At 47.3% G+C, this 54,441-nt stretch carries 45 protein-coding genes and 3 tRNA genes (1 of these 48 cut by a window edge); 23 read left to right on the forward strand and 25 right to left on the reverse strand.

Translation table 11 applies throughout. The annotated features are described in order from the left end of the window. The 5 genes in view from BLV62_RS20435 to BLV62_RS20455 are tightly spaced (at most 27 nt apart) and all read right to left on the reverse strand, a layout consistent with a single transcriptional unit that may run on beyond the window. Positions 1 to 268, reverse strand: partial view of a c-type cytochrome gene (locus BLV62_RS20435; RefSeq protein WP_089763783.1) — the 5' end (the start) only. Its footprint begins 269 nt before the window's first position; 268 of the gene's 537 nt are visible here — the first part of the coding sequence; the start codon lies at positions 266 to 268; the stop codon falls past the left edge of the window. A gap of 8 nt (positions 269 to 276) precedes the next feature. After that, positions 277 to 1,926 (reverse strand): hypothetical protein, encoded by a 1,650-nt coding sequence (locus tag BLV62_RS20440; RefSeq protein WP_211117875.1) that lies wholly within the window; start codon positions 1,924 to 1,926, stop codon positions 277 to 279. Between the two features lie 11 nt (positions 1,927 to 1,937). Next, positions 1,938 to 3,260 carry a hypothetical protein gene (locus tag BLV62_RS20445; protein ID WP_089763785.1) on the reverse strand — a complete coding sequence of 441 codons (1,323 nt, stop codon included), beginning with the start codon at positions 3,258 to 3,260 and terminating at the stop codon, positions 1,938 to 1,940. A gap of 27 nt (positions 3,261 to 3,287) precedes the next feature. Then, entirely contained in the window at positions 3,288 to 4,646 is a 1,359-nt protein-coding gene (locus BLV62_RS20450) for a RagB/SusD family nutrient uptake outer membrane protein (RefSeq protein ID WP_089763786.1), read from the reverse strand. Positions 4,647 to 4,664: 18 nt separating this feature from the next. Next, complete coding sequence (locus tag BLV62_RS20455) at positions 4,665 to 7,799, reverse strand: SusC/RagA family TonB-linked outer membrane protein (RefSeq protein ID WP_089763788.1); 3,135 nt, start codon at positions 7,797 to 7,799, stop codon at positions 4,665 to 4,667. Between the two features lie 379 nt (positions 7,800 to 8,178). Between BLV62_RS20455 and tkt the strand changes: the two genes are divergently transcribed. Beyond that, positions 8,179 to 10,248 (forward strand): transketolase, encoded by a 2,070-nt coding sequence (gene tkt, locus BLV62_RS20460; protein ID WP_089763791.1) that lies wholly within the window; start codon positions 8,179 to 8,181, stop codon positions 10,246 to 10,248. On the opposite strand, the gene BLV62_RS20465 is transcribed toward tkt, so the two are convergent. The 6 genes from BLV62_RS20465 to BLV62_RS20490 all read right to left on the reverse strand — a co-directional run bounded on the left by BLV62_RS20465 (position 10,249) and on the right by BLV62_RS20490 (position 18,303). Continuing rightward, complete coding sequence (locus BLV62_RS20465) at positions 10,249 to 11,256, reverse strand: glycoside hydrolase family 130 protein (protein WP_089763793.1); 1,008 nt, start codon at positions 11,254 to 11,256, stop codon at positions 10,249 to 10,251. An 81-nt stretch (positions 11,257 to 11,337) separates the two neighbouring features. Beyond that, positions 11,338 to 12,684: a DUF4200 domain-containing protein gene (locus BLV62_RS20470; RefSeq protein ID WP_089763795.1), complete on the reverse strand. Its 1,347-nt coding sequence runs from the start codon at positions 12,682 to 12,684 to the stop codon at positions 11,338 to 11,340. Positions 12,685 to 12,695: 11 nt separating this feature from the next. Beyond that, the gene (locus BLV62_RS20475) at positions 12,696 to 13,037 is read right to left on the reverse strand and encodes a hypothetical protein (protein WP_089763797.1); all 342 of its coding nucleotides are present in this window, start codon (positions 13,035 to 13,037) and stop codon (positions 12,696 to 12,698) included. A 150-nt stretch (positions 13,038 to 13,187) separates the two neighbouring features. Beyond that, positions 13,188 to 13,958, reverse strand: a complete 771-nt coding sequence (gene xth, locus BLV62_RS20480; RefSeq protein WP_089763799.1) for an exodeoxyribonuclease III — start codon at positions 13,956 to 13,958, stop codon at positions 13,188 to 13,190. A 15-nt stretch (positions 13,959 to 13,973) separates the two neighbouring features. Continuing rightward, positions 13,974 to 16,685, reverse strand: coding sequence for a DNA ligase D (gene ligD, locus BLV62_RS20485; RefSeq protein ID WP_089763800.1), 2,712 nt, complete (start codon positions 16,683 to 16,685; stop codon positions 13,974 to 13,976). 181 nt (positions 16,686 to 16,866) lie between these two features. After that, on the reverse strand, positions 16,867 to 18,303 hold the full coding sequence (locus BLV62_RS20490; RefSeq protein ID WP_089763802.1) for a hypothetical protein: 1,437 nt from the start codon (positions 18,301 to 18,303) through the stop codon (positions 16,867 to 16,869). A 319-nt stretch (positions 18,304 to 18,622) separates the two neighbouring features. Here BLV62_RS20490 and BLV62_RS20495 point away from each other — a divergent pair, with 319 nt between their 5' ends. Together BLV62_RS20495 and BLV62_RS20500 are read left to right on the forward strand one after the other, a co-directional pair. Then, a complete protein-coding gene (locus BLV62_RS20495; RefSeq protein WP_089763805.1) occupies positions 18,623 to 19,702 on the forward strand; it encodes an AI-2E family transporter in 1,080 nt (359 codons plus the stop codon). After that, on the forward strand, positions 19,699 to 23,373 hold the full coding sequence (locus tag BLV62_RS20500) for a hypothetical protein (RefSeq protein ID WP_139170320.1): 3,675 nt from the start codon (positions 19,699 to 19,701) through the stop codon (positions 23,371 to 23,373). Before BLV62_RS20495 ends, BLV62_RS20500 begins: the two co-directional genes overlap by 4 nt. A 116-nt stretch (positions 23,374 to 23,489) precedes the next feature. On the opposite strand, the gene BLV62_RS20505 is transcribed toward BLV62_RS20500, so the two are convergent. Further along, positions 23,490 to 23,563, reverse strand: a tRNA-Arg gene (locus BLV62_RS20505). A 213-nt stretch (positions 23,564 to 23,776) separates the two neighbouring features. Between BLV62_RS20505 and BLV62_RS20510 the strand changes: the two genes are divergently transcribed. From BLV62_RS20510 to fusA, 3 genes are all read left to right on the forward strand, one after another. Beyond that, positions 23,777 to 25,192, forward strand: coding sequence for an aldehyde dehydrogenase family protein (locus BLV62_RS20510; protein ID WP_089763809.1), 1,416 nt, complete (start codon positions 23,777 to 23,779; stop codon positions 25,190 to 25,192). A 77-nt stretch (positions 25,193 to 25,269) separates the two neighbouring features. Next, entirely contained in the window at positions 25,270 to 26,064 is a 795-nt protein-coding gene (locus BLV62_RS20515; protein WP_225889642.1) for a helix-turn-helix domain-containing protein, read from the forward strand. 448 nt (positions 26,065 to 26,512) lie between these two features. After that, the gene (gene fusA, locus BLV62_RS20520) at positions 26,513 to 28,582 is read left to right on the forward strand and encodes an elongation factor G (RefSeq protein WP_089763813.1); all 2,070 of its coding nucleotides are present in this window, start codon (positions 26,513 to 26,515) and stop codon (positions 28,580 to 28,582) included. Positions 28,583 to 28,618: 36 nt separating this feature from the next. Here the strand turns inward: fusA and BLV62_RS20525 are convergent, their stop codons facing one another. The 5 genes from BLV62_RS20525 to BLV62_RS20545 all read right to left on the reverse strand — a co-directional run bounded on the left by BLV62_RS20525 (position 28,619) and on the right by BLV62_RS20545 (position 31,106). Beyond that, positions 28,619 to 29,443, reverse strand: coding sequence for a mechanosensitive ion channel family protein (locus BLV62_RS20525; protein WP_089763815.1), 825 nt, complete (start codon positions 29,441 to 29,443; stop codon positions 28,619 to 28,621). A gap of 69 nt (positions 29,444 to 29,512) precedes the next feature. Further along, positions 29,513 to 29,722, reverse strand: coding sequence for a DUF2188 domain-containing protein (locus BLV62_RS20530; RefSeq protein WP_089763817.1), 210 nt, complete (start codon positions 29,720 to 29,722; stop codon positions 29,513 to 29,515). A 220-nt stretch (positions 29,723 to 29,942) separates the two neighbouring features. Continuing rightward, positions 29,943 to 30,016 (reverse strand) — tRNA-Arg (locus BLV62_RS20535). 133 nt (positions 30,017 to 30,149) lie between these two features. Next, positions 30,150 to 30,875, reverse strand: coding sequence for an SOS response-associated peptidase (locus BLV62_RS20540; RefSeq protein ID WP_089763819.1), 726 nt, complete (start codon positions 30,873 to 30,875; stop codon positions 30,150 to 30,152). 21 nt (positions 30,876 to 30,896) lie between these two features. After that, positions 30,897 to 31,106, reverse strand: coding sequence for a hypothetical protein (locus BLV62_RS20545; protein WP_089763821.1), 210 nt, complete (start codon positions 31,104 to 31,106; stop codon positions 30,897 to 30,899). A gap of 159 nt (positions 31,107 to 31,265) precedes the next feature. Here BLV62_RS20545 and BLV62_RS20550 point away from each other — a divergent pair, with 159 nt between their 5' ends. From BLV62_RS20550 to BLV62_RS20570, 5 genes are read left to right on the forward strand one after another with little or no spacing between them, the layout of a single operon-like run. Further along, entirely contained in the window at positions 31,266 to 31,880 is a 615-nt protein-coding gene (locus BLV62_RS20550; protein WP_089763823.1) for an RNA polymerase sigma factor, read from the forward strand. Continuing rightward, on the forward strand, positions 31,877 to 32,326 hold the full coding sequence (locus BLV62_RS20555) for an anti-sigma factor (protein WP_089763824.1): 450 nt from the start codon (positions 31,877 to 31,879) through the stop codon (positions 32,324 to 32,326). The genes BLV62_RS20550 and BLV62_RS20555 overlap by 4 nt, the downstream gene beginning before the upstream one ends. Positions 32,327 to 32,382: 56 nt before the next feature. Continuing rightward, positions 32,383 to 32,808, forward strand: a complete 426-nt coding sequence (locus BLV62_RS20560; protein ID WP_089763826.1) for a hypothetical protein — start codon at positions 32,383 to 32,385, stop codon at positions 32,806 to 32,808. A 2-nt stretch (positions 32,809 to 32,810) separates the two neighbouring features. Then, positions 32,811 to 33,200, forward strand: coding sequence for a hypothetical protein (locus BLV62_RS20565; RefSeq protein WP_089763828.1), 390 nt, complete (start codon positions 32,811 to 32,813; stop codon positions 33,198 to 33,200). Positions 33,201 to 33,221: 21 nt separating this feature from the next. After that, entirely contained in the window at positions 33,222 to 35,666 is a 2,445-nt protein-coding gene (locus BLV62_RS20570; protein WP_089763830.1) for a TonB-dependent receptor, read from the forward strand. 40 nt (positions 35,667 to 35,706) lie between these two features. Here BLV62_RS20570 and BLV62_RS20575 read toward each other — a convergent pair whose 3' ends face one another. Both BLV62_RS20575 and BLV62_RS20580 read right to left on the reverse strand, forming a co-directional pair. Continuing rightward, on the reverse strand, positions 35,707 to 36,483 hold the full coding sequence (locus BLV62_RS20575) for an SDR family NAD(P)-dependent oxidoreductase (RefSeq protein ID WP_089763832.1): 777 nt from the start codon (positions 36,481 to 36,483) through the stop codon (positions 35,707 to 35,709). A 79-nt stretch (positions 36,484 to 36,562) separates the two neighbouring features. After that, positions 36,563 to 37,420 (reverse strand): fumarylacetoacetate hydrolase family protein, encoded by an 858-nt coding sequence (locus BLV62_RS20580; RefSeq protein ID WP_089763868.1) that lies wholly within the window; start codon positions 37,418 to 37,420, stop codon positions 36,563 to 36,565. Positions 37,421 to 37,561: 141 nt separating this feature from the next. Between BLV62_RS20580 and BLV62_RS20585 the strand changes: the two genes are divergently transcribed. From BLV62_RS20585 to BLV62_RS20595, 3 genes are read left to right on the forward strand one after another with little or no spacing between them, the layout of a single operon-like run. Beyond that, on the forward strand, positions 37,562 to 38,530 hold the full coding sequence (locus tag BLV62_RS20585; RefSeq protein WP_089763834.1) for a hypothetical protein: 969 nt from the start codon (positions 37,562 to 37,564) through the stop codon (positions 38,528 to 38,530). Between the two features lie 10 nt (positions 38,531 to 38,540). Beyond that, positions 38,541 to 39,206, forward strand: coding sequence for a hypothetical protein (locus BLV62_RS20590; protein WP_139170322.1), 666 nt, complete (start codon positions 38,541 to 38,543; stop codon positions 39,204 to 39,206). Between the two features lie 10 nt (positions 39,207 to 39,216). Beyond that, positions 39,217 to 39,600: a YidH family protein gene (locus BLV62_RS20595; protein ID WP_089763837.1), complete on the forward strand. Its 384-nt coding sequence runs from the start codon at positions 39,217 to 39,219 to the stop codon at positions 39,598 to 39,600. Between the two features lie 36 nt (positions 39,601 to 39,636). On the opposite strand, the gene BLV62_RS20600 is transcribed toward BLV62_RS20595, so the two are convergent. Next, positions 39,637 to 40,563 (reverse strand): TolB family protein, encoded by a 927-nt coding sequence (locus BLV62_RS20600; RefSeq protein WP_089763839.1) that lies wholly within the window; start codon positions 40,561 to 40,563, stop codon positions 39,637 to 39,639. A gap of 148 nt (positions 40,564 to 40,711) precedes the next feature. Between BLV62_RS20600 and BLV62_RS20605 the strand changes: the two genes are divergently transcribed. Both BLV62_RS20605 and BLV62_RS20610 read left to right on the forward strand, forming a co-directional pair. Then, a complete protein-coding gene (locus tag BLV62_RS20605) occupies positions 40,712 to 42,637 on the forward strand; it encodes a tetratricopeptide repeat-containing sensor histidine kinase (RefSeq protein WP_089763842.1) in 1,926 nt (641 codons plus the stop codon). Then, entirely contained in the window at positions 42,622 to 43,269 is a 648-nt protein-coding gene (locus tag BLV62_RS20610) for a response regulator (RefSeq protein WP_089763844.1), read from the forward strand. Before BLV62_RS20605 ends, BLV62_RS20610 begins: the two co-directional genes overlap by 16 nt. Before the next feature lie 376 nt (positions 43,270 to 43,645). Here the strand turns inward: BLV62_RS20610 and BLV62_RS20620 are convergent. After that, a tRNA-Arg gene (locus BLV62_RS20620) sits at positions 43,646 to 43,719 on the reverse strand. A gap of 127 nt (positions 43,720 to 43,846) precedes the next feature. On the opposite strand from BLV62_RS20620, the gene BLV62_RS20625 reads away from it, so the two are divergent. Beyond that, positions 43,847 to 44,320: a 23S rRNA (pseudouridine(1915)-N(3))-methyltransferase RlmH gene (locus tag BLV62_RS20625; RefSeq protein WP_089763870.1), complete on the forward strand. Its 474-nt coding sequence runs from the start codon at positions 43,847 to 43,849 to the stop codon at positions 44,318 to 44,320. A 32-nt stretch (positions 44,321 to 44,352) separates the two neighbouring features. Continuing rightward, entirely contained in the window at positions 44,353 to 44,967 is a 615-nt protein-coding gene (locus BLV62_RS20630) for a rhomboid family intramembrane serine protease (protein ID WP_089763846.1), read from the forward strand. Here BLV62_RS20630 and tilS read toward each other — a convergent pair. Together tilS and BLV62_RS20640 are read right to left on the reverse strand one after the other, a co-directional pair. After that, entirely contained in the window at positions 44,954 to 46,306 is a 1,353-nt protein-coding gene (tilS, locus tag BLV62_RS20635; protein WP_089763848.1) for a tRNA lysidine(34) synthetase TilS, read from the reverse strand. The two genes, BLV62_RS20630 and tilS, sit on opposite strands and share 14 nt — an antisense overlap. Positions 46,307 to 46,324: 18 nt before the next feature. Beyond that, positions 46,325 to 46,636, reverse strand: coding sequence for a tetratricopeptide repeat protein (locus BLV62_RS20640; RefSeq protein WP_089763850.1), 312 nt, complete (start codon positions 46,634 to 46,636; stop codon positions 46,325 to 46,327). 145 nt (positions 46,637 to 46,781) lie between these two features. Here BLV62_RS20640 and BLV62_RS20645 point away from each other — a divergent pair, with 145 nt between their 5' ends. From BLV62_RS20645 to ispE, 4 genes are all read left to right on the forward strand, one after another. Then, positions 46,782 to 47,522 (forward strand): electron transfer flavoprotein subunit beta/FixA family protein, encoded by a 741-nt coding sequence (locus BLV62_RS20645; RefSeq protein ID WP_089763852.1) that lies wholly within the window; start codon positions 46,782 to 46,784, stop codon positions 47,520 to 47,522. Positions 47,523 to 47,560: 38 nt separating this feature from the next. Continuing rightward, entirely contained in the window at positions 47,561 to 48,532 is a 972-nt protein-coding gene (locus BLV62_RS20650) for an electron transfer flavoprotein subunit alpha/FixB family protein (RefSeq protein ID WP_089763854.1), read from the forward strand. A gap of 140 nt (positions 48,533 to 48,672) precedes the next feature. Next, the gene (locus BLV62_RS20655; RefSeq protein WP_089763856.1) at positions 48,673 to 49,269 is read left to right on the forward strand and encodes a bifunctional nuclease domain-containing protein; all 597 of its coding nucleotides are present in this window, start codon (positions 48,673 to 48,675) and stop codon (positions 49,267 to 49,269) included. A gap of 60 nt (positions 49,270 to 49,329) precedes the next feature. Continuing rightward, a complete protein-coding gene (gene ispE / locus BLV62_RS20660; protein ID WP_089763858.1) occupies positions 49,330 to 50,139 on the forward strand; it encodes a 4-(cytidine 5'-diphospho)-2-C-methyl-D-erythritol kinase in 810 nt (269 codons plus the stop codon). A gap of 3 nt (positions 50,140 to 50,142) precedes the next feature. Here ispE and rplT read toward each other — a convergent pair whose 3' ends face one another. Together rplT and rpmI are read right to left on the reverse strand one after the other, a co-directional pair. Next, positions 50,143 to 50,487 carry a 50S ribosomal protein L20 gene (rplT, locus tag BLV62_RS20665; RefSeq protein WP_089763860.1) on the reverse strand — a complete coding sequence of 115 codons (345 nt, stop codon included), beginning with the start codon at positions 50,485 to 50,487 and terminating at the stop codon, positions 50,143 to 50,145. A gap of 50 nt (positions 50,488 to 50,537) precedes the next feature. Continuing rightward, positions 50,538 to 50,735 (reverse strand): 50S ribosomal protein L35, encoded by a 198-nt coding sequence (gene rpmI, locus BLV62_RS20670; RefSeq protein WP_079471802.1) that lies wholly within the window; start codon positions 50,733 to 50,735, stop codon positions 50,538 to 50,540. A 428-nt stretch (positions 50,736 to 51,163) separates the two neighbouring features. Between rpmI and BLV62_RS28830 the strand changes: the two genes are divergently transcribed. Then, positions 51,164 to 54,441, forward strand: a 3,278-nt coding sequence (locus BLV62_RS28830; protein WP_258522441.1) for an Ig-like domain-containing protein, incomplete at its 3' end; no start/stop codon positions are given.

The following is a 54,441-nucleotide window of genomic DNA, read 5'->3' on the forward strand; positions in this document are numbered from 1 at the left end:
AAGCGGCCACCAGCCGGTTAGGCGTAGGCTCCGCTCCCGTAGGCCCGTGACATGATGCACATTTAGCCTGGAAGATCGACCTGCCGGCAGCGAAATTTCCGCTGCCGGCAGGTAATCCCGCTCCGTCGGGCCTGATGGAGATGTTCTGCGAATCAATTTCAGCCTGCGAGGCTGGCCTGCCAAATCCAAACCTGGCGGGAGTATCAGGGGTGTGACAAGCATACAGCAACAATCCCCAAACGAGGGCCCGGGACGATATTCCTTTCATAGCTGTTCTTAGTATTTTCCTGCCTGCAGCTGGCTTGGCGACAGGGCGTAAGGTTTTTCTACCCTGTCCAGCACCACGTATAAGCTGTTCTTATTTTCATCTTCACCGGTGAGTATTACATGCGAGCCATCAGTGGTTTCATATTTCACTATGAAACGTTTCCTTATCTCGCCTACCGGCGCTTTTGCATATTCCCTGGTTCTCCTGGCCGAATAGGCTAAAGGATCTATCTTATAAACCTCATCGCCTATATTCTTCCTGGCAGCTGCAGGAATCCAATCCTGCTTTTGTATAGCCGTTTCGCGGGCCGCCGCTTTTTCGGCCGCCTCGTCTGCAGAGGCGCCGCCATCACCGCCTACACCGGCCGTCCGGTTCCTCCTGTCGGGCACCGGTTTAAATTTATCTTCCAGGTATAAAACCTTATTCACTTCATCAGCATAATAATGGAAAGCCCGCTGGCCGCCTGCCAGGCCGGTAAGTTCAAACGTCCTGTTCACGTCCCGCTGCGGGTCGCCGCCCCCATTGGAAAGATCCAGCGGATGAGGTTTGTTAACCCTGAATGTAAGTGTAGACCAATTCTCAAACGTCACCTCCTGCCACCGCACAGAATCTAACGGCGAGTAAGGGATAGTAACCCCGTTCAACCGGAAGGTAGTAACTGCATAGTTGCCTCTGAGTGTCTTGACTCCCGCTACTGACGGTTGTTTATACGGATCATACAGGAAGTTGATCAATTGAAGATAGAACAAGACTCCCAGGAACAGGAAGAGGGTCAGCGATTTAAGCCCTACTCTTGCATACTTCAGCCAACTGCCGGATAGATCAGGATAGTAGTTAACAGGCGTTACATCCTGTTCACCCACCAATAATTTCCAAACCTTGGGGATATCGTTCACCAGCAGCAAAGCGGCCAGCAACACAAAATAACTGCTGTAAACGTGTACGCCACCGTCATAGGCGAAGTTCACATAAACAATATCTCCCAGTGCGCCCAGCAACAGGATCGCCCCGAGGGTCGTTGTTTTACGGAAGAATAACAAGGTGCCTGCCGCTACTTCCACCACTCCTGCAAATACCTGGTACCAGGGCACTATTCCGATAGATAACCAGTATATCTTTTGCGCGGTCAGATCGCCAAAGTTGGTATTCAGGATGCCAAGCGAAGGATAAGGCATCTGGACAGGCAGCAACTTGGTGAATCCGAAACCGATGATACCGATCCCCGCACGGTAACGCACCACTACCCGCAGCCAATACCAGGCATTGTAGTATTCGGTCCTGGGCTTGCGGCGTAAATAAACTATCGCTGTCCAGACCAGGCCGCCCGCTGTCGCCACCAGCAAAGTGGTGATCCAGTTGGCATACCCCAGCAGGGTACTGCCAAATATAGAGTTGCCAAGGAAGTTGATACCCGAGCCGAAGCGGGCGATATCATATAAGTCGCGGTAATTCAGCTTCAGCCAGTTAAGTTCTATCAATTGCTGATACCATGCCCCGGTATTGGGAATGGATATCGCGATAAAGAAGATAAAGGCTATACGAAACAGGATCAACTGGTAGGGCTTCCATGCGGGAAGCGGGTTAAGCCCGGATGGTTGACCGGAAACATGATTGACGGATGTTTCCCTTAACAGTGGTTCATCAATAACATGTGCCATCTTAAATATTTTTAGAGTTTGATTTTGCGGTTCCTGCTCTTGCCACGCGCTTCTTCCAGCAAATAAACCTTTGCCGTTTTTGTTAATACGATGTTGAGGCTGTCGTTAGCCACCACGCCGGATAAAAGGATCGTCGCCGTATCCGGGCGTGTAAACGTAACAGTGAAACTGTCGGCCTGTGCGCCAGGATACCTGTTTACCAGGTGCAAAAGGTTGTTTGCGCTATCGATCGTATAACTGTAGTAGTGACGGTAGTTGGTGCCTTCGATCTCATACAGCCTGTTACGAGGATCGCTGTTTACAATATGTTCTTTGTTGCCATACAAGGGAGCGGGTTGATTGGTCAGGATACTGATCGTGTTCCATTCTTCAAACACTACATTTCTCCAACGTACCGAATCGGTAAGCGAATACGCAAGCGTATCGCCATTCCTCACGAAGTTGGAGACATTGTATAACCCTTTTGCGCCCTGCAACCCCTTTGCAGTTGGGTATTGGTAAGGATCATACTTCGCCCCGGCGCCTGTTTTAATACCATAGGCCAATACAAACACCAGCACAAAAGCGCCTTTCAGCGCCAGCCTCAGGTACCTGTTATGATAAACTGGTTTGAAAGTGGCTGCTTTAGCTGGCTTTTGAAGGATGATGAGAGTAATGATCCGCTGAAGATCAGCGCTTAGAATTACAAAACCGTAACTGATCAATAAGAGGCTGTAAACCACTTCGCCGCCTTCGTAGGCAACGTTCGACACGAAAATATTTCCCATATAGATGAGGAATATAAAGGCGGCTATGCTGGCTGTTTTCCTGTACAGTAGCAAGCCGGCCAGTATGATCTCCACTAATCCCAGGAAGAGTTCATACGAGGGAACAATACCCAGGCTGAGAGAAAATAGTTTCCACCTGTCGAAATACCCGTAGGGCGTATTCAGGCTGCTGATCGTAGGGTATGGCGACTGTAACCCGTACAGCTTGAGGAAGCCATAGGTCAGTAATGCCAGGGCCAGGCGGTATCTTAATACCACCTTCAGCCAGTAATAAAGTTTGTCGTACCCCGCATCAGAGTACCGGTCCCTGGATTTCCAGATCGCGGCGCCTGCCAGGGCAATGATCAGCAGAATTCCCCAATCAAGGAAGGTGGCGGGGCCGCTTCCAAACCTGGTTGTATAGTTGGCCAGGTTGAAAAGATCCTGGTAGGTAGGATGCAGCAACGCCCCGGAAAACAGGGTCTGATAAAATTTCCAGTCCAGCGGTAGCGCCTGGAGGAGGAAATAGATAAATACTATTCTGAATACTACTTTTTGAGCAGATGTCCAGCTGTTTTGATCACTCATAGTAGAAGAATTAAAAGCATTAAAATATTATTCGTATCCCGGGTTCTGTTTCAGGTTGCCATTGGCAAGGGCTATTTCGTTTGCCGGAATCGGGAAAAGGTACAAGCGTGTATCCGTCAGGTTTAGTACCGCTCCTGCCCTTTTGGTCCTTACCAGGTCGAACCAGCGATGCGGTTCAAAAGCGAATTCCACCCTGCGTTCGTTCTCTATGGCCAGCAACACGGCTTCTTTGCTGTCGGCTGTTGTTGGCTGCAGGCCGGCCCGGTCGCGAATGGCGTCCAGGTCTTTTTTGGCGTCTTCAGTCTTTCCCTGTTGCGCCAGTGCTTCTGCGCGGATCAGGTAAACCTCGGCAATGCGGATCACATAAGTTGGATCTACAGCCGGGCTGCTGCGGTAGTAAAGATTGCCATACCATAAGCCTGCGGAAGTTTTAGCCACCAGGGCATTCCTGTTGCCGCCTATCAGCGGGTCGTTCACCAGGGCAACGAACGCATCTGAAGGCGCCCATTGACGGGTGCCGCTGTTGACAGGCGGTTGCCAGGAGTTGCGATGGGAGTTCGGATAGGTAGCGCTATACGAAAGTTCAAATACCGATTCTTTCGTTGCTACCGCGCTGGCAGGGCTAAAAAAGGCGCTGTACGGGCGTTGCAAGACGTAGTTACTTTTATCTGCCAGTACTTTACCGGCGTAGGCAACCGCCTGCGCCCAGTCGCCCTGGTACAGGTAGTAGCGGGCTTTCAGCGCCCATACCGTTTCCTGGTTAGCTCTTACAGGATTTGCAGAGGCAGGAGGTATAAGCAATGAATCCGCAGCATTCAGGTCATTTAACACCTGTGCATATACTTCGGCCTGGGAGCTGTTTTTCAGGTCGCTTTTATCTGATGCGCTCTGGGTAGGCGTTAACGTTATCTGTACATTTCCCCAGACCCTTGCCAGGTCGAAATAACACAAAGCCCTGATAAAATAGGCTTCCCCTACTATCTGCCTGCGTTCTGCCGTTGTGAAAGTAGCATCCTGCACGCCGGGCACTTTGGCAATAATATGGTTGGCTGCATTCACTGTGGCATAAATAGCGCTCCATACGCTTTGCAGGTTGCCGTTATCTGCATTGATCTTGTGGGTAATGAACTGCTGGATCACAGACTGTGAGCCTGTCCATTGTACATTGTCTCCCGGCAGGTAGCCAAAGGTCTGGAACAATGTTCCATAATAATTATCGGCTGCCAGCTTCCTGTAAACTCCTCTCAGGGCAGTATTGGCAGAAGTTTTATCTATAATTGTCTGCTCATCGGAAACAGCATCCCTGGGCTGTACATCCAGGAATTTGCTGCACGACAGGCCAAAGCTGATCAACCAGGCAACCAGTAAATATTTCAAGTATTTCATAATTAATTCGTTTTGCGGTTAGAGGGTTACATTTACTCCAAACTGAACGCTGCGGGGCTGCGGCGGTGTTCCAAGATCCAGTCCCTGTACGGTTTGCAGCCCGGTAACATTCGACTCCGGATCCAAACCTGTATACTTCGTCAGCAACCACAGGTTACTACCGATGAAGTATACACGAAGCTGCTGGATCTTCCATCTTTCAGTAATGGATTTAGGAATAGTATATCCCAGGGTGAGCGATTTTAAACGCAGGAACGAACCATCTTCCAGGAACCTGCTGTTCTGGTCTATGGTGTAATTCAGGCCATAAGCTGTAAGCCGTGGAACATCTGTCTGATCGCCCGGCTTCTGCCACCTGTTGAGCTGATCGGCAAACAGTACCCGGTTGGCGTCTCTTGTTCCTCCTCCTTCTCCAAAAAATTTATTCAGGTTATACACTTCATTGCCATACTGGAACGAGAAAAACACGCTCAGATCGAACCCGTTCCAGGTAACGGTATTACTTAAACCGCCGTAGAAATCAGGCATGGCATTGCCCATTACCTGGCGGGCAGATACAGGCAATTTGCCGTCTTTTGCTCCCTCGAATATTACATCTCCCGTATTAGGGTCTACGCCCAGTTGCTTGTACAGCCAGAAAGAATACATGGGCGATCCTTCCTGCATAATGATCCAATCACGGTTGTATTGATAGATGGGAGAAGGCAGTTTTTCAATTTTGTTCTTGTTGCCTGCGATATTGAAACTGGTTGTCCAGGTAAGATTGCGGGTAGATATATTAGTGGTGTTGATACCGATCTCGTATCCCTTGTTGCTGATCTCGCCGGCGTTGCTATAGTAAGAGCTGAAGCCTGTAACGCCCGCTTTCGGCAGCTGCAGCAGGAGGTTGCTGGTATATTTGCTATAGATATCGGCAGTCAGGTTCACCCGTCCTTTAAAGAGGCCGAGGTCTACGCCGAAGTTGGTCTGGCTGGTCCTCTCCCATTGCAGGTTCTGGTTAGGAAGCTGTAGCGGCGTGGTACCCGGCTGATCGCCGCTGCTGTTGTCAGGATATCCTGAACCACCCGACCACAGACCTTTTGCTGCAAAGTTGCTGATGCCGGATTGGTTGCCTGTAACGCCATAGCTTAAACGAAGTTTCAGGTCGCTTATCCCTTTCACCTCTTTCAGGAAATTCTCTTCCTTCAATCGCCAGGAACCGCTGACAGACGGGAAATAGCCCCATTTAACATTATCCCCGAATTTGGAGGACCCGTCGGCTCTCAGGCTGGCTTCGAAGTAGTATTTGCCTGCATAGTTATAATCGATCCTGGAGAAGAAAGAAGCCAGGTTGTTCCTTGTCCAGGTTTGAGATGAAGTACGTGTAGCCGCAGACGATATCAACTTGTAGGCGTTGTTTGGGAAACCTGATCCCTGCGCTGCTGTAAGCGTTTCGGTATTGCTTTGCAAGGTATTCCCGATCAACACGCCGAGGAAATGTTTTGTGGCCAGTTGTTTCCGCCAGGTGAGCGTTTGTTCGTTGATCCAACTGGTGCTTTGAGTGATGGCAGAAGTGGCCAGGCCGTTGGTACTTCCACCTCCAAGTTGGGTAAGGTTGTTCCAGTATTCGGATTCGTTATAGTTGTTGTAATCGATGCTGATCTGGCTATGAAATTTAAGGTCCGGCAATACCTCCGCGTCCAGGAATAAATTGCCGATGTAGCGCAGGCTGGTAGTGTGTACATCGTAGTTGTCTATCAGCACCTGCACGTTATCGAAACCTGCCCACCTGGCCGGAGTGCCGTCGGCATTTGTTTCAGGCAGGTAAGTTGGCGTGTGGAGGGCCGCCTGGAGCAAACCTCCCTGGGGGCCGTCGCCCGCCCTTCCCTGCGCTCTGAAGCTGCGGGAAAAACTGTTGCTGGAACCGATGGTGATACGGTCGTTGATGCGCTGATCCAGGTTCAGTTTGAAGCTGGCCCTTTCGAAGCCGATAGGCTTCAGGATAGCCTGTTGTTTGGAGTAACCGCCACCGAAATAATAGCGGGTATCTTTATTTCCGCCGGCCAGCGAGAGGTTATAATTCTGCAAGGGCGCTGTTCTGAAGATCTCGTTTAACCTGTCGTAGGTTTTCTGTTCGGAAGGCAGTCCCCTTGGCGCGGGCTGGGCGTTGGGCTGGTCTGCGAGCGCCCTGAAAGGCAGTACGCTGTATTTCTTGATGCCTGCCTGATCGCCCTGTTTCTGTGCGTCGGCTAGCGAATTCGCATAAAATTCGTTGATCAGCTCCGCATGCTGAGGACCGGTTGTAAGGTCCCAGAGTTTGGGCGCCCAGGCGGCGCCTGCGGAAACATCCAGGTTCAGTTTAGCTTTCGCATTGTATTTACCCCTGCGGGTAGTAACGATCACTACGCCATTAGCGCCCCTGGACCCGTAAATGGCGGTAGCGCTGGCATCTTTCAGGACTTCAATATTCTCGATATCAGCCGGGTTCAGATCGGCCAGCGGAGAAGTGGAACGTCCGCCGGTATTCACTGTTTGCAGGCTGCTGTTATTGATAAATACGCCGTCGATAATATACAGGGGATCATTATCGGCGTTGATAGAACTGGTTCCTCTTACCCTTACGAATACGCCGTCGCCAGGTACGCCGGTATTGGAATTGATCTGTACGCCGGCTGCGCGGCCCTGCAGTTGGGCGTCGAAGCTGGCAACGGGGGCTGTCACCACTTCGCTTCCTTTAATGGAGGCAATGGCGCTGGTAAGGTCCCGGCGTTTCTGGGTGCCGTAACCAACCACTACCACATCGTTCAGTTGGGTGTTCAGTTCTTCCAGCACGATATTCCCCGTATGCGCTTTATCGGCGTAGAACTCTTTCAATTTATAGCCTAAGGCCGAGATCTGGTAGATGACCGGAACTTTTTGGCCGGTTAGAAAGGCAAATTCGCCGTTTGCCCCTGTCTGTACTTCGTGTGTTGTTCCTTTAATGTGTACAAGTGCGCCGCTGATAGGTTGTTGAGTTTTCGCATCAATCAATCTTCCTGATAAGGAGATATTGTTTTGAACAACGGCTTTGCGTGAAGGTGCAATAGTATCGGCCTGGGAGGGCGATTGCAGATTTTGAGCCCATGCAGATGCCGATAGCAGCAGCCCATAGCTGCATGCAATAGCAATTTTCATTATCTTTACTTTGGTATGAAAAAAATGAGGCCGGTGTCCTGCATAGGCAGGTCACTGATAATTGTCCAAACAGCCTTGTTTACCTGCCGGAACTGCGCCAACAGTTCCGGTTTTCTTTTTTAAATAGTTAGGAACTTACCAACATCGTTGAGGATGCAAAACGGTCATGATAAGTACTGATGTATTCATGCGATCTAGTTTTTTTAACGGTCGAAAAGTTGGGCAAGCCAAAGTTTGCACTTCTATGAGAGTACAATAATACAATAATTTTCTAAAAGTCTATAATTTCAGTAGACTAATATGAAAAATATTCTCCCAACCTTCTGTGCACGATGTTTGTTGAAGGACATGAGATTGCTCATTATCAAAAAAGTATAACATGACCACCGCTTTATCTCCGAATGTTACCGCATTGGACCAACTATGTATCAATACGATCAGATTTTTGTCTGTAGACGCAGTTGAAAAAGCTAACAGCGGGCACCCGGGTATGCCCTTAGGCGCTGCGCCGATGGCTTATGTGTTATGGACAAAGTTTTTAAGGCATGCGCCCGAAGATCCGCAATGGTTTAACCGCGACAGGTTTGTACTATCGGCCGGCCACGGATCAATGTTATTATATAGTTTACTGCATTTGACGGGCTACGACCTGACAATAGACGATATCAAACAGTTCCGCCAGTGGGGAAGCAAAACGCCGGGGCATCCGGAAAGAGGCCATACTCCCGGCGTGGAAGTAACCACAGGGCCTTTGGGACAAGGTTTCGCCAATGGCGTTGGGCTGGCCATCGCGGAAGCTTACCTGGCGGCGAAATATAACCGCCCCGGAGACCCCGTGATCGATCATTACACCTACGGCATTGTGAGCGACGGCGACCTGATGGAAGGCGTGGCAGCAGAAGCCGCATCCCTGGCGGGCCACCTGGGCCTGGGCAAGCTCATTTACTTATATGATGATAATAAGATCACGCTGGCATCTTCTACCAACGTAACGTTTACAGAAGATCATGCCATGCGTTTTGAATCTTACGGCTGGCATGTACAAAAAGTGGAAGACGGGAACGACCTGGCTGCAATCGAGCTGGCGATCCGCAGCGCGCAGGAGGAAACAGGCCGTCCATCTATCATCATGGTACGTACGCATATCGGCTATGGTTCTCCGAAACAGGACAGTACAGGCGCCCATGGATCTCCTTTAGGCGCTGATGCGGTGAAGGCTACAAAAGAAAAACTGGGTTGGCCGTTAACCCCTGATTTCCTGGTGCCGGAAGAAGCGTTGAGGCATTTCCGTGAGGCAGTAGAAACAGGCAAACAATTGACCAGGAAATGGGAAGAAAGAATGGTGATATACGCCCAGAAATATCCTGAACTGGCGCATGAGTTGCGTTCGCTCATCCACGACGAGCTGCCCAGGAATTGGGATAAAGACATCCAGCCATTTAAAGCCGATAGCAAAGGCATGGCCACCCGCGCGGCCGGCGGGGAAGTGATGCAGCAATTCTTCCATCACCTGCCGGGTTTCATCGGCGGATCGGCAGACCTGAATACTTCCACGAACACTGAATTAAAAGACGCAGGGAACTTTGAATGCATCAAATCTGAAGTGGGCGACATCCAGGGCATTGCCAAGGGCGTATGGGGCTTTGAAGGCCGCAACCTGCATTACGGGGTAAGAGAACATGCCATGGGCGCTATCTCAAATGGCCTGGCTGCACATGGAGGCATTATTCCTTTTACTGCTACCTTCCTGAACTTTGCAGACTATATGCGGCCGCCCATCAGGTTAGCCGCCTTATCTCATCTTAAAGTGGTATTTATCTTTACCCATGACAGTATTGCATTGGGAGAAGATGGCCCTACCCACCAACCAGTAGAAATACTCGCATCTTTAAGAGCTATTCCCAACCTCGTGGTAATACGGCCGGCAGATGCCAATGAAACGGCCGAAGCGTGGAAAGCGGCAATAGAATTACGGGACCAACCTGTTTCGCTGATCTTTACCCGTCAACATGTTCCAACGCTTGACAGAAGCAAATACGCCAGCGCCGAAGGTTTAAGATATGGTGCATACACGCTGATAGACGCGCCGGACGGCAAGCCGCAACTGATACTCATTGCAACAGGGTCGGAAGTAGACCTGGCGGTAAAAGCACAGGAACAGTTAACAGCATTCAACATCCCTACCCGCGTGGTATCTATGCCCAGCTGGGAGCTTTTTGAAGCGCAAACACAGGAATATAAAGACACGGTATTGCCGCCTGATGTAAAAGCCCGGATCTCTGTTGAAGCGGGTATTGCACAGGGATGGGAACGTTATACAGGAGAAAAGGGAGTGAATATTTCCATAGAACATTTTGGTGCATCAGCGCCAGGGCCGGTGTTGTTGAGAGAGTTCGGCTTTACGCCCGAAAACATCGTGGAGAAAGCAGTTGCACTGGTGAAGTTATGATCAGGCGATATGATGCGCCAGCAATCCCTTCAGCAACTCAGGTAAACTAACAGAGCCGGCGGCGATCACTTCGTCGCCGGCTCCATAATAAATATAGAGCGTGTCTCCTTGTACCACGGTACCCGTAGGGAAACAAACATTATCCACATCTCCCCTGATCTCCCAGACCTTCTGTGGTACGATCAGCGGGTAAGGCAGGCGGGCCAGTTCTTTCCTGGGATCATTCAAATCCAGCAATGCCGCGCATCCTGAATAAATATAACCGTGTGAAGTTTCATAGACGCCGTGGTAGATCAGCAACCAACCATGGGGAGTTTCAACCGGCGGACATCCTCCTCCAACATAACTTTTCTCGTGGGGAAATTTAGGTTTCAGCAAGATATGGTCGTGGAAGCTGCGGTAGTAATCATGCCAGAAATCCTGCGTCAGATCAGCTATTTCATTTACCGCTACTACCTGTATATCGGGTTTGATACGATGCAGAAAATATATTTTGCCGTTGATCCGGCGGGGAAAAAATATCAGGTCTTTATCCCAGAGCCGGGGATTCATCATGTTGAACAGGGTATAAGATTCCTCCAGTCTTCCCCTGGTTTCTGCCAGTTGTTTAAACATGGCAAAATCCATTTGCGCTACAATCAGTCCTTTTTTCGTATAGTTGACACCGTCTGTCGATACCGCTAAAGCGCCACAGGCATTTGCGCCATCAAACGCTGTATAGGTAAGATGATAAAGCCCGTCTAACATTACTACCCTGGGGTCTTCTATCCCCTTACTCTCGTAATCATATTCCGGCGCCAGCAAAGGTTTGTCGAGGCGTGTGGCAACCTTGGTAGGCCCGGAAAGATCACAGTAACCGATGGTGGAGAAATTACCTTTTTTTACCGCCCTGTAATAAAGCAGGATCTTATCTCCATGCTGTATGGTAGCCGGGTTTAACACTCCTTCGTTCTCAAAATCCAACCTGGTAGGCCCCAATAAAATTCCATGTTTTTTAATCCTGATCATAAGCAGATATCGATATTAAAAGTTACGAATTTTATTCGATGCCTGCTTGCAAGTTCAGTTTAAAATAACATTAAAACCTGTTTACAGGGCAATCCCCGACAGGTTGAACTTACTGACTAACCCAAATGTGATGGTCTTGCCAATATGGTCGTAATTCTCCTTGTTCAGATCACTGGTCTGCAGGTAGATGCCTCCCTGGAAAGCGCCTGAATTCCCGTTGATAAAATATCCTCCCAATCCTGCCGTTGCCCTGAAACTATCCAGGTAAGCGGAGACCCCGGGGAAATTCAGCCTGATGTATGGGCTGATCCCCAGGTACATACTCTTTGCCTGCTCCAGGGGCAGCAGGAACAAGTAATCAGCGTTTACGTAGGCGCCCCACTTACGGATAAACGCTGCGCCGCTGTAAGCGGTTATTTCTGTTTTAGTTTGAAGAACGGAATTGCCTATACTGTCCTGGCTGACCAGGGAATAGGCCGATTGGGCCAGGGCGCCGAAATTGCTGAAATACTGCGCGCCTGCGGTAATGCCCAGGTAAGAACAGGCGTTAAGCCGCCAGGAGGTACCGATCTCAAAATAGGGTTCTACAGATGAGACATCTGTAAAGCGTGTATCCATCTGTTTTATGGCCTCTCCATTGTCGTATTTGAAGCCCCTGGCCGATACGCCGGCCCTGAAATAGTAAGTTAACCGGCCGGTTCTCACAACCCTTTTGCTGTAATCATTTATCTCTGTTCTCAGCTTGTCCAGCTTGTCGGTCAGTGCGATAAACCGCTCCAATTCTGCCGTTTCCCGGAGATCTTCTACCAGCGCGTGAATCGACTTTACCGCCTGCAGGTCGCAACGGTCAAAGGATGCTTTTTCCCTTATCTCTTTCTCCAGCTTCTCCAGTTTTTCGATCAATTTTGTTTTACTGTCCATCGCCGCCTTTACAAGGGTAAGGACACTATCGCTGCTTCCACAGTCCTGCACTTGCCAATGTTTGTTTATTAGTCCAGGAAAGATCTTTTCATCCAGCAATCTTCCTTTTTCATTTCTTTCTTCATTACATTTCACTCTTTCTTCCAGCAACCATTCATAATTATCATTGTCTCTTACTTTCCTCAACCTCGTATAACCGCCTGCTAAAACAGAGAGATTGCCTTCAGGAGTGAACTTTCCATCGCTGAACAGGTTAGCCCATCCACCGGCGCTCCTGCCCTGTAATTGCCCGCCAATGATCAAGCCGCGGGCAGACTTGTTATCCTTCTTCTGAGGTATGGATTTAAAATAGTTGATGTTAGCCAGCGCCTGGGAAAAGTCCAGTGAAACGGTACTTCCGCTTTCGATGATAGTGCTTTTACCTGAAGCGTCCTGGTTTAATAACTGGGCATTGGAAAGGTTGGCATACAGGCATAGGCATGCTGCTATAGAAAAATATAGCTTCATTTCAGTATCATTTACAGGATGGAGTAAACTTTGGCATGCCAGGCATATCCGCTTTCCGGCAAGGTATCGGTGATCGGGCTGGTTGACAGATCATGCAGCTTATCGGTAGCTTTACGCGGCAGGATTTCAACCTGCACGGTGATGGACCAGTTGGTAGATTTGATACCTTCGAGTTCCACTGCCACCTCAATTTCGTTGTTGTCTATATAGACATTTTTCACGACCCCTTTATAGGAATCCACACTTTGCATGTCATTTACCAGGTTGGCAGGTTTTGCATTAAAGGCAATCTGGATGGGAGGATCGATCAGGCGATCTTTGGTAAAGTTATAGTAAACATTGACTACAGGCATAAGTACAATGATATTTAATAGCAGTCAGACCAGGGATGAATAAAAATAATGAATATGTTTTGCCTGCAAAAGTCTGTAACTAAATGTAAATAACCATAAGAAAATCCAGGTATTTACGGGGAATCCTAAACGAAATTGCCCGGGCAACGATCATTTGCCGATAATTATCCAGGCCGGCGCATGATCGCTGGTCTTTTCCCAGCCCCTTACTTCCTTATCAACACCGGCTTTTTTTAACCGGCTGGCGATCTGCGGGCTTAAAAGAAAATGATCGAGCCGTAAACCGGCGTCCCTGGCAAAAGCATTCCGGAAATAATCCCAGAAGGTATAGATCTTTTCATGAGGATGCAATTTGCGGATGGCGTCTGTCCATCCTTGCTTCAGCAGTTGCTGGAAAGCGTCCCGCACCTCCTGCCTGAAAAGCGCATTGTCGATCCAGCGTTCCGGCTTATATACATCCAGCTCCGTTGGCATTACGTTATAGTCGCCCACCAGCATAACAGGGAGTTCCAGCTCCATTAGTTTGGCGGCCCTGGCGATAAAACGTTTGAACCATTTCAGCTTGTAATCGAACTTCGGGCCGGGATATGGGTTACCGTTAGGAAGGTACAGGCATACGACCACCATTTTGTTGATTATAGCCTCAATATAACGGCTATGGGTATCTTCAGGCTCGCCCGGCAACTCCCTGCTTACTTCCTGGATAGGCGTTTTTGAAAGAATAGCTACGCCATTCCAGCTCTTCTGTCCATGCCAGATGGCGTTGTACCCCGCGGCGGTAATGGCGGCCAGCGGGAATTTTTCGTTGGGGCATTTCAGTTCCTGGAGGCATACGATATCGGGCTTCGCCTGTTCCAGCCAGCGAAGCAAAACAGGCAGCCGCCCATTGATCCCGTTGATATTATAGGTAGCTATTTTCATGATCTGAATTTACGATTATCTCATTGCTTCCAGCTTCTTCAGCACTTTCTGCATATCTATCCCTTTTCCCAATACCGGCTTAAATATATCTCCTTCACTCTCCATCCGGGCAATAGCATTCTTTATGGTAAAATCAGTCATCTTCAATCCTTTCTTCACTTCATCCCAATGCAGGGGCATTGAAACAGTAGCGCCTGGTTTGGGCCTCACGGCGTAAGGCGCTGCAATGGTAGCGTGCGGGCGGTTCTGAAGGAAGTCGAGATACATTTTGCCTTTCCTGTCGCGAACCGTTCGTTCCAGCGACGTATACCCGGGAATCTCGCGGTGCACAAGCGTTACAATGATCCTGGCGAACTCCTTGCTTTGTTCGTAAGTGTACTTTGCACCCAGGGGGATGTAAACATGCAAACCGGTGGAGCCGCTGGTTTTAGGATAAGACGGAACTCCTATATCTTCCAGTATCTGGTGTGTGATCTGCGCCGCTTCTATCACCTGTTCGAATGTATTTTTATCCGGGTCAAAATCTATCATGCACCAGCTGGGATGATCCGGCTTTTTAGTGGTGCTGCTCCAGGGGTTCATTTCTATACAGCCCTGGTTAGCCATGAACAGCAATGTTGCTTCGTTGTTTCCTAACAAATATTCCTTGTCTTCCCCGTCTGTATCGCTATGGTACCCGTAAGTATCCATCCAGTCAGGCACCTTTCCGCTCACATTCTTATAATAAAAACTTTTGCCTTCGATCCCGTTAGGAAAGCGGTTCATAGCCTGCGGACGGTCTTTCAGGTAAGGCAATATAAAGGGCGCTGCCTGGTAGTAATAGTTGATCAGGTCCCGTTTCGTTATCTTTTCTTTTTGCCAGAAAACCTTACTCAGGTTGGTAAATTTAAGTTCATGGCCTCCTACTTTTCGGACCTGTGTTTCATCTTTCGGGTTAAGCAGGGTTTTCCGGCTACCCTTGCTTACAGGCTTGATGTATGGGTTGCCGGCCTTTTCGCCGGCTACTATGGTATTAACGTCTGTTTCTTTTTCCAACACAACTTCCGATGCCTTTTTATCTTCTCTTAATCCTTCGAAAGAGGGATGGCGCATTACGCCATCGGATGTCATCTCTGCGAAACTGACCTCGCAGACAAGTTCCGGTTTAAGCCAGGTAGCAGTGGCCATAGGCGGATTCGGCCGGAACCGGCTGGGTTTATTGATGTCCGGCACTTCAGAAAAAGCAGGTTTCTTTATAACAAGCGGCTTAAACAGTTCCAGCATTTCCTTTTGTTTTTTCAGGTTGAAACCTGTTCCGATCTTGCCCGTATAAACAAACTTTCCTTTGTCGAACACACCTACCAGCAAAGAGCTAAAGGGTTTGGTAGTGCCTTCGTTGGTAGTATACCCTCCTATCACTACTTCCTGCCGTTTATTGACTTTAATTTTCAACCAGTCGCGTGTCCGTTCTCCAGGCAGATATTGGCTGTTCTTGCGTTTGGCTATAATCCCTTCCAGTCCCATTTTCCGGGCGGCTTCAAGAAATTCGATACCTGAAGTTTCAAAATCATCGCTGATCTTGATGAGGCCATCGGGAGGCGCTATTTCGTTAAGGATCGCTTTTCGCTCGCTCAGCTCCAGCCCTTTCAGGTCATAACCTTTGTACCATAAGATATCGAAGAGGTAGTAGAGCAATATACCATCATCTTCGCTCCGCCAGTTTTGCAGGGCTTCGAAATCAGACTGGCCATTGGAGCCCACCACTACTATTTCGCCATCCACAACAGCATCTATCCCCCAGTCTTTCAATGCCTGGTATACCGGGTAGAATTTTTCGTTGAAGGATTTGTCGTTGCGGGATTTGAGCTCTACTGTCTTTTTATTCATGAAAGCAATTGCCCTGTATCCATCCCATTTTACCTCGTACAACCATCCTTCCTCGTCAAAGGCACTGTCTACCAATGTGGCAAGCGCCGGGGCTACCCGGGTATAAAACGGTTGCTTTCCGGCCTTTTTCAACAGGGCGTTTAATTGTTTGCTGGCCGATTTGATACTGGTACTCCGCCGCTTGATTTCGTTAGCCACCTTCTTTTCGGCAGCCGGCTCAACCACTGTTTTATTTTTTCTGCCGGTTGCTTTCTTCGAGTGGCTTTGGCCATAGATATTGTTAGATGTTTTCGCTACCTGTTCGATGGTTTTCTTTGATATAACCGACTTATCTTTCAACGTAATGTCCTCTTTCTTTGCGTAGCGATCCTGTAATTTCATCAATAACCAACTGTTTTCGCCCCTGGCCGGCGCCTTTACCAGGGCGAACTCCCCTTTCAGTTTTTTGCCGTGTAAAGTGAATTTAATCTTTCCTGAGTAGAGCTGATGCAACAGGTGCTTTTCCTGTTTCTTTATGTCTCCGGCCACTGGTTCCGCGGGTTCGTAAGTACCTTCATCCCAGACAATCACTGTTCCGCCGCCATACTGACCATTGGGGATAATTCCCTCGAAATTGCGGTAGTCGTAAGGGTGATCTTCGACCATCATTGCCAGGCGTTTAACATCCGGATCGACAGACGGGCCTTTTGGAACTGCCCAGCTCTTTAATACACCGCCCATCTCTAAACGAAAATCATAATGCAGATGTGAGGTGGCGTGCTTTTGCACCACGAAACGAAGTTCTGTCCCTGTTCCTTTGCCTGAAAAAGGTTCCGGGGTTTTGTTCCGTGATCTTTTCTCTTTGTATCTGGCTAAACTCATAGCGGGGTAAGTTTGAGGTTACTGTTGGTAATACCAGCAGGGCGACAATAAACATACCGGCTTTTTACGCGCTATACACGGGAGATGGACATCCCGCTACCTGTATGCAACATTTAGTCGATCCCGTATGCTTGTTTTTCCCGGGCCAACCGGTTTACCGAACCTTTTAAAAAGCTATCGTTTAAAAATTATGTATATATGATAACAGCAGACCTGTGGAGAAAAAAGTACCTTTTACATCATGCGAGATACCCAGCAATTGGTCGGAATCTTTAGGATTTTCGAAATTAACCGGCTGTGTATAGTTGGTTGTACGGCCATAACTTAGCAGCAGCCCGGCGCGGAGGTTAAACTTTTTTCTTCTGAAATTCCCGCCCAGTTGCGCATGGTAGACATCCCAGTTAATCACATAAGGCAACCGTCCATTATATTCTTCAGGAATGGAAGCGGCATAACTGAAATCTGTGCGGAAAGAGCCATAAGCGGTGAAATTGGGATCTATATAATGGCTGAGGCCTAAAGCAAAGTTAATTACGCTCTTGTGTTCATTCCGGAACTGCAGGTAACCGCGCGCTGAGAGATCAGGATTGCCGGTATCAGGCCGTATAAAAGACTCCTTCCTTGGAGTAATGATCTCGTAACTGTTCACTTTATGGAAATACTCCGCTGCTATATACACTTGTCCCTTGTTGTAGTCTATTGCGTATGCTCCCGCTATGCTGAATGGAAACTTATATGTTACCGGGAGGTTCTTTTGCCGGTCGTTTGCCATGATATTTAAAACAACGCTGTTACCGGCGCCTAACTGCAGGTTGGATATAGCCAGATCGCTTTGTACCGTGGCAACCCCTTTGATTGATACCAGCGGAGAAGACAACAGCAACCCGAAATGGTGAGGGCCGGCATCGTAAGACAGGCCTGCTTTGAAACGGATGCCTATATGCGTATAAGAGGCCTCATAGGAGGAAGTAACGCTTGTAAACGGAGTTAATGCAATAGAATCAGTATTGATAAGCGCTCTTGACTTATAATCTTCTGAAAAGTCCTGGGAACGTATGTGTCCTTCGACCGACAAACCCACAGCCAACCGCTCACTTAATTTCATAGCTGCACTTGCTGCGGCAATCGTCTGATTAACGCTGTTGTACGCAGCGTATTGTCCAACGTAATATTCAGCGCCCGGGCTGTACGAATCGTCCAGTACATTCATCTGTTTATCCTGTCGTTGATTCACCTTGTAGCTGAGGCTCGGGTTGTGGATCAGCGCATAACCGATAGAAATGTTTTTTTTAAAGGCAACAGTGCCGGACACCATCTGGGGAACAATACGGAGCTTATTGCTTCTCAATGGTTTTTCACTGGCTATACCATCCGGTATATTGACATGTTCCCATTCATAAATATTCGCAGAGATGGAAACACCGGTCTTCGGCTTAATGGCCAGCAGAGCGGGATTATAAAAGAACAACCCACTGTCGCGGTTATTGGCGATCACTGCTCCGGGGAATAAAAATCCGCCAGGCGAGAACCCTGATTCCCAGTAATGAGAGTCCTGTCCGTTTGCGTCATTCAGTATAAAAAATATGGATGTGAAAATGGCAAGTAGTTTTCCTTTCATCTTTAATATTTGGTCAGCATTTTTGGTTTTCTTATCCAGCTATATACATATCGATGTTCAGGATATTGGGTTATTACAATTGAAAATAGCAAAAAGTTCGCTGCATATCATGCACCTTTTATGTTCGCCGACAAATACTTATTATATTTGTACCGATTGATAAGCATGTAAACCCTGCAATTGTTCACCTTATCGTATTGCCTTATGTTCGAGTGGACCTTTTTCCTGATAATCTTCTCTCTTACAAATTTAATATCTTTCTCTAAACCGGTAAACCTTTTGGCTTCCGCTTTATTCCTTCAAACAATTGAGATACCATATGCGATATCCTGACAGACCTTTATCCCGCAGTATTCTGGAAACTGTTCTTGTATTACTGCTACTACTTGTATTACTGCTGGCATTATATGATGTGCTGAAGATTTTCTTTGGGGTGTTCACCTTTGCCCTGATCTTTTATGTGTCTATGCAGCAACCTTATGAACGGTTGGTACGCCTGCTTAAACAAAAGCGAAAACTGGCCTCGGTGGTCTATTCTGTTATACTTATCCTGATAGTAGCGTTACCGTTCGTTTATGCCATTGCGGCCCTCGGACGACATCTGAAAGATGTATTCTACCTGGTGGATAACATCAAGGCACACGGTCTGCCGGATCTGCCGGATACAGTTACAAACCAACCCTATATCGGGAGTCCTCTTTTAAGCTTCTGGCAACACTTGCAGGAAAACCCGAGGGAGGCGCTGATCGGCTATGAGCACCAGATGAAAACTGTTCTGCATCATATCCTTACTGGCGGGGCGGGCATTATAGGAGCTGCTGTACAGGTGATACTTGGCGTTATCATATCAGCGCTCCTGCTGGCGGGCGGCAATAAAGTGCTGCAACCGTTAAGGTCCACATTGCGGCACTTATTAGGGAAAAAAGATGGTTTGAGCCTGATGTATGCGTCTGCGCACGCCATCAGGGGAGTTTCCATTGGCGTTATGGGCACAGCATTCATTGCCGCCGTTATCTCGTGGATAGGTTTTGCCATTGCAGGCTTGCATTTTAAAGTATTACTGGCTGCCGTGGTATTCTTCCTGGTCTTGATACAAATAGGTCCTTTGATCCTATGGGCGCCGTTAGTGATCTGGGCGGCCGTGCAGGGCAACATAGGTACTGCCATATTCCTGGGCATTTACGGTGTAGCTGTACTGGTAATTGACGCTGTACTAAAACCAATACTGATAGCAAAGAGCGGCGGCAAGTTGCCGTTCCTGGTCTTGTTTTTAGGAGTAATCGGCGGAATGGCGGCGTGGGGATTTACCGGCATGTTTAAGGGCGCGATCATTATGGCAGTGTTTTATACTGTATTCACCTCATGGCTGGAAAAAAAGCAAAGCGTTTATTCCCAATGAAAAGAAGATTCAGGCGATTTATCATATTTTTTTCAGGAGGTCTGCTGACCGTCGGAATACTGTTATACTACCTGACAGTAGTCCGGTTCAAGGATAGCCTCCGGTTTGTGATCCTTAAGGAAACACAAGGGAAGTATGCATTTGAAGCAGGGCGGGCGGAATTGTCCCTCTGGCACAAAAGCATCGTCCTAAAGGAATCGGCTATACGCTGCGTAGATACTACCGGGTTAGACGCCCGTTATGATATACAAATCCCTGAAATGTACTTTTCCCTGGCTACCTGGAATGACCTCATCTTAAACAGGAAAATCGTGGTAGACAGCCTATCCCTCGTGAGACCATCGTTTAAACTATATATTCACAAAAACAGGATAAGAAAGACAAACAGCGGTTTTCATACATCAAACATCCTCACTGTCCTGAATAAGACGCTGATACATTTTAATGCCCACTCCTTTACATTGAAGGATGCCTCTTTCACATATAAACTGCTGAATAATGCGCCGCTGGAAATAAAAGATATTGACCTGTCCATCAACAATTTCACAAAAGTGAACAATGAGGACAGCCATCTGCTGGGATCCGACAAGGTGGTGTTTTCACTGGGAAGGCAGCACTGGATATTGCCTGATGGAAAGAAAGAGATCAGTTTCGGGAAATTGCAATTTAACAGCCAGGGACAGCGTTTCGAGATCGATTCGTTTAAGTACGTGCAACCGGCTGCTGAGGGAAAAAGCGCGGTGACGGTATATGCGGATAAATTCCTGTTCAACTCCCAACATTTGCCTGCCGTTTATCAAAAGGAACAATTGCTGATAGATACCCTGGTCTGTGTCAACCCGGTGCTTACTATTTCTTCCGGTTCCACAGGTGGCGGGAAAAGTATAAGCATAAACGCAAACACCCCCCTCTTCCGCCTGATCAATGTAAAATACATTGATGTGGTGAACGCAGATCTGCAGATGCAAGGCAAAAAGATGGCCAGCAGTAATACCAACCTACGCATCTATAACCTGAATATTGATCCCGCGAAAGATCCCCAACTACGTACCGACAGTATCCGTTTGAACCTGCAAAAGATGGCTTTTATTTCAAAAGATAGCCTGTGGCAATTAGGTATAGAAGAATTCCGGCTGGAAAAAAATGGTGCATTGTTCAAAAATGTGACTTATGGCCCCACGCCTTACAACCACCAGGAAAAAGGCGTGATGTTCTCTGCACCGGCGCTTGCGTTGAAGAACCTGGACATAGAAGCACTGATGAGGAAACGGTTACAGGCTACAGATGCCGAGTTATACCGCCCCGTGATAACCCTGTATGATAAAAGGCGGCGCCAGTTGGATACCGTACATACAGGGAAAATGAACCTTTTCTATCAAACGCTGCATGGTATCAGCCAACTGATACATGTTGAAAATTTCAGGATCAGCAACGGAGAGGTACATTTCCGGAAGAAAGGACCAAAATCTTTAGAATTGAACGTGGATAAGCTCAATGCTCATATACTTTTACATAAATTATTCCTGAGCGATTCGCTTGTGGATATTAAGCACGCTATTCCTGATCTGCGCATCGGCAAACTGGATCTTGGCCCCAAAGGCGCCAGGATAAAAATACGCAATTACCGGTTTGACGGAACAAACCGCAGGAACTGGGGGAAAGAGCTGCAGATAGTACTCCCCAACGGCACAGTGCTGGAAGGCAGGGATATTTACTGGGAAGTGTTCGATTGGGACATTTATCAGAAAACAAAAGATATACAGGTCAATTACCTGAAACTGGGCAACCTGCTGGTCCACTTGAAACGTGGCAACCACGAACCCCGCAGCCAAGCATCTCACAAACCCCTTCCCGTTATTCGCATATTCAGACTGGAGCTGGATCAACTGGAGCTGGAAAGCGACAACCTGCAATTAAAAGGGCGGTATTTTCTGGCTAATAACATCAGCACTGGTAAACATACTTTTATTTGGGACAGGCTGGATGCCGATCTTTATGATATCCGGGTTAAGAACAAAGTATTGAACGCTGATGTAAGGGAAGTACGCTTCAGCAATTACCGGGAAAGCATTATCAGGGATGCTGACCTGGCTTTATCCGGCAAGGGAGAGCAAACAAGGGCTCATTTTCCGCTACTCAGGGTCAACGTTCCTTTACATTCCACTGATCTTTCCCAATTATCTATTCCATCGCTAAGCGCTGCAGATGCAAATCTGGAGCTATATAAAACATCAGGCACAGATACGCTTTCGGCATCGGCAAAGCTGATGTTTGAAGCGAAAGACCTGCATCCATTAAAAGACAAGAGTACGCTGCTCACGTACAAGTCGGTAGACCTGGGCCTGCGAAATGCCCGGGTAAAGAAAAATGATATAGCAATGGAACTTCCTTTTGCGGGGTTAGAGCTGAATGAAGGCCGCCTGCAGAAGGATAACCTGAACAAGATATCTCTTGCATCGGCCGTGGATCTTACCTGGAAAGACGCTTCTTTAAATTTCAGAAAGGACAGCAGCTCACTGGCAGTAAACAGTTTCACAGGCGGTTTGCATATCCCTTCTTTTCTTTCTTCAACATTAGCATTAAAGGGAAGCTGGAAACAGTTACTCGACAAAGTAAGCGTCACAAACGGGCGTGCAGTCTATCAAAACAGGAAGATCGATGTTAGTGTGGAGAACACGAACTGGGACCCCGCAACGAAGACATTGCGGCTGGGATCAGTTAAATTCAACCCCGCACGGAACCGGGAAGAAACTTTCAGCACATCCAAATGGCAAAGTGATTACATTAGTTTTAGAGGAGCGGCAATCACTATAGCCGGCATAAATCCCGGGAGTGGTCCGGGTGATTCGTTACTCCATATCCGTAAGCTAACCCTGGACAGTGTTATGTTGGATGTGTCGAGGGACAAGCGCCTGCCTTTTCAGCATGGCATTGAGAAACCAATGCCCACCAGGTTGATCCGCAACCTGCCTGTTCCCTTGTTGGCAGACACGATTGCATTGACCAACAGCAGTGTTGCTTATCATGAGATCACTGCCAAATCCGGTCAATGGTCTACCATCCCTTTGCATGCCATTAACGGCTCCGTGTTGCATATAAACAGCCGGGAAAGCGGGCCGGACTCGCTGCGTGTAACTGCTGCCGGGCGGCTGTTTAATGGGCAGATACAGGAGTTGGCTTATGCCGAATCATACAGTGACAGCCTTTCTTCCTTTACCGCAGGCCTTCGTCTTTTGCCTCTTGACCTGGCCGCGCTTGGGCGTATGGCTATGCCGAATGGCGCCATTCGAATCACCAGCGGCGCTACCGACACCATATACAGCAGGTGGTTTGGAAACAAATACGCCGCTTATGGAAGCATGCATTTCTTTTACCGGAACCTGCGTATAAAGATCAGCAGCAAAAAGCACCCCGACAGGGTTGGAATTTTATCCGCAATCGAAACCTGGCTGGCCAATCTTATTTTACCGGGAAACAAGCAAAAGCCTTCGCTCATTTATTTTGAAAGAGATAGGGAGAGATTTGTATTCAATTACTGGATCAAGACGCAGACAAGAGGCATACTGTCTACTATTGGCATTAAGAGCAACAGGGCATACCGGAAGCAATACCGGCGCAAACAGGAACAGTACTCGTTGCCGAAAGAGGGTGCATTTAACAGCCTGCCATAAGAAATTCTTAGGTTATAGCTTTTAAACCTGTAAACTTCAAAATAAGACTTGAAGCAAAAAGTAAAAAGGTTGATTCATTTACTGAACCAACCTTTTTACAAGTTTTTAATATTTTGTGACCCTGTCAGGATTCAAACCTGAAACCTTTTGATCCGTAGTCAAATGCTCTATTCAGTTGAGCTACAAGGCCATTTCCGTGTCAACGGGATGCAAATGTAGGATTAGTTTTTTAATTCACAAATTTTTTTAAAAAATTATTTAGTTGATTGATTGACTGCGTTTAATAATGCCTGTGTTTGCCAAACCCTCGCAAATAAATTGAGCCGGATAACAAAACACTTTGAGCTATGCAACAAAATGATTCTGCTGCAGCTGGCGGAAATTTGTGGAAAGCAAAAGAGATATGAAAACGATCAATCACATTTACATCAACGGAGCATTTGTAACTCCGCATGGCACAGAAAAATTCGGGCTCTATAATCCCACAACGAACGAAAAGATAGGAGAAATTGCATTGGGAGATGAAACAGATACCCGCCAGGCTATTGAAGCTGCGAAGGAGGCTTTTAAGAGCTTCTCCAAAACTACCAAAGCTGAACGTATTGCATACCTGCACCAGCTGAACAAAGCGGTAGCAAAAAGAAGACAGGAGCTGATCGACACCATGGTGCTTGAATATGGCGGCACCCTTCAGTTCTGCACTGCCAGCGTGAACATGGCAATCAACAGTTTCCTTGAAATGGTAAAAACACTGGAAAAATTCGATTTTGAGCAACAGGTCGGCCAATCGCTTGTTCGTATGGAGCCCGTGGGTGTGGCAGGTATCATCACTCCATGGAATGCCAGCAACAGTTTTATCTGCAATAAACTGGCTACGGCTATCGCTGCCGGATGTACCGCTGTGATCAAGCCAAGTGAAATGAGCGGACTTCAAACCCAGCTGCTCACAGAAGCGCTGCATGAAGCAGGATTGCCCCAGGGCGTGTTCAACATTGTTAATGGCCTGGGAAGCGTGGTCGGAAATGAGATCACCCGTAACCCCGGCATAGCAAAGATCTCCTTCACCGGGTCTACCATCACCGGTAAAACAATTGCCAGGGGCGCGGTAGATACCATGAAACGGGTGACCCTGGAACTGGGCGGCAAGTCTCCCAACCTGATCCTCGACGACGCCAACCTCGAAGAAGTAATACCTGCCGCAGTATTCGGCGCATATATGAACAGCGGCCAGGCATGTATCGCTCCTACCCGCCTGCTGGTGCCCGAAAGCAGGCTGGATGAAGTGAACCGGATTGCGAAAGCGGCGGCAGGAAAAGTTAAAGTAGGCAACCCACAGGCAGCCGATACAAATGTTGGCCCTCTTGTTAGCGCAAAACAATACGACAGGGTACAAAGCTATATACAGCTCGGCGAAGCAGAAGGGGCTACTCTGCTGGCAGGTGGTTTAGGAAAGCCTGATGGACTGGAAAATGGTAACTTCGTAAAAGCGACTATCTTTACCAATGTGCGCAATGATATGCGTATTGCGCAGGAAGAAATTTTCGGCCCGGTATTATCCATCATCCCGTATAAAGATGAGGAAGAGGCGATCGCCATTGCCAACGATACCAGTTACGGCCTGGCAGCTTATATCAGCAGTCGTGATACTGAGAGGGCCGGAAGAATTGCAGCAAGAATTGACGCAGGAAGGGTTTGTATCAATGGCTTCTCTCACGACCCGCAGGCTCCTTTCGGAGGCTTTAACCAATCAGGGATCGGCAGGGAGTATGGCGTATTCGGACTGGAGGCTTACCTCGAACCTAAAACAATCCTTCAATAGATCAACAACAGGACTATAGGCCCGGTAAAGGCATATAGTCCTTTTAAAAAACTATTATGGCCGATTCAACAACAGGTATGTCAAAGATTCTTTACCGCTGCTACGAAACACGGAGCCGGGAGGGCGAACAGTTTATACAGGATCACGCGTTCAGTTTCCAAATTGCCGGCACTTCTACCCTTTTCGACGGGAAGAAATCGTACGTGGCCAAAGAGGGGGATTTCAGGTTGATAAGAAGGAACCGGCTAGCGAAATTCAACAAGCAGCCGCCTGAAAACGGGGAGTTCAAGTCTATATCCGTATTGCTGGATCAACAGACCCTGCATGCTCTCAGCAGCGAGCTGAACCTGCATGCAGAAAAGAGTTTCAGCTCCAATGATGTCACTATCCCCTTAAAGAGCCATCCGCTTTATACCAGCTTTATCGATTCCCTGTGGGTTTACCTGCAATTACCGGAAGAAGAACAGGCAAGGCTGATGGAAAGTAAAGTGAGGGAAATTGTACAGTTGTTGTTGCTGCTTAACCCTGAAACGAGAGATATCCTTTTTGATTTTAGTCAACCTGGTAAAATAGACCTGGAAGCGTTTATGGAGAAGAACTTCCATTTTAACGTATCGCTGGACCGCTTTGCTTACCTCACCGGCAGAAGCCTGGCCACCTTCAAACGGGACTTCCAGAAAATATTCAATACCTCGCCCAGGCACTGGCTGCAGCAACGGCGTTTAAGGGAAGCGCACCTGTTATTGAAAGAGCGGCGTATACCCGTTTCCGATGTATACATTGAAGTCGGATTTGAAAACCTTTCGCATTTTTCCTTTGCGTTTAAAAAAGAGTATGGGTACGCGCCTACGGAGTTGCTTAAAACAGCATAACGGCAACCGCCTGTTTGTTTTATTGGGATAAACCACGTATCTTTGCGGCGCAATAAATAAAAAATCTATTGCAGACATTATGAAAACTAATCTCATTCACTTCCAGGGCGGTTATGCAACCACAGTTATCAGAGCGGTAATTGCAAGTACCCGCATCGTCTTAATTTCAGACGGGGAGGCAGATGTATATCGGATATGAGGTTATTCAATTAACTCCTGAAATTCTTTCAAGGGCCTCTTCATCCGAAGGGGCCTTTTTATTTGCTTCCCCTACCCCGGCAAATAGTAAACGAATATTTAAATCATTATGAAAATGCAACAACAGGTTATTAAAACTTTGATCATTTCAATTACTCGGCAAGTCCGGTGATGCAGGAATACCGTTGCTTTTCGCAAAGGCCTCCCATCACCCGATGAGAGGTCTTTTTTAATCCCAACATTATTGTATATGAAACGCTTGACAGACTTCAGAAATATAGGAATCATGGCCCATGTAGATGCAGGTAAGACCACGCTTACAGAACGCATGCTTTACTTCACCGGTTTTACGCATAAAATGGGAAATGTAGATGATGGCAATACCATTATGGATAGTGATCCGCAGGAAGAGAAACGGGGAATAACCATCTCTTCTGCCGCTATTACCACGCAATGGAAATACCGTGACAAGATATGGACGATCAATATCATTGATACGCCGGGACACGTTGATTTCACCGCTGAAGTAGAACGATCGCTGCGGGTACTCGATGGAGCTGTTGCAGTATTCGACGCGCGTTCGGGCGTACAGCCGCAATCGGAAACCGTTTGGCGCCAGGCTGATAAATACAAGGTTCCGCGTATCGCGTTTGTCAATAAGCTGGACAGACAAGGAGCGGATTTTCTTAAAGTAGTGGCCGACATACGTCAACGGCTCAACGCTCCTGCGTTGCCTGTACAGTTGCCAATCGGAGCAGAAAATGATTTCGAAGGCGTCATAGATCTTATCGGCATGCAGGCGCTCACCTGGAAAACGGAAGATGGCAGCAACTTTGAAACGACTCCGATACCGGCGCACCTGGAAGAAGCGGCAATCAACGCCCGCCAAGAGCTACTGGAAACATTGGCGCTCCTGGATGAAGCGTTCTTCAACAGTTATGCAAATGATCCGGGCAGCATCACTGCGGGTGATATTCAGCGCGTCTTGCGCCAGGGAGTGATCGACCTGCAGATTGTGCCGGTACTTGCCGGCGCTGCGTATAAGAACAAGGGCATACAGCCTTTGCTGGATGCGGTAGCAGCTTACCTTCCGTCGCCCGCTGATATCGGTACCATTCAAGGTACGGAGCCTGGAACCGGCGACCCTGTCAGCTTAACAGCGGATGAAACAGCCCCGGCGGCGGCCCTGGCTTTCAAAGTGATAACAGACGACTATGTAGGAAAACTGACGCTTGTCAGGGTATACACAGGCACGCTCAGGAATGGCGACACCTTATTGAACAGCCGTACCGGTAAACAGGTAAGGATACCCCGTTTGATGCGTATCTACTCCGATAAATCCGAAAACGTTGAGTTGATAGCAGCTGGCGACATTGGCGCTATTGCGGGTTTGAAAGATGTAAAGACAGGCGATACATTAAGCGCTCCGGGCCGGCCAGTGCAACTGGAACAGATCGATTTCCCCGAACCGATGATAGGCATTGCGATAGAAGCCAGGTCGGCAAAAGACAACGACCGGTTGAGCGAAGCGCTGGCAAGGTTAACGGAAGAAGACCCTACCTTACATATAGCGGTTGACGAGAGTACAGGGCAAACCATCCTGAAAGGAATGGGTGAATTGCACCTGGAAGTGAAACTGGAGAAACTGGCCACCCAATATCATCTTGAGATCAACAAGGGGGCGCCGCAGATTGCGTACCAGGAAACCTTTAAGGGCGCCGTAACGCACAGGGAGCTTTACAGGAAACAAAATGGCGGCTCGGGCAGTTTTGCCGACATTACGTTTGAGTTATCGGCAGGCGAGAAACCAGGACTCGAATTCGTCAATGAGATCAAAGGCGGCGTTATCCCGAAAGAATTCATCCCTTCGGTAGCCAAAGGTTTCGAAAGCGCCATGCAAACCGGCGTCCTGGCCGGCTATCCTGTAAACAGCATGAAAGTAAGGTTGCTGGATGGCAAGATCCATAACAACGACTCTCATGCGCAGGACTTTGAACTAGCCGCCATACTGGGCTTTAAGAACGTGGCGGCAAAAGCGTCGCCACAGTTGCTGGAACCCTGGATGAAAGTGGATGTAACCTTACCAGAGGAATATACCGGCGCCGTGACCGGCGATCTTAACAAGAGAAGAGGGTTGATCCAGCATATGGAAGCCGACGGCAATACTCAACAGGTTTCCGCTTTGGTTCCGTTATCGGAGCTCTTCGGGTATATCACGGTGCTGCGTACACTGACTTCCGGCAGGGCCAGCGCCAGTATGACCTTTGAGGGATACCGGGAAGTACCTTCCGGGATTGCGGGGCAGGTGATCAATAGTTAAAAAAAGAAAGGAGGCTTTATCGGCCTCCTTTTCTGATTACATCAGGGATGCAGATTTAAGCTTTACTACAACCTGCGTTACCAGTTCATGCACCACCCGGTCGTAGGCATCCGGCATACTGCTGCTGACCCAGCATACCAGTCTTACCAGCGCTTTGTTGTTTACCCCGTCGATACCGGTAAACAAAACAGTTTTGGGTTTATCCGGCTGCACATCTTTCATCCCTTTTACGATATCCGTTATGATCCTTTCTGCATCAGCCAGCTGAACATTCATGGGGATCGCAAACGTGAGAACGATGCGGCGCATGGGGGTAAGGGAGTGATTGATGATGGGTTTCTGGAATACGTCTTTGTTGGGAATGATTACGTGCAAACCATCATCTGTTACCATGGTAGTGGAGCGGAGCTCTATTTCGCTGACAGTTCCCGTAAACCCGTTCGTTTCTATCACATGCCCTACTTCAAAAGGCTTTTTGAAAGTGATAAAGATGCCGGAGATAAAATTCGCGGTAAGGTCCTGGAAAGCAAAGCCCAGGGCTAAACCGATGATCCCCGCGCCTGCCAGCAGGGAGGTTACCGCTTTATCGAGCCGCAGCACATTGAGGGCTATAAACACCCCTATGAGCAGGAAGATGAGGTACACGATGCTGGCTACAAGGTTGGAAATGGCCGGGGCTTCCGATAACCTGTTTGAAAAGCTGTAGGTGATCTTCCTGATAAACCGTGCGATAAACAGGAAAAAAATAAATACCAGGATAGCCACTACCAGGTTAGGCAGCATTTTCACGGCGGTATCCAGCCATCCGTGAAGTTTGTTGTAGATCATTTCCAGGTAACCGACCGGTTGATTCGACTCCATATGATTATTTAATGGTTTACTATAGAATAATTTTCACAATGCAAGCAAGGAAAGCAACAACCTGCTGACTTAATTTTTTTTGGATTTACCGGATGTTTTGCCGGCATTTTTTTCCTTCCCTGCAAAGTATTCGCGCGCTCTTTTCAGGCCTGTTGCGATAGCGATGCCTTCCTCCACTCCTTCTTCCAGCAATGCGTTTGCAATTTCAACAGCCTTATTCCGCAGCCTGACAGGCTGATTTTTATAAGATGGCGGATAATCTCCATTATACCAGGGCATATAATTGAATTTCGGGGATTACAAAATCTGCCGGCCCCGTCCCGGATGAGCTGAAACCACTGCCGGGGGAAGCCAGCTTGGGATAGTTTTCCAATAACCAAACCAAAGTGAAACACGGATAGCGGTCTCAAAGTTTGTTTTGATGAAAAATTTTTATGGAGAAGATTATTGAGAAGATGATACAAAAAAAGGATTACTCTTTTAGAAAGTAATCCTTTTGTGACCCTGTCAGGATTCAAACCTGAAACCTTTTGATCCGTAGTCAAATGCTCTATTCAGTTGAGCTACAAGGCCGTTTCCCATTTGGGATTGCAAATGTAGGATATGTTTTCACTTAATCAAAAAAAATTTCCTCTTTTTTTAAAATACTACCGCTGAAGGCTATACGTAATTCAACCCGGCTTCTGCCTGTAAGGGTCCTGCAACATCATATTTTTTCAAGGTTTGTCTCATCGTCCGGCTGTTTGCCGGTCAATTCCTTTACCTGCCAGTATTCCAGGGCATCGGAGCGAAAAGAATAAGTGAGCAGGTCGTACATATCCAGTTCTATGAGGTCGGGGTCTGTCCATTCTTCTGCCAGCCTGGGAGTGAACATCAGGGGCATCCGGCCCGCGAGTTCGCCGGTATTGTTGATCTGCCGGATAATATCGTTGGCTTCAACGGTAATGATGCCAAAGGTACCTCTTAGTTCCCCGGTTTCCATATCGGCAAAGGGGGCGTAGGTATACAGGCCTGCCATGAAAATGATATCCGTTTCTTTGCTTCTGAAATAATAGGGTATTTCACCTTGCTGGCGGTCCGGCGCATGAAACTCGAAAAAGCCGGTAACCGGGATCAGGCAACGGTTAGCAGAGATCCTGGACCAGTAACTTTTTACATCCAGCAGCTCTTCAGCTTTTATAAAGGCGTGAAGCCGCCGGCTTTCCGGTTCATCCCCGGGGTCTTCCAGGTAGCCAGGGAGGGCCGACCATTCCATCAATGCTATTTTATCCACGCCGCCTTCATGGTAGATGACGGGCCATTGGGGAAAAGAATCAGGTATTTGCTTATAAACTTTTTCGAAACCAATTCCACTGCCGGGCGCCTCATTTAATTCCGGTAAGGTATTCAGCAAACTTTTCCAATCTGCAGCAAAAGCAATTGCATAACACATGTATTAACAGTTTTTCTTCGCTTAAAAAAAATACGACTCAATTTTTTGAGCCAGGCGGGACAAAAATTCATTGGGGATATGATCGTGAGATGCTGATACCTTGCCTTCCTCATCTTTCGAAAACGATACATCATGATCACCGATCCTGGCCTTGTAAACAAGGATACCATCCTTCAGATAAGGCGTGATGGTATATTCCTGCTCATCTATTATGATATGAAACGGGTCCATAAAGCTTTCCGTTTATTTTGTAAATTGAATAACGGCGGATGATTACATTATGAAAAAACATTCTTTATATTTAAATAACAGTCATTACGCTCAAATATTTTTTTCAACTTTTTCCCTGTTTTTGCAACATTCTGTCGACTGACCGGTCTATTTACTTCAATGAGTCAAACTGCCGCACATAACTTATCTGATCAGCTACTTGTAGAACAAGTACTAAAAGGAAATCAACAAGCGTTTGTCCTGGTAATCAGGCAAACGGAAGGTCTTGTTGCCCAGATAGTTTTAAAAATGGTGCGTATAACAGCAGACCGGCCTGACATTGTCCAGGATATTTATCTGAAAGCCTACAAAAATCTGCCCAGTTTCCGTTTCAATTCCAAACTTTCGACCTGGATAGGGAAGATCGCCTACAATACCTGTCTGCATTACCTGGAAAAGAGGAAACTGGTTTTCCTGCCGGCCACCAGTGAAGAAAAGGAGCCAGAAGAGATTTTCGATAACCTTTCGTATAACCGGCAGGCATATAATGTAAATGAGGGAGAAAAGCGGTTGTCGTCCCGGGACCTGGGCGCAGCGTTAGGCGCCGCCATCAACAACTTGTCGCCTCCTATTTACCAGACGCTCATTACGCTGTATCACCAGGAGGAAATGAGTTATGCGGAGATTGCGGAGATCACCTCTCTCCCCGAAGGCACAGTAAAGAATTACCTCTTCAGGGCCCGGAAGGCACTTAAAGAAAATCTGTTGTCGGACTATCAAAAAGAAGAATTATGAAAAATCACCTTTCAGATAATGTTTTGCAGGCATTGGCGCTGGATCAGCAACAGGTGAATGAGGAAATGATTACCCACCTGGAACAATGTGACCGGTGCAGGGAAGCTTTGGCGAATTATCAACTGCTGTTCACTGCATTGAAAACAGTGGAGAAACCCAGCCTGGAAATAGATATCGAAGCATTGGTTATGCCGCAACTGCCCAAACCTGCGCCGGTACGGCAGCCGGTTGGCTGGGGCAATATATGGCTCGCTATTTTGGGAGTTGCCATTTTTTCTGTGCCCCTGTTTATTACTGGCCGCTTTATCCGCAACCTGTTTAAAGAGGTGCCCGTAATGATGCTCAGTATTATTCTCGTAGGCACATTGATCATAGTGGGCTTCCTGCTCCGTGAAATAATAAACAGTTATAAGGAAAGAAAACAGCTATTAAATTTTTATCAATAAGTGCAACATTATTTCTTGCCATCGGTCTAATAGTCTATACTCAAAAGATATTTTTTATGAAACGTACTATCAGCATACTCACATTTTCGCTCCTCTCCTGTGCCGCAAAAGCACAGTCGAACACCTACCTGATGGGAGATAAAGAGATCTCATCAGAATTCATGAGAAGTATAATTATCATCACCATTCTTTTTATTTTTTCTTCTTTCATCCTGTCATTAATCCGGTTGATACTCGACAGCAGGTTAAAAAAACAAATGATAGAGAAAGGCGTTCCGCCGGAAGTGATCATCAACATGCTGCCAAGGAAAAATGAGCTGGGCACTACCATCAAGTGGTTCTGTCTTCTCACCGCGATTTCCGTTGGACTGCTGATCATCACCCTCTCCCTTCCGCTAGGCATTCATTCTGTTGTGATCATGGGTTTCTCTGTAGCCGGTGGTTTACTGGCTTATTACTTCTGGGCAAAGAAAACTGTTTAGCCATGAAAAAGATTTATATACTGGCAGCAGTCTGTTTTAGCGCGGTTGTACTAACAGCCTGGCAATTCCTGGAAAAACATATTATTACCCGGGGCATCAGGTACTCGGTTACCGATAACCGCACTACGCTTCGCATCAACGTGCAGTATGACAACGACAAAGCGGCCGCCCTTGAAAGATATATAGACAGCTGCTTTCAGCCCGTCAAAGTATTCGACGGCCAGCACGAAGTTGAAAAAGACATTGTAATTGCGCCTGCCGCTTCTTTTCATATCAACGCCTCAGAAGGCGCCTTTCACCTGACCGCCCGGAAAAAAGAGAACTCCCCTGCCAGCCTTGCACACATCAAGGAAGTATGCGGCGGCCTTAAAACTATCATCCTGGCTCAGTAGAGCAACTCAAAACTTTACAATATGAGAACATTATTGTTGCCGTTACTGGCGATAGGGGCTTGCTTTGTTCCTACCCTGCTAAGCGCACAAAAAATAAACACAACGATCACCGGTAAAATAACCGACCCGCAACAACACCCTGTAAGCGCGGCTACTGTTGCATTAACCAAAGGCGATCAGACCGTTAAACTTGCCATATCGGAAAACGACGGCAGTTACCGGGTAACCGGACTTTTCGACCCCGGGGCCTATACGCTGACCGTAACCATTGTAGGTATGCAGAAAGCAGAAAGAACAGTATCTGTTGACCCGGCAAAGAAAGAGATACTCCTTCCTGTTATTGTACTGGAACCCCAAAGCAGGGCATTGAAAGAAGTGGCTGTAGCGGCAAAGAAGAATTATATTGAACAGAAGATAGACAGAACTGTGGTGAACGCAGACGTCCTGATCTCCAACGCCGGAACCTCCGCCCTGGAAGTTCTCGAGAAAGCGCCGGGCGTCATGGTAGATGCAAACGGCGCCATCAGCCTGAAAGGCGCAAAAGGTGTTGCCATTTACATAGATGATAAGCCCAGTTATCTCTCCGGCATAGACCTGCAAAACTACCTGAGATCGCTACCCGCTTCCCTCATTTCGCAACTGGAGATCATGAGCAATCCTCCCGCCAGGTACGACGCCGCAGGAAACGGAGGTATCATTAATATCAAAACCATTAAACGTACTACCAGGGGTTTTAATATGGGGATTAACCTGGGTACCCGCGTTGCCAGGTATACTCTCTTCAATGAAAGCATGGACCTGAACTACCGGATCAATAAAGTTAACCTCTTTGCCAACCTGGCCTATGGTACACGCAACAGTTATAACGATATAAATATTTTCAGGAGATATAAAAATGAGGACGGCTCTACAAAGGGGATACTAGACCAGCAATCTTTCCTCCACAGGATGGGCTACGGGTTTAAGGCCGTAGCAGGCGCCGACTATTACGTTTCCTCCAACACTACCATCGGCGTACGTTTCGACGGCCTGTTAAGATTACCTAAAGAAGACAAAACCAGCAATGGCACTATCTTCGATCAGCACGGCGCGCCCGATTCTGCAATTATTTCCGGCAACCAGGAGAGCGGAAGGTTCAGGAATGGAGGCATTAACCTTAACTTCCGGCACGAATTCAGGAAAGACGGCCCCACGCTCGATGCCAATGCAGATTACCTGAACTACGACGTAAGAGGAAACCAGCATTTTGGCAACCGCGTGTATGTAAAAGACCAGTTTTATGCCGCCGATTCATTAACCGGCGTCACTCCCACAACCATCAATATCTTCACTGCCAATATCAATTATTCGCATCCCCTGAAGGGCAACTGGAACCTGGCAACCGGCGCTAAATACAGCGCTACCAATACTTCCAACGCCGCCAGCTATTTCAATATCGTAGGAGCCCAGTCATACCCGGATTTCGACAAAACCAATCATTTTCTATACAAGGAAAGTATCAAAGCTGCATACATAAATGCGAATAAAGAATTCGGTCGTTTAGCCGTCCAGGTAGGTTTAAGGTTGGAAAACACCGAGGTTCACGGACATCAGTTAGGTAATGAGCAAAAACGGGATTCGTCCTTTGCCCGTAATTACACCAACCTGTTCCCAACCCTGTTCCTTCTCTATAAGCTCGACAGCCTGGAACATCATCAAATGAAATTCAATTTCGGCCGCCGGATCGACAGGCCCTATTACCAGGACATGAACCCGTTTATTTCTCCTTTCGATAAATATACTTACTATGTAGGCAACCCTTACCTGCAGCCATCTTTTTCTTCCAGGTTTGAATTGTCTTACATTTTCAGGAACTGGCTAACTATATCTGCCGGCTATACGAAAGCTAAGGACGAGGTAAATGAAACCATCGAAATAACAGACAACAAATATTACAGCAAGCCTGGCAACATCGGAGAAACAACACTGTTGAACCTGGGCATAGATGCCAGCGGCAGCCCGTATTCCTGGCTTTCACTGCAGGCTTCAGGCCAGTTGAACTTTGTACATGCTGTCAGTGATTTCTACACAGGAAAACTGGATACCAGGAGCAACTACGTTCATGTTCAGGGACTTGCGCAGTTCAAGCTCAAAAAGGACTGGCAGTTACAGTTAGACGGTTATTACCAGAGTAAGCTGACCAGCGCGCAGTTTGTCATTGCAGGAAGAGGAAGGGTCAATTTAGGCGTCGCCAAAAAGTTGTCGCAGGCAGCCACCATCAAGCTAAGCGTAAATGATGTCTTCTTTACCAATATCAGCAAAGGAGCCATAAACAACCTTCACCTGGCAGATGCCAGTTTCAGAACGCTGTCCGACTCCCGGGCAGTACAACTGGCATTGAGCATACGGTTAGGCAAGAAAATAGAAGGTCAGAAATCCGAAAGAACTACAAGTGCAGACTCTGAGCAAAACAGGGTCAAGTATTAATTGAAGAAGGAAAGCCCGGTAATCCTGTCGGGCTAAACTTTCAGGCTTCAGGACCAAGGATCGACAATGCCCCGTCTACAGTATAAGTACTTCCCGTAACATATGAACTGGCTTCGGAAGCCAGGAACAAAGCAACATTAGCCACTTCTTCAGGCGTACCTCCCCTGTGCATGGGAATAGTCGCTTCCACTTTCTTCATCTTCTCTTTATCTTCAATCACTTCTTTATTGATCGGCGTCAGGATCATACCCGGAGCAATATTATTGACCGTCATACCAGTTGCCGCCACTTCCAGGGCCAGCGACCTGGTAAAGTTCCTCAACGCGGCTTTGGAAGCGTTGTAATGCGCATGTTCCGGCACATTCACGACCTCGTGAATAGAACTGACATTAATAATGCGGCTGCCTTTAAAACTGTTATTCCGGCGCTTAAGCCGGAGGAATTCCCGGCAGCAGAAGAAAGGACCGTATAGATTTGTTTTGATCACTTTGTCCCAATCGGAGGTCTGTATATTCTCTATCGTAACAGTGGGGCCGTTAATTCCCGCGTTGTTCACGAGGATGTCCAGGTCGCCGAATTCATCGACCGCCCGGGCAAAAAGCCGGGCAACTTCCTCTTCTTCCGACACATCAATCCCGATAGCCACTGCTTTCACTCCATGCGTTGCTATTTCTTTCATTACCTCTTCCGCTTCTTCTCCGCCATGATGATAAGTACCGATAATATTCGCGCCTTCTTTCCCGAATAACAAGGCAATAGCTTTACCAATACCGGAGCTGGCGCCGGTGACCAGAACATTCTTTCCTTTTAATACCATAAAGCTGAAATTATGTGGGTGAATACGATGTAAACCGAAACGATATAAGTAAATATTATACCAGTAATAACCCGCAACCTTACTTTCGTTGATACGCCCTCATGAGCTGCCTTGCGGTTCCCAGGTGATCAATTCCATATTCAATAACATCACCGGGGCTGAGGAAACGCTGGGGCATGCGCCCGGTACCGCTTCCGGCAGGAGAGCCGGTAGAAATGATATCGCCGGGGAATAAACCGAAAAATTCACTGACATAAGCAGTCAGCTCAGGAATGGGATGGATCAGGTCTGATGTATTGCCGTCCTGCATTATCTCCCCGTTCAACTTAAGCCAGATCCTGAGGTTCCCGGGATCGGGGATTTCATCTTTGGTTACGAAATAAGGGCCCAGGGGCGCAAAGGTGTTGCATCCTTTTCCCTTGTCCCAGGTGCCGCCCCGCTTCTTCATATAGGCCCGCTCGCTGATGTCATTGTGTAAGATATACCCCGCAATGTAGTCCATGGCTTGAGCAGTTTCGAGATTGGTACCCTCCTTTCCTATCACTACCCCCAGTTCTGTTTCCCAATCGGTTTCCAGGCTGTCTTTTGGAATGGTTACGCCATCGTACGGGCCATTAAGCGCACTCATTGCTTTCAGGAACAGGATGGGCTCCGCCTCAGGAATGAAGCCAGTTTCCCTGATATGGTCCTTGTAATTGAGCCCTACGCAAACGATCTTTCCCGGGTTGGCTAAGGGCACGCCTAAACGTTCTGTCGACGGTACTTTCTTCAGTACGCGCCTGTCTTTTTCGATAAAGGCAGCCAGCCTGTCTAATCCGCCGTTCCCAAGGAAATCATTCGTATAGTCTTCCCCCAGTGCTGAAGTATCATACCATTCATCGTCGAGGAGGATGCCCGGCCTTTCGGCTCCTGGACTTCCGTATCTTAATAGTTTCATCTGTTGCGTTTTTATCCGGTTACTGAAATGGAAGCTCAATAGCAAATGTATTCAAACAATACGTTATTTTCCTGTTGCCGCTTCCCGGAACGGAAATTGTTAATTGCGTTTCTTTTAAATTTAAATCAATAAATTAGTTGAATGAAAGGCTTTTGGAGATACTTCTGGATCTTATACGCACTCTTCTTCGCCATCCCCTTCCCCATGTTCATTTATTACATGACAGGCTACAGGAATGGGGAAGCAGGAACTAATCCGTGGCTGGCGCTGATCTTCCTGGCAACTGCCATCGTATTATGGTTAGTATTGCTTACTGGTTGGTTCAGGAAATGGGTGTTGTTCACTTTCAGCATGCAGAGAAATATCCGCCGCCTGCTGAAAGACGGCATAGTGAAAGAAGCCAGGATCGTCAAAAGCCGGGAGCTGATTTCTGCCAGCCGGGAATTTACAACCAGGGAAATAGTATGCAATCTTCGAAACTTTTCCGGCACAGAAATAACACAAACGCTGGTGATAAACGACAGTCAGCCCGCTTTGCACAGGTACGAAGAAGGCAAAACCATACGGTTACGGATAGATGAAAAACTTAAGGCAGTACCTTACGTGATCCCCGACGGCGTACAGGTAAGTATCAACAAGGGCAGGATCGTGTTGCTGTCTTTTGTCTGGTTGCTGGTAGTGATAGCAGTTGCCGGCTATTTTATTTATTCCTATCAACTGGAGAACAATGGAACAGGCTGGCGTTTTCTTAAGTTCTATCATCCGCTGGTGCTGGTTCCCCTGATACTGATCTTTACCGGTTTCGGGTTTCGTAAATTGTTGCAGATGCTTGGCAACACACCGGAGAAAGACCTGCAATTCAAATATTACGGGCTGCGGACAGATGCGGAAATTATATCCGCCTCCCAAACGGGTGCCTATATTAACGAACAGCCACAGATACGTTTTGAACTCCGGTACCGCGACAACCTGGGCGCAAGCCAAACTGCCACGTTGAAGAAAATTGTTCCGCTGATAGATCTTGGCTCGGTAAAACAATCGACCGTGCCCATTTTCTACCTGAAAGACAAACCAGGCCAGGTAATATTTGCCAGTGATATCGAAGGTTAAAAACAGGATGATGAAATTACAAAAGATAATAGGAATAGCGGTGGCGATGAGTTGCATGTCCTGCCACGAGATCGTTGAGTCGGTAAACGATACCTTTCATGGCGCGCCCAGGGAAAATAACAAACGACGCAGTGAAAATGTTACCTCCACCACTACCAGTGAAACCACCACTATCACTTATACTTCCCGCCAGCCGGATGAAGATAAAGGGTTTCTAAGCAATGCTGCCAGGCTTAGCGCAGCTGAAAATGCGCTACGCCGCCTGCCTGCATTCGCAGGAAAAGATATTTACCTGTATGAAGGTGTTCACTTCTACGACGACGGAAGGATCAATATGAAAGTGCAAAACCCCGACAATCCTGCTTATGTAGATGCGTATAGTTTCAATAAAGGGAGCTGGCAGGAACCGCAACCAGTACAGCTTTCCGTACATGACGACATCGGTTCCCGGCTAGTAAAACTGGATGATCTGCATTTTAGCAGTGTAGCAACTCTGTGCAGGAATTTTAGCATGAAAGCCGACAGTATACTGGGAGCAGCGCCATTAAGCCACGTGTATGCAATACTGCGAAAGAATACATACACCTGGTATCCGCAGTCGATCAGCGGAAGCAGGGAACGTTATTTTATCAGTTTTACCAAAGAAGGCGAAGTGGAGGATTTTTACCGGCAATAAATTAACTGCTATGGAAGATGAAAAACTTTCAAACAGGCGTAACGCCAGCGATCACCTGGCCAATGAACGGACTTTCCTGGCCTGGGTGCGGACCAGCATCGGGATCATGGGGTTTGGCTTTGTAGTGGTTAAATTTTCGCTCTTCACCCGCCAGGTTGCAGCAGCTTTAAACACTGCCACACCTGTACCCCGTACCGGCTACTCCCATGCCATCGGCGTCATATTGGTAGCATTAGGCGGCTTGGTGATCCTGTTTGCATTTGTTCGTTACCAGGTAACAAAAAAACAACTGGAGGCTGGCGGTTTTTATCAATCCGGCACTCTTATCAAGATTACAACAGCATTGATATTCCTTGTAAGCATCCTCTTATTGATCTATCTTGCCCAAACCTGACAACAGCTTCTTCTTCACCTGCTACGTCGCAAATATTCAGGGCCGCGCCATGGGTTGCGACTGGCTGCAGATCCTGTTCCCGTTCAACATTATCCTGGGTGCGGGACCATCGGTGTGGGGATCGATATTGATAACCTGAGCCGCATCGGAGGGAATAACGCGGAGCTCCAGGCAATTGCCTGTCCAATCAAGATTGAAATAGATCCGGCTGTCGTCCGGCGACCAGGCAGGATACCATTCCCTGTTCCCGCTGCTGGTTACCTGCCGCAACCCTGATCCATCCATATTTATCATCCAGATATGCGATCCGCTGACAAAAGCTACCCGTTTATCGTTACGGCTGATGTCCAGCTGTTCCGGTTCTTCCGGCAAACCATTCAAATTCCTGAGCTGCTGCGCAGTGGAGAGATCTGCGCTACTTAAATAAAAAGCATTGGAGGTAACCATGAGCAAGCGCTGGTCCGAAGTCCAGGCATAATCATCCACCCCTTTGAAAGCTCTTAACTGCCGGCCGTCGCGGCTGAATACAGCCACATATTTGTCGGGGTACGTAGATGCAGGTTGCCAGATAAAAGCGATCATGGATTTATCAGGCGATAATTTAGGGATGCCCGACACGTATTTTCCAACCCTGAATGTTTTTATCACCCCGCCATCTGCATTGTAAATAGTGAAAGTAATATCATCGGAAGTCAGCGACTCCGAGTAGAACACTATCTGTGAGCCATCTCTCGCCACATCATAACGCTCCTGGTGTGATTCTGCCGCATTGTTGATAATGCTCTTCTCTGTTCCTGAACGCAGATCTAAGATCTTAAATGCAGTATTTCCCGAGTAAAATATGCGGTCGGCGCTGCCGCTTCCCCCCGGGACATTTGATTTTTTATCTTTGCTGCATGCCGGTAACAAACAGCCTGCGTATAACAATACTGGTAAGACCAGCCACCTGAAATGTGTTTTCATACTACAAAAATCCCCGTTTTCTCAACCCAGGTCAATCCCTTCCTTCCATGCTTTTCATCTCCCCTGAACAAGGGAGATGGCCTCACCCTGTTCAGGGGATTTTTCCGGATGGGTTGAAAAAAATCAGGGAAATTTATCAATTTAGGGTATGAGGATTTTTATTTTCCTGTTGTTACTCCTGGCGGGTGAAATTGCCTTTGCCCGCCGTCCTTACCAGGCCCCCGACACCGCCCGCATCCGGCGGCTCTGCGATACGGCGGAATATTACCTTAAAAACAACCAGCCGGATAGCGCCCGTCGTTATGCGCAGGCGGCGAATATGTTTGCACAGCAACAAAAGTATGAATACGGGTTGGCAAGGGTCAGTTATGTAATGGGGAAAGTTTATACCCGGCGGAATGAACTGGACAGCGCTTCTGCCGCTTATGAAAAGGCCCGCGACCTTACCGGGAAAGACAGCAGCTACCAGGGAAAACGGCTGTATGCACTGGCCACAGGCAACCTTTCGACTGTTCTGGGGAAAAAGGGATTCCCCGATAAAGAGCTGCAAATGTTACTGTCAGCCATCCCGCTTTTTGAATCACTGAAAGATAGTGCCGCGCTATCTGTGAGCATGTACAATATCGCATCCAAGTTTATTAACGCCGGCCAACCACTGAAAGCTTACCCCTACCTGATGAAGAATATAGCGCTTGCTGTAAGGAAAGGACAACCGGAATCAAAGGCCTATTCATTCATTACTGCTGGCACGTTGTTCCTGCAACTGGATAGCCTTGAATCTGCGGGGCATTACCTTTCTCTTGCCGCCCATGAACTGCGCCAGATTGGGCAAAGCAAATTATGGGGCGCCTTGTATACCTATATGGCGGTATACAAAAGTAAAAAAGGAGCGTTCAAAGAAGCGGAGCAATTATGCAGGCAGGCAGAAGATACAATTGCCAGGTATCCTGATAAGAATGATGCCTATAATCTGTTAACCGCGAAAGTAAAAGTATATACAGCCGCGAAGAAATACCCGCAAGCCATTGCAGCAGCTACCGGGATATACAACCAGGCCAGGAAAGACAATTCTGCCTATTTTCATTTATCGTCGCTGAAAGACCTCTATGAGCTGGAAAACAAGGCAGGACATCTGCAAGCTTCATTCAACTACCTGGAACAATATGTGGCGTTGAAAGACAGCCTGGATCAGCGCCAGATGAAACTAAACCTCAACGACCTGGAGCAACGGTACCAGGTGAACGAAAAACAGCGGAGCATATTGGAGCTGACTAACCAGAACAACGAGCAAAAACTGGCTTTGCAGCAAAGCCGGTTCCGGCAACTGGTTTATCTATTTATCCTCACAGCCGCCGGATTGCTCCTGCTGCTTTTATTCATTACCCTTCGTACGCGCCAGCGTATAAGCAGGCAACAACAGCAGCTGCTGGAACAGGAGCTGGCAAGGGTGCAGCAGGAAAAACAGATAGAAAATTATGTTTCCATGCTAAACGGGCAGGAACAGGAAAGAAGCCGGCTGGCCAGGGAATTGCATGATGGACTTGGCGGCAAACTCTCTGCTATCTACCTGCACCTGTCGAAACTCTCCGCCGAATCGGGCGATGTATGGTCGAAGCTTCACGGACAACTGGCCGATTCGATGAAAGAGCTGCGGCATATTGCACGGAACCTTACACCGGAAACGCTTTCCAGGTACGGACTTGCAGAAACGCTGAAAGACTATTGCCAGACGTTGAAGGATGCCGGCATTAACATTATCCTGCAGGTATTCAATATCAGCACCGACATTCCCTACCCTACCCAGCTTATGCTTTACCGGATAGTGCAGGAAGCTATTACCAACGCCATCAGGCATGCCAACGCCAACCGCATCCTGGTACAATGTTCACAGCAGGATAACATTGTTTATATTACCGTAGAAGACGACGGGCGGGGATTTGATGCCGGCAGTATCACCGCCGGTAATGGACTGGCCAACATCAAAGCAAGAATAAACCACCTGAACGGGCAACTGGAAATAAGATCGTTTCCCGGCACAGGTACCATCATCAATATAGAATGCAAACTACCATGATTTCAACTGCCATCCGTATCCTGATCGGCGATGATCACCCGTTGGTGACGGAAGGATTGAGTACGCTGTTAAGTGAACGCAAACATCTTGTCATTGCCGGGAAAGCCGCTACGGGCAAAGAAGTGCTGGAACTGGTAAAAACAGTGCCGGCAAATGTGCTGTTGCTGGATGTAAACCTGCCTGATATGAGCGGTATCGACATTTGTTTGCAGAGCAAGAAGCTATGCCCCGAGCTCTATATACTTGGCTTAAGCAATTTCAGCGAACGCAGCATTATATTGAACATGTTGCATAATGGCGCTTCCGGTTACTTGTTGAAAAGCGTATCCATACAGGAAATGGTGAATGCGATAGAAGTGGTGGCCAGTGGCGGCATTTATCTCAGCAAGGATGCGCAGCAATTGCTTACCCACCAGGAAGTTTTCGGGCCGAACGAAAAGCCGATATTGACGGCCAGGGAAAAAGAAGTGCTGGAACTTATCATACAGGGACTCACCTCTCCGCAGGTTGCCACCCGGCTGCATATCAGCCCGTTGACGGTGGAGAGTCACCGGAAAAGTCTGATGCAGAAATTCAAAGCCAATAATGCGGCAGTGCTGGTGCGTAAGGCTACGGAGTGGGGATTTGCGTGAATTGGAATTCGTCTTATCTTTAAAGTACCGTTAAAGCTACCATCAAAATGGGAGGCGACTCGTTTTTCGGCTTTACTGTAACGGAATTAATACCCGATTAAAAGGTTGTCTGGCTGATCACTGATTGTTGTATGCCCTGATGTGAGCCGGGCTGGACACATTGGATTAAAACTAGCCTGCATTCTTATTTTACAACGGGGAAAGGTGTTTTCAGAAAGCCTGCAAAGTAAGGTGACGCAGCAAGATCGGGTGCTGGCATTCATTAATTTATTTCAGAAAGAAAGGGAGTAATGATCTCCGCAAAAAGAAAAAGTCCACCAACTTTAGCTGGTGGACTTTTATTCGTTTTAAGGCTTTTTAGATTTTCGCCTTTTTGTGACCCCGTCAGGATTCAAACCTGAAACCTTCTGATCCGTAGTCAGATGCTCTATTCAGTTGAGCTACGGAGCCATCTGTATTTTGATGGGATTGCAAAGGTAGATAATTTTTTCATTCCACCAAATATTTATCGAAATTTTTTCTTCAATCTTCTGATTTACATTTACTTTTACAAGGATTGTTTAACTTATTATTTATTGTGAAAATACAACTCTGGAGCATAGGAAAAGAACATGACCCGTATATCAGGGATGGAATGGCTGTTTTTCAGAAACGGTTGCAGCATTATGTTGATTTTGATGTAAAGCTTATTCCTACTGTGAAGCAAGCCGCCAGTTTATCGGTTCCTGAATTGAAGAAACAGGAAGCAAAGATCATCCTTGACCTGTTGCAGCCAACGGATTATTTGTTAGCTTTAGACGAAAGAGGAAAGATGATGAGTACAACACAATTTGCAGATTTCATCCAGCAGCGTACCAATGCCGGAACCCGTCAGCTGATCATCCTGATCGGCGGAGCTTTTGGAATTGACGCTTCCGTGCTGCAAAGGGCGCAAATGCAAATGTCGTTATCGCCCCTTACCTTTCCGCATCAATTAGTCCGGCTTATCCTGACTGAGCAGCTTTACCGCGCTTATACAGTGATCAACCGGGAAAAATATCATCATCAATAGTTGTTTATACCTATTAACAAATTTCAAGCAGTATGCCGTCGTTATCCATTAGTCTGATCATTATTATCTTTACCTGCCTGGTTTCAATTTCAGCATTCAGCAACCAGGACCAGTTATATAAGTTAAGCCTGCAACCCTATATGGTGAAACGTTACAACCAGTTTTACCGTTTCTTCACTTCCGGTTTTGTACATGCTGATTACGGCCACCTGATATTTAATATGCTGACGCTTTACTTCTTCGGAAGCTTCGTTGAGCAGGTGTTTATCTATCTTTTCAACAGCAAGGCATTGTATATAGCCTATTATATACTGGGTATCATTGTAGCCAACCTGCCTTCTTACTTTAAGCACAGGAACAATCCCGATTATGTATCGCTGGGCGCATCAGGCGCTATTTCCGCCATCGTGTTTACATCGATCCTCGTACAGCCCTGGGCTACGATCTCCGTTTTCTTTGCACTGCCTTTGCCGGCAGTGGTGTATGGAGCGCTGTTCCTGATCATTTCTGCTTATCTTTCCCGGAAAGGAGGAGGAAATATCAATCACGATGCCCACTTGTGGGGCGCATTATTTGGATTGATATTCCCGTTGATTTTCCAGCCGGAGCTGGGAACTGAGTTCCTTTTCAAACTCACTCACCGCTAATTTTTTTCCATTCTATCTGCAGCACAGACTGGGTTTTGGGAGTGATCTTAACACGATCGTCGATCCTCAGACCTAAGACCCAGACTATCTTTTTTGCTGATTCCAGTACCCATACCTGTTCTTTTTCAGGCAATGATAATTTCTGGTCTATCAGCAGGCGGCTTACTTTTTTCTTTTTAGGCATTCCCAGCGGGTACAGGTAATCTCCCTGCTTCCACTTGCGCAATAATAGCGGAAAAGTAACCTGGCTGGCGTCGAGGCAGGCGATAAAGGGGGAAGTGGGTATAGGAAGATGGGGATCGCGTTTTTCCTGGCGGATATGCAGTTGTCCGCCTGCAAAATGAACATGCTGCTGTTCAGCATCTATGACCTGCAAAGGCGCCGCTATATCGGCCAGGGGTGTGATGAGCAGCCAGTTCCGGTTGCGGATGATGCGGTGGGTGCTGGTTTCTACATAGCGCCCCGATTCGCTTCCCAACAACAGCAATACCTGTTGTGTCTGGGCAGCCGAGCAGCCATAATGCCTGAAAATCTCCCAGGCAATTGTTGACAGCGGCTTTATATGCTGTAGCTTGCGAACAGGAACCATCCAGGTATTCCCGTTCTGTACCAGCAATTGTTTCTTTTTTCTTTCAACAGCTTCCTGGTACAGGTATTCCGCTTCCCTGATACGTTCGGTTGTTGCCGCCATATTTTTTACGGCCGCGGGGAAAACTTCCTGGATGCGGGGTATTACCTGGCGTCTGAAAAAATTACGTGTATACTTATCCGTTGTATTCGAACTATCTTCTACAAACTGGATATTTTTCCAGGCAGCAAAAGCGATCAGCGTATCTTTTTCGGCAAACAACAGGGGCCTGATGACCTTCTCCTGTTTGGGCAAAATCCCATGCAAGCCTGCGATCCCGGTGCCTTTTGCAAAGTTCATCAGGGCAGTTTCCACGCTGTCCTGCATGTGATGGGCGGTTGCAATATAATGATATCCTTCCTGGTTACGGATCGCCTCCAGCCATTCGTAACGCAGTTCGCGGGCCGCAACCTGGATAGTCACCTGGTGCGTTTCGGCATACCCGGTTGTGTTGAAACTTACCTGGAAAAAGGGTAATGACAGCTGCGCAGCAAGCGCGCGGACAAAGGCTTCGTCGCGCAGCGACTCCTCTCCTCTCAGCTGGAAATTGCAATGGGCAATGGCCGCATTGAACCCTGCCTGTTTGAAAAGCGTGGCCATTACAACAGAGTCTACTCCTCCGCTGACGGCGAGCAACACCTTTTGAGAGGGATCAAACAATTGCTGGCCCTGAATATAGGAAGTAAAATTAGTAAGTAGTTGATGAGGCATTCCTGTCAGATGAAATGATTAATATACTAGTTCTTCGTAGGCCGATCTTAGTTCGTTCAATGCATGTCTTTCTCCTGCTGCTTTGGCCATTTCCATTCCTTTCTCGTAGGTCCGGATAGCGGCAGCCTGATCTCCTTTCCTTTCAAAAAGCTTTCCTAACTGGTAATATGAACCTACATATCCCGGTTCATGGGCCAGCAGTTCCTCGAACAACTGTTGAGCGGTTGCATCATCTCCCAGGCTTATATACTCCAGCGCCAGCGCATGTTTCAGAAAACTATCGTTGGGTGTGGCGAGTAGCAGTTGCTTAATCTGAGCTATCCTATCCATGCAAATATTTATTAATCATTAATATTATATATCACGAAGTTATATCGTTAAACCTGACCAAAATCATTTTTGCTGCTGCGGTTAGCATATATTAATTAAATATATTTGCTCATACCGCATTTTTAAACCAAAACAGTTTTAGGCCATGAAGATTTTAGTATGTATCAGTAAAACACCGGACACGACTGCAAAAATAGCTTTCACGGACAACAACACGAAATTCAATGAGGCTGGCGTACAGTTTATTATCAACCCGTACGATGAATGGTATGCGCTGGTCAGGGCGTTGGAGTTGAAAGAGACCATTGGAGCAGACGTGCACCTGGTTACGGTGGGAGGAGCAGATTGTGATCCGATTATCCGTAAGGCATTGGCTTTGGGCGGAGATGAATCATTCCGGATCAACGCGGAAAGTACAGATAGTTTCTATGTGGCCTCACAAATAGCGGCATTTGCCAGGGACAAACAATACGACATCATCTTTACCGGTAAGGAAACCATTGATTACAACGGCTCGGTAATAGGCGGTATGGTGGCGGAGTTGCTGGAACTTCCCTTTGTTTCCATTGCCGCCAAATTTGATCTGAAAGGCACTGTAGCTACCATTAACAGGGAGATAGAAGGAGGAGAAGAGATCTGCGAGGTATCGCTGCCAGTAGTGGTTTCTTGTCAGAAAGGAATGGCAGAAGCCCGTATCCCGAATATGCGCGGGATTATGGCCGCCAGGACCAAACCTTTGACCGTTGTTGAACCAGCAGCTGTAGACACGCTGACCAGCGTTGTCAGCTTTGAACTGCCGCCGGCAAAGGCAGGCGTTAAGCTGATCAGCCCGGACAACGTAGAAGAGCTGGTGAAATTACTGCATGAAGAAGCAAAGGTTATCTAATTGGAACTGATTTTCTGAACAACAAATTATTTGAATCCATGTCTATCTTAATATTTGCCGATCAGGCGCAAGGTAAAATAAAGAAAGCGGCGTTAGAAGCTGTACAATACGGTGCAAAAGTTGCCGAACAGTTGGGCACAACGGCAACAGCCCTGGTTTTAGGGCCTGTAGAAACGGCAGAACTGGAAACATTGGGGAATTATGGGGCGAAAAAAGTGTTACATGCTGCGGATGCAAGGCTACACGAAGTTGAAAGTACAGTGTTTGCAAAGATCATTGCAGAAGCCGCCGGGAAAGAAGGCAGCAAGGTGATCATCTTCCCGCAGAATTTTGACGGCAAGGCCATTGCACCAAGGGTAAGCGCCAGGCTGAAGGCGGGTTTGGTTTCGGGAGCTATTTCCTATCCCGACACCAGCAACGGGTTTGTAGTGAAGAAGAATGTTTTTTCAGGTAAGGCATTTGCTAATGTAAATATCACGTCGGAGATCAAGATCATTGCTATCATACCTAATACCTTTGCGTTGAGCCCTTCGGGTGGTACTGCCGCTGTGGAAGCATTTTCACCGGCTATCAGTGATGCGGATTTTAAAGTAAAGGTCGTACGTACAGAAACTGTCAGCGGCGATGTGCCGTTAACAGAGGCGGAGATCATTGTGAGTGGAGGCCGTGGACTGAAAGGGCCTGAAAATTGGGGTATACTGGAAGACCTGGCTAAAGCGTTGGGAGCGGCAACAGCAAGTTCCCGCCCGGTTGCAGACGCCGGCTGGCGGCCGCATCATGAGCACGTAGGCCAGACAGGGCTGACAGTTCGTCCGAACCTGTATATTGCTATTGGTATTTCCGGGGCTATTCAGCACCTGGCCGGGGTAAATGGAAGCAAGGTGATCGTAGTGATCAACAAAGATCCGGAAGCGCCGTTCTTTAAAGCAGCTGATTACGGGATAGTTGGAGATGCTTTTGAAGTAGTTCCTAAGCTGACCGAAGCTGTGAAGAAATATAAACAACAGTAAGAGACCAGACAGATATAGGATTTGCGGTATATAATTTTCCGCAAATCCTATGCTGAAATTTAATTAGATTTTTTTTAGATAAGGAATATTTTTCTAACTTCACGGTCTTACAAACTATTCAGCGACAACGCAAGACAGATATGAGAAAAATAGAACTGGAAATAGTTGCTTTATCACACAGCATAACCCAAACACATTCGTATGCGGTGGTTTTAGGTGAAGTAAATGGGTTAAGGCGTTTACCCATTGTAATTGGCGGTTTTGAAGCCCAGGCAATTGCAGTGGCGTTGGAGAAAATGCAACCCAGCAGACCCCTTACGCATGATTTGATGAAAAACTTCATGAATGCTTTCAATATAGAGCTGCAGGAAGTGATCATCAGCAATCTGCAGGAGGGCATCTTTTATTCTAAGCTTATCTGTTCCAATAACGAGGAAACCATTGAAATTGATTCCAGAACTTCGGATGCATTAGCGCTCGCAGTGCGTTTTGGCTGCCCCATTTATACATTCGAAAATATTCTCAACAGTGCCGGTATCCTGCTGGATGATCCGGCAGGTAAAAAACCAAAAGCTGCAGCCCCTGTGATCTCTGAGCATGAAAAGGGAGCAGATGACGACCTGAAAAGTCTTAACCTGGAAGATCTTAATACCTTATTGCAGGAGGTACTGGAACAGGAGGATTATATCCGGGCTATCGCCATCCGTGATGAAATAAACAGCCGGAAAAACAGGTAATTTCTTTTTTATTCATTCTTTTCGATGCTGCCGGTATTGCTATAGGGAGCAGGCGTTACTATGATCGTATTTCCAAACTGTAAAATAAACCTGGGCTTGCATATTATCCGTAAGCGGGAAGATGGGTTCCATGACCTTGAAACCATTTTCTACCCATTACCGGTTACCGACGCCCTGGAGGTAATAAGCAGCAAGCAGGTACATTTCGAAAGCAGCGGGATAGCTGTACCGGGAGAGGCGGCGGATAACCTCTGTTTACGCGCTTACCAACTCTTACTGGCCGACTACCCTACCCTGCCGCCGGTTAATATTCATTTACACAAACATATACCAATTGGCGCCGGTTTAGGCGGCGGCTCCGCAGATGCCGCGTTTATGCTGCGTTTATTAAATACCAGGTACCAGCTGAACCTCGATGAGGCCAGGCTGATAGACTATGCGGCGCAGCTGGGAAGCGATTGCGCATTTTTTATCCCCAACAAGCCATGCTTTGCGACTGGCCGGGGAGAGATAATGACGCCGGTAGACCTCGACCTTTCAGGTTATTCATTTTTGCTGGTTCACCCGGGTATTCATGTCAATACCGGTTGGGCGTTCAGGCAGCTGGCGCCCCAGGTACCAGCGCAGTCTTTGCCTTCAGTTATCCGGAAGCCGGTAGAAGACTGGAAACATTTGATGAGCAATGATTTCGAGGAGCCGGTATTTGCGCAGTACCCGGCGATAAGGGATATAAAGGAGAAAATGTATGGTAATGGGGCGATCTATGCGTCGATGAGTGGAAGCGGGTCGGCTGTTTTCGGGATCTTTCCTAAAAACAAAATAGCTGACATCTTTTGGGATGCCAGCTACCGGGTATTTACAATCAGGTAAATCTTACTTTACTGAAGCTACCAGGGCTTTAAAGGTTTCTGGTTCGTTCATTGCTAAATCAGCCAACACCTTTCTGTTCAGATCAATGTTTTTGCTAGCTAATTTGTTCATGAATACGGAGTAAGTCAGACCTTCTGCTCTTACTGCAGCGTTGATACGAGCGATCCACAGCTGACGATAGTTTCTTTTCTTCAGTTTACGACCTACGTAGCTGTAAGTGAGTCCTTTTTCCAGGACGTTCTTCGCTACGGTGTAAACATTCTTTCTTTTACCGTAAAAGCCTTTGGCTTGCTTTAAGATCCTTTTTCTGCGGGCTCTTGAAGCTACGGCGTTAACTGAACGAGGCATTGTTTTGTTTTTTTCTCAGGTTATAAAATTCGATTTACAATGACAGATGACTAGCGCATTCCGAGCATTCTCTTAACGAGGTTAAGATTTGCTTCATGAACCAGTGTACTACCTCTTAAGCTACGTTTTCTTTTCGTAGATTTTTTGGTCAGTAAGTGGCTTTTGAAGGCCATGAACCGCTTAATCTGTCCGTTCCCACCCACCTTGAATGTTTTCTTGGCACGGGAATGAGTCTTTACTTTGGGCATCTTACATCAAATTTGGTCTGCAAAGGTAGGGAAATTATTTAATAAAGCACAGTCCTCCGCAAATAAATATCAGCCAACACGAAATGTGGATAACTTTTTAATATTTTTTTACCCCTTCTTAAGGGATTGACAATCAATTTTCGATCAGATTAATCATAAACTTATCTGGTACCTATACATATTAATAAAATTTTCACTCTTTTAAAATTGCCATATTATCCATAATTTTAATCTCAAATATTTCATATATTTTAACCATACCATGTATTAAATACCAGAAGCCTATGAAACCATTTTACACACCTGCCAACCGGTACCAGCCTTTATTAAAAGGCGAATTTAACCAATGTAAAGAGTTGTGGAACTGGCTCGTCTGACCCCTTCGGTTAGTCAGACCTGATACTTTTTTCACTTAACTGTTTGCACCTATGAAAAGACTTTTAACCATTCTATGCCTATTACTGGGTTGTACTTTCTTCCCAAGTAAAGAGGCCGTGGCATTAAATGGAGTAGATGGCCAAATATTCATGAACCTACCGGATTCAGCCTGCCTGAACAGCTTTGCATCTATCAACGCCTTTTACTGGAAAAACCGGGGCTGGGCAAGAAAAGCTGACTGGACTATTACAGGAGGCGATTATGAAATATTATACAATTCAGACCCGGACATTAACAAACTAACGGGTCAGAAACCCGATCCAAGTTATAATGTCAACGCTTTAACCATTAAGTTCAAAAGCACCGGAACCTATACTTTTACTGCCATTGTCTATAAAGATGACGGCTCCAGCAGCAGTATTACCCGGACCATATATGTAAAGGATTGCTCTGTTCTTCCATGCCTCGGTAACTCTACCGGGGCGAACGATTTTACATACAATTTTGGTACTTTCAATATTACAGATACCAAAAGCGTCTCCGATCCTTACGTCCCTGCTTCAACTGGCGCCAACACTGGTGGTTACAATTATGTTCAGCACCCGACCAGCGACTTCAAAGACAATAGTTATTGTGTATTCTGGAATAGCCAGATCCGTACCGAATGGGTTTACAGCACCGACCACACCGGCAATGGTGGCGACCCTAAAAAAGCAGGCGGAATGTTGATCGCCAATTCTGCGATCGCGAAAAAAACATTCTTTGTAAAGAAAGATGTACCGGTGTGTCCGGGTTCTTCCTATAATTTCAGCGCCTGGTTCCTGAACCTGAACGGCCTTCAGGTATTCAATTCTACCTGTGCGGATGGAAACAGTGACGGTTACCATTATGCCGGCGTAACCTTCCTTATCATCGATGAAAGCAAAGCGACACCGGATACCCTGGCCAGGTTTAAAACCTATGATGTATCCATGAACCTTGATGGACCTGAATGGCAGCAATATGGAGGCGGATTCAAAACTCCGGGCGGTGTAACAAAAGTAACGCTCGCCATTGTGAACGATCGATATGGAGATTGTGGTAATGATATCGCGATCGATGACATCTCTTTTCAATACTGTAGTCCATATATTTACTCATTTATCGATGGTTCAACCAAACCTGAGTTAAAAGAAGCGGCATTGTGTGAAGGCGCCCCGGTAACCATCAAAGCAATATATGCCCCCGATGGTTGGGATAACGGTGTTTATTACCCCGAAAAGGATTACTTTAAAAACCCTCAATACCAATGGGAATACAGTTATAACAGCACTACCTGGTTTCCATTAACTGACTCTCTTACACTAAGAACAGGCAGCCAGACGAACACCCTGGTATTTAAAGAAGGCGCGCTTGTCGGAGATCCCGATAAGCCCGTTGTCATTTATTACCGTGTAAATATTCTCGAAAAGAACAACGCAAGCAACTGTGCGGCTCCTTCGGAATACACTAAGATAACCATCCTTCCTAAACCAAAAGTAACGGTATCTACCGGCCGGGTATGTAAAGGCGAGCAGGTGATACTGACGGCCACGGGAGGCTATACGAAATACCAATGGAGAGTGAATCCCGTCGTCGTCGGGCCCTCTCTTACCGTAACTCCCGATACTACTTCTACCTATTGGGCTTTGGGAATAGCGGATTACGGTAAAGACCCTGTTACAGGAGCACCACGCCAGTGTGTGGATTCCGGATTCGGAACCATCGTGGTAGATACCATGCCTAAGGTCACCATCACCGGCGGACCTAACGACATTTGTGCAGGCTCCTCCATCGCGTTGGCTATCCAACCCAGCAACAGCAAATTTGATATCACCTGGTCTCCTGTAGGTACCGGTACGCCTAAAACCATTAATCTTACCGATATCCCAAAGACCATTGGTGTAAACACCTACAAGGTGACCGTCGTCAACGGAAAATGTACGACTTCCGACTCCTATAATATTAATGTATACGAAATCCCGGTTCCGAAAGTTACCACTCCTCCTACACAGTGCGCAAACGGTACATTTAACCTGAACGCTACGCTGAAGGCAACCGAAAGCGGTACCTGGTCGCTGGTCACTCCTAACCCGGCCATCACGATAGCTGATCCAACTGCGCCGAGCACCACTATCAACGGCGTTCCTGCCGGTTCAACGGTACAGGTAAGATGGACTGTCGTAAATAACGGCAAAACTGATTGCACTCATGACACTGTAATTAATGTTGTGAACCAGGCAGCGATCACCGGCAATACTATCCTTGCTGACCAGATACTTTGTAAAATCTCGGATATTCCGGCTCTGCTAACGATCAAAGGCCCACTGGCAGGCGGGAGCGGCACCTACACTTATCAATGGCAGAGAAGCAGCAACGGCGGCCTATGGACGAATGTTGGAACCAACTCCAATACCTATGCTCCGCCCAAACTCGCGACCACAAATACCGTAGACAAGTACCGCCTGATCATTACCTCCGGTACATGTACTTCTACCAGCAATGAAGTGACTATCAGGATAAACACCACGACACTGAAAGTTACCGTGCCTGTCGACGTTACTGTTGAATGTAAAAAAGGTACAGACTATACTACCAATTTTGGAACGCCAACAATTGTAGGATACAACGCCACTATCACCGGTACTACAGACGCCACAACCAACCCAGACGCATGTACGCAAGTGATTAAACGTACCTGGACGGTTAAAGACCAGTGCGGCAGTACTGCTACTGCAACTCAGACAGTAACTGTAAAAGATACCAAAGCACCGGTATTCACTTACACTCCGTCTGCGGATACCACCGTTAGCTGTGAAAAAGCATTTGCCAATACTGCTGTGCCTAAGCCAATAGCCACAGACGATTGTTCAGCTGTAACAGTAGGCGCCCCTACTTCCACAACACCAGTGTATCCTAATCCTGCCTGTAAGGGAACCTATAATTATACTATTACCTGGACAGCCAAAGATGCATGCGGCAACGCTGTTTCAACAAGCATGAACGTACATGTTGTAGATAATACAGCTCCAACATTTACTTATACGCCGCAGAAGGATACGACAGTAGATTGCGACAAGACATTTACTCCTGATAAAGCTAAACCGATCGCAGTAGACAATTGTCCTGCACTGGGGTCTGTTGATCTTACATCTGTTGAATCTACGCCGGTAAAAGATCCGCAATGCCCAAATAAGTACACCTACACTATTACCTGGACGGCGAAGGACCAATGCGGGAATTCGGCTACGTTTGTGCAGAATGTGACCGTGCAGGACGTGACACCTCCTACCTTCACCTGGACTCCGGC

Origin of the sequence: Chitinophaga terrae (ex Kim and Jung 2007) (assembly GCF_900107795.1) — a bacterium.
In the GTDB taxonomy this organism is placed as follows: Bacteria; Bacteroidota; Bacteroidia; order Chitinophagales; family Chitinophagaceae; genus Chitinophaga; species Chitinophaga terrae.

Coding starts and splice junctions, on each gene's coding strand:
- BLV62_RS20440 (WP_211117875.1), bottom strand. CDS start 1,926: ATGGCACATGTTATTGATGAACCACTGTTAAGGGAAACATCCGTCAAT.
- BLV62_RS20445 (WP_089763785.1), bottom strand. CDS start 3,260: ATGAGTGATCAAAACAGCTGGACATCTGCTCAAAAAGTAGTATTCAGA.
- BLV62_RS20450 (WP_089763786.1), bottom strand. CDS start 4,646: ATGAAATACTTGAAATATTTACTGGTTGCCTGGTTGATCAGCTTTGGC.
- BLV62_RS20455 (WP_089763788.1), bottom strand. CDS start 7,799: ATGAAAATTGCTATTGCATGCAGCTATGGGCTGCTGCTATCGGCATCT.
- tkt (WP_089763791.1), top strand. CDS start 8,179: ATGACCACCGCTTTATCTCCGAATGTTACCGCATTGGACCAACTATGT.
- BLV62_RS20465 (WP_089763793.1), bottom strand. CDS start 11,256: ATGATCAGGATTAAAAAACATGGAATTTTATTGGGGCCTACCAGGTTG.
- BLV62_RS20470 (WP_089763795.1), bottom strand. CDS start 12,684: ATGAAGCTATATTTTTCTATAGCAGCATGCCTATGCCTGTATGCCAAC.
- BLV62_RS20475 (WP_089763797.1), bottom strand. CDS start 13,037: ATGCCTGTAGTCAATGTTTACTATAACTTTACCAAAGATCGCCTGATC.
- xth (WP_089763799.1), bottom strand. CDS start 13,958: ATGAAAATAGCTACCTATAATATCAACGGGATCAATGGGCGGCTGCCT.
- ligD (WP_089763800.1), bottom strand. CDS start 16,685: ATGAGTTTAGCCAGATACAAAGAGAAAAGATCACGGAACAAAACCCCG.
- BLV62_RS20490 (WP_089763802.1), bottom strand. CDS start 18,303: ATGAAAGGAAAACTACTTGCCATTTTCACATCCATATTTTTTATACTG.
- BLV62_RS20495 (WP_089763805.1), top strand. CDS start 18,623: ATGCGATATCCTGACAGACCTTTATCCCGCAGTATTCTGGAAACTGTT.
- BLV62_RS20500 (WP_139170320.1), top strand. CDS start 19,699: ATGAAAAGAAGATTCAGGCGATTTATCATATTTTTTTCAGGAGGTCTG.
- BLV62_RS20510 (WP_089763809.1), top strand. CDS start 23,777: ATGAAAACGATCAATCACATTTACATCAACGGAGCATTTGTAACTCCG.
- BLV62_RS20515 (WP_225889642.1), top strand. CDS start 25,270: ATGTCAAAGATTCTTTACCGCTGCTACGAAACACGGAGCCGGGAGGGC.
- fusA (WP_089763813.1), top strand. CDS start 26,513: ATGAAACGCTTGACAGACTTCAGAAATATAGGAATCATGGCCCATGTA.
- BLV62_RS20525 (WP_089763815.1), bottom strand. CDS start 29,443: ATGGAGTCGAATCAACCGGTCGGTTACCTGGAAATGATCTACAACAAA.
- BLV62_RS20530 (WP_089763817.1), bottom strand. CDS start 29,722: ATGCCCTGGTATAATGGAGATTATCCGCCATCTTATAAAAATCAGCCT.
- BLV62_RS20540 (WP_089763819.1), bottom strand. CDS start 30,875: ATGTGTTATGCAATTGCTTTTGCTGCAGATTGGAAAAGTTTGCTGAAT.
- BLV62_RS20545 (WP_089763821.1), bottom strand. CDS start 31,106: ATGGACCCGTTTCATATCATAATAGATGAGCAGGAATATACCATCACG.
- BLV62_RS20550 (WP_089763823.1), top strand. CDS start 31,266: ATGAGTCAAACTGCCGCACATAACTTATCTGATCAGCTACTTGTAGAA.
- BLV62_RS20555 (WP_089763824.1), top strand. CDS start 31,877: ATGAAAAATCACCTTTCAGATAATGTTTTGCAGGCATTGGCGCTGGAT.
- BLV62_RS20560 (WP_089763826.1), top strand. CDS start 32,383: ATGAAACGTACTATCAGCATACTCACATTTTCGCTCCTCTCCTGTGCC.
- BLV62_RS20565 (WP_089763828.1), top strand. CDS start 32,811: ATGAAAAAGATTTATATACTGGCAGCAGTCTGTTTTAGCGCGGTTGTA.
- BLV62_RS20570 (WP_089763830.1), top strand. CDS start 33,222: ATGAGAACATTATTGTTGCCGTTACTGGCGATAGGGGCTTGCTTTGTT.
- BLV62_RS20575 (WP_089763832.1), bottom strand. CDS start 36,483: ATGGTATTAAAAGGAAAGAATGTTCTGGTCACCGGCGCCAGCTCCGGT.
- BLV62_RS20580 (WP_089763868.1), bottom strand. CDS start 37,420: ATGAAACTATTAAGATACGGAAGTCCAGGAGCCGAAAGGCCGGGCATC.
- BLV62_RS20585 (WP_089763834.1), top strand. CDS start 37,562: ATGAAAGGCTTTTGGAGATACTTCTGGATCTTATACGCACTCTTCTTC.
- BLV62_RS20590 (WP_139170322.1), top strand. CDS start 38,541: ATGAAATTACAAAAGATAATAGGAATAGCGGTGGCGATGAGTTGCATG.
- BLV62_RS20595 (WP_089763837.1), top strand. CDS start 39,217: ATGGAAGATGAAAAACTTTCAAACAGGCGTAACGCCAGCGATCACCTG.
- BLV62_RS20600 (WP_089763839.1), bottom strand. CDS start 40,563: ATGAAAACACATTTCAGGTGGCTGGTCTTACCAGTATTGTTATACGCA.
- BLV62_RS20605 (WP_089763842.1), top strand. CDS start 40,712: ATGAGGATTTTTATTTTCCTGTTGTTACTCCTGGCGGGTGAAATTGCC.
- BLV62_RS20610 (WP_089763844.1), top strand. CDS start 42,622: ATGCAAACTACCATGATTTCAACTGCCATCCGTATCCTGATCGGCGAT.
- BLV62_RS20630 (WP_089763846.1), top strand. CDS start 44,353: ATGCCGTCGTTATCCATTAGTCTGATCATTATTATCTTTACCTGCCTG.
- tilS (WP_089763848.1), bottom strand. CDS start 46,306: ATGCCTCATCAACTACTTACTAATTTTACTTCCTATATTCAGGGCCAG.
- BLV62_RS20640 (WP_089763850.1), bottom strand. CDS start 46,636: ATGGATAGGATAGCTCAGATTAAGCAACTGCTACTCGCCACACCCAAC.
- BLV62_RS20645 (WP_089763852.1), top strand. CDS start 46,782: ATGAAGATTTTAGTATGTATCAGTAAAACACCGGACACGACTGCAAAA.
- BLV62_RS20650 (WP_089763854.1), top strand. CDS start 47,561: ATGTCTATCTTAATATTTGCCGATCAGGCGCAAGGTAAAATAAAGAAA.
- BLV62_RS20655 (WP_089763856.1), top strand. CDS start 48,673: ATGAGAAAAATAGAACTGGAAATAGTTGCTTTATCACACAGCATAACC.
- ispE (WP_089763858.1), top strand. CDS start 49,330: ATGATCGTATTTCCAAACTGTAAAATAAACCTGGGCTTGCATATTATC.
- rplT (WP_089763860.1), bottom strand. CDS start 50,487: ATGCCTCGTTCAGTTAACGCCGTAGCTTCAAGAGCCCGCAGAAAAAGG.
- rpmI (WP_079471802.1), bottom strand. CDS start 50,735: ATGCCCAAAGTAAAGACTCATTCCCGTGCCAAGAAAACATTCAAGGTG.